Raw genomic sequence first — 57,671 nt, 5'->3', positions numbered from 1 at the left:
ACTAGCCCTTCCACCGTAGAGGCGTTTGTGGAAATGGCGGAAATGAGGCCTGAGAAGAAAGTTGTCTGTATTGGTACCACAACAGAACAACGTGCAAAAGAACTTGGATTTACTCCGATTAATACACCAGAAGAGTTTACAACAGAAGCAATGCTTTTATCTATATGTGAATACATAAACAGAAAGGATCGAAAACATGTCTGAGTCAATTAACTTTAAACGTCATCGTCGGTTACGTTCATCAAGTGCTATAAGGTCCATGGTACGTGAAACACATGTAAGAGCCGAAGATTTTATTTATCCGATGTTTGTCATTGAAGGAGAAAATGTAAAAAATGAAGTTCCCTCCATGCCCGGGGTATATCAATTGTCATTCGATCTTTTACTTGATGAGGTAAGAGAAGTATATGAACTTGGAATCAAATCAGTTATATTCTTTGGGGTCATTTCTGAGAAAGATGAAATTGGAACAGGTGCGTTTGCTCATGACGGAATTATCCAAGAAGCAACACGGATGGTTAAGAAGGAATTTCCTGAGTTACTTGTTGTTGCAGATACATGTCTATGTGAGTATACGTCACATGGACACTGTGGTGTTATTCATGATCATGATGTAGAGAATGATGAGTCATTAAAACTTCTTGCTCAGACGGCTGTATCGCAAGCTGAAGCGGGTGCAGATATTATTGCACCATCCAATATGATGGACGGATTTGTTGCGGTCATACGTGAGGCATTGGACGATGCTGGATATTCTCATATCCCAATTATGTCTTATGCAGTGAAATACGCTTCTGCATTCTATGGTCCTTTCCGCGATGCTGCAGATAGTACACCACAATTTGGAAATCGCAAAACGTATCAGATGGATCCAGCCAATCGACTGGAAGCACTAAGGGAGGCTGAATCCGATGTTTCAGAAGGTGCAGATTTTCTTATCATAAAACCAGCCATGTCTTATCTTGATATTGTAAGAGAAGTACGTGATAACTTTAATGTACCGATTGTTGCCTATAATGTAAGTGGCGAATATGCCATGGTAAAAGCTGCAGCCAGGAACGGTTGGATTGATGAAAAAGCCTTGGTAATGGAAAAACTAACTTCCATGAAACGTGCAGGGGCAGATTTGATTATTAGCTACTTTGCAAAAGATGTTGCTAATTGGCTAAGAGAAAACGAATAAGGGGTTGCTAAAACGTGAGAAACTATAATCATTCAATTGATGCATATAAAGAGGCGGTGGATTTGATGCCAGGTGGGGTCAACTCACCAGTAAGAGCATTTAAATCCGTTGGAATGTCACCCGTTTTTATGGAGTCTGGTAAGGGTTCAAAAATTTATGATATTGATGGTAATGAATATATTGATTATGTATTGAGCTGGGGCCCACTGATTTTAGGCCATTCTGATGAACGTGTCGTACAAAAACTAAAAACAGCGGTAGACAAAGGTACAAGCTTTGGAGCACCAACACAACTAGAAAATAAACTGGCCAGGCTTGTTATTAACCGTGTACCTTCAATTGAAATGGTTCGTATGGTTAACTCAGGTACAGAAGCGACGATGAGTGCAATCCGTCTTGCAAGAGGATACACTGATAGAGACCTTATCTTAAAATTCGAAGGTAGCTATCACGGACATGGTGATTCATTATTGATAAAAGCTGGTTCCGGTGTTGCAACCCTAGGCTTACCAGATAGTCCCGGTGTACCGAAATCGGTTGCAAGTAATACGATTACCGTTCCATATAATGATTTGGATAGTTTAAAAGTTGCTTTTGAAAACTATGGTGACAATATTGCTGCAGTTATAGCTGAACCGGTTTGTGGAAATATGGGTGTTGTACCACCACAAGAAAGCTTCCTGAAAGAATTAAGAAAAATTACCGAAGAAAATGGAACTTTATTAATCTTTGATGAAGTAATGACAGGGTTCCGTGTAGGGTATCATTGTGCACAAGGCCATTTTGATGTTACACCAGATTTAACTTGTCTTGGAAAGGTTATCGGTGGCGGATTACCTGTCGGTGCATATGGTGGAAAACGCGAAATTATGGAGCAAATTGCACCCGCTGGACCAATCTATCAGGCTGGAACACTTTCCGGGAATCCACTTGCAATGACAGCAGGCTATGAAACACTTTCAGCTTTAACTGAGCAATCGTATGATGCAATCAATGAAAAAGTGGATCACCTGATTGATGGATTCCGCACTGCAGCGACTGAATATCAAATACCATTGCATATCAACCGTGCTGGATCAATGGTTGGTGTATTTTTTACAGATAAAGAAGTGGTTGACTTTGAAAGCGCCCAAACATCGAATCTAGACTATTTTGCCCAATACTATAGAGGAATGATGGAAGAAGGAGTCTTTCTCCCGCCATCACAATTTGAAGGGTTATTCCTTTCAACAGCACATTCTGATGAAGATATAGAAAAAACGATTCAAGCAATCCGTACTGCATTTTCTAAAATAGAGAAGTAAATTCAGGAGCTATTCCATATTGATATCCATCTTGCTAAGATGATACTCACTATGGAATAGCTTTTTTCATGCATATCCGAAAGTGGTAGCACATATAGATTATAAAGACATATCGGCATATGGATATATGTTGAAAGGAGGAGTTTTTTTGGCAGGCGATTCCAAGACATTTACCTTTGAACTGCAGGAGTCCCTATTTTTTGAAAAGGGACAGGAAGTTGCGGAAATGAAAGGAATAGCTTTAGACCCTGAAATATCAATCCAGCCTTATGATGAATATATTTCTATCAGGGGTATGATTGAATTGCATGGGGAGTATGAAAGAGTTATTTCAAATGTACAGGAAGAAAAGTTGATTGATTTTGATGATTACCAAGCAAAACGTTATGTGGAAAATGTAATCGAGGAAAATGGGCTTACCACGTTTTCGCATCGCTTTCCGGTCGAGATTTCTGTACCACCCTATCGTGTAGCCAATTTGGATGATATTACGGTAAATATTGAATCATTTGATTATGAATTACCAGAATCCAGCCAGCTGAAACTGTATGCTACGGTTGAAATCAACGGTATTAATAGTGAAGCAGAAAAACAGCGTGAGGAAGTAGAAGAAGCTATCGAAGGGGTATTGGAAGAATTTGTAAATAATGAGGAAAGTACCTTTGAATTTGAGATCAAGAAACAAAAAGAAGAAGTTGAAAGACAAGAGGATATAGAAGTGGCGGAGCGAGAGGTTATAGAAGAACTAACAGAAACAAATCAATCTGAAGCTATTGATGAAACGATTGTTACAGAAGAAACTGTTGAATTAGGCGAGGTGGAAGAAGAACGACGGTCTCAATCGGAAAACCCTGTTGAATTAGGCGAAGTTGAAGAAGTACATCCTCAAGTGGAGAATCCCGTTGAATCAGGCGTGGTAGAAGAAGAGCGCCGTTCACAAGCGGAAGATCAGATTGAACCAAATGAGATGAAAGAAGATTCATACACCGAAGTGGAAGATCCTGATAGGTGGAAAATTAAATCACAAACCCTTACTGAATTTTTCAATCAATTACCAGGGGATAATAATGAGGTTTCCAACTCATATGCAGTAGGATCAGCACAGGTAACCGGGGAAACGGAAGAAACAACCGAATCAGAAGTGGCTGATTATGAGCAACAAACAGTAGAAGATGCCACATACTTATCTGACATATTCAGAGATAAAGAGGAAGAAAGCTTTACAAAAATGAGGATTTGTATTGTTCAAGATCAGGATACAATTGAGACCATCGCACAACGTTTTTCAATCAGTCCATTGCAGTTGATTAAACAGAATGAGTTGGAGGCTGATTTTGAAGTTCAGGAAGGTCAGTTACTCTATATACCTGCCAACAAATAGCAGGAACTACCCCCTTGTTTCTATTATTCAGGGGGTAAATTATTTTATCGGCGGTGAGTGAAATGCAGAAAATAATAAAGGATATCATGCAATCCTACCGGGTATACCCAACAGAGTCAGAAAAAATAACGGATCGATTATTTCGAATTAGAGATGGAAGGCGTACCTATGCCTTGAAACAGAGTGCATTGACTAAAGAAAATGTAGCTTTATGGCAACATGTATATGCGATAGCGAATGAGAAAAATCTTTCTGAAATTGCACCTGTCTATTTAACGAGAGAGGGAAAACTATACCTGGAAACGGATGAATCTTTCTATTATCTTACCCCATGGATTGAAACTCCTTCTACCGGAAATTTAAAAAATAATATGGAAAATACGATGCAAAATCTCGGCCGTTTACATGTTACGACAATGAAATCACATCGTATTTCGAAAGATTCGCTGAACGATAATTTTCTTACATATCAAGCGTTTTGTAAAGAAACCCCAATAGAATTGAAACGTATCGTCCACCAGTTTGAAAGCAATCGGTATATGTCCCCATTTGAACTGCTCGTTTGCACACAGTATAGAGATGTGGAATATGCATTGAAAATGAACAATGATATAATTGATGAGTTCCTTGAACCATCTGATGAAACTTTAACATGGAATCACTGTTTATGTCATGGGAATTTAACACCGGACCATACAGTAGGCAGGTACATCATAAATTGGGAAACTGTTCGATATGATCATCCGGCAGTAGACTTGGCAAATTACTTCAATCATCTGACAGGCAACTATGATCAACCACAAGAATTAATAACAGATGCATTTAAGATATATAAAAACAAAAATGATCTTAATAGGATGGAGCTGAAGTTGCTATCAATTTATTTACTTCATCCATCCACATATATTACTACAATCCAGAATTACGTGAATAATACATCAGGAAAATCAATGGAACTACAAGTAAGAGATATACAGCAGCAGTTTAGAAAGTTACTCTTTGCCATTAAATGGAATAAATTTATTATAGAAGAGTATGAAACAATCTCATTTGAAGATGCTGATTATTAAATCCATTCTAAATAAAACGCTACAACTAATCCAATTAACACCCCAAGTAATAGAATATCAAATGTTGTAGGAATAAATAATGTCCGTATTAGTTGAAAAATCATGATTGGCAATGTAATCCTTTCTAGAATAATAAGACAATGTCTAGCCCATGGTGGCAACTTGTATCGATAAAAACGGGCCACGTGATACACCCCCTTTATTATAAAGTATGTTCACACACTTAATTCGTTTCAATATAGTATGTATAAACAAACCCCAAATGTGCAATATGATTATAATAAGAGGATGTTCAAGAAATTCGGTAAAATGACGCTTTGAATTTCGCACGAATGTGGGTAGTGGAATTTCTACTAAACGGCCCAGGTGCAAGCCTGTACTCACGTTTTAAAAGCATACGTTAAATAGAATTCTTCACCTCTGCTTACAAGTATATGCGGAGAAGGGAATTACCAGGTCTTTTTTTCCTCCTTTTTTGAATCCCCCTATAAATAGTTGACGATTTCAGCACTTATGCTAAAATAATAATTATACTATTATTAACAAGTGAACTACCGCTATATTAAAAAGCGATGATAGGGAAGAGTACAAAATTAACGTCTTCAGAGAGGGAAATCACGAGCTGGAAATTTCCCAGGCAGGTTGTTTTGGAAGGTCGCCCTTGATGCAGTTTCTTTGAAATTGAAGTAGAAGAAGCCGGTATTTGACCGTTATCAAAGTTTGAGTGTACAGACTTTTTTGTTTTCAAAGTTTGTAAACAAAGGTGGTACCACGGATCTTACCCAATTCGTCCTTTATTTTAGGATGAATTGGGTTTTTTAGTGTAGTAAAAATAGGAGGCATTCAAATGAGCGATCAAGAAAAGGCATCACTTTCATCAAAATATAATCCTCAGGAAGTAGAAAAAGGACGTTATCAGTTTTGGCTGGAGGGAAAGTACTTTGAGGCAACCGGTGATCCGGATAAAGAGCCGTTTTCCATTGTAATTCCCCCACCAAATGTAACAGGAAAGTTGCATTTAGGTCATGCGTGGGATACGACGATGCAAGATACTATTTCCCGCATGAAGCGTATGCAGGGCTATGATGTACTATGGCTACCAGGAATGGACCATGCTGGTATTGCTACACAAGCAAAAGTAGAAGCAAAACTAAAAGAACAGGGTACAAGCCGTTATGAACTTGGTCGCGAAAAGTTCCTTGAAACTGCATGGGAATGGAAGGAAGAATATGCAGACTTTATTCGTTCCCAGTGGGAAAAAGTTGGTCTTGGTCTAGATTATTCTCGAGAGCGATTTACATTGGATGACGGTCTCTCAGATGCGGTTAAAGAGGTATTTGTTAAGTTATATGAAAAAGGGCTTATCTATCGTGGCGAATACATCATTAACTGGGATCCAAAGACAAAAACTGCATTATCTGATATTGAAGTTATTTATGAAGAAGTGCAGGGTAAATTCTATCACATGCGTTACCCAATCAAAAACAGCGACGAAACAATCGAAATTGCAACAACACGTCCGGAAACAATGCTAGGGGATACGGCTATTGCTGTTCATCCAAAAGATGATCGTTATAAACATCTAGTCGGTAAAACAGTTATCCTGCCAATTGTTGGCCGTGAAATAGAAATTGTAGCCGACGAATATGTAGATAGAGAGCTTGGATCAGGTGCTGTTAAAATAACTCCTGCACACGATCCAAATGATTTTGAAGTTGGTAACCGACATAATCTCGAACGTGTACTCGTTATGAATGAAGATGGATCCATGAATGAAAATGCTTTGAAATATAATGGTCTCGATCGATTTGAATGCCGTAAGCAAATTGTCAAAGATTTACAGGATATGGACGTATTATTTAAAATCGAGAATCGTGTCCATCAGGTTGGACATTCTGAACGTAGTGGAGCAGTCGTTGAACCGTATTTATCCACGCAATGGTTTGTGAAAATGGATCCGCTGGCAGAAGCTGCATTAGAGATGCAGCATGGGGAAGATAAAGTTAATTTCGTTCCAGCTCGCTTTGAACAGACGTATTTAAATTGGATGGATAATATTCGTGACTGGTGTATTTCTCGTCAATTATGGTGGGGACACCGTATTCCTGCCTGGTATCATAAGGAAACAAAAGAGGTATATGTAGGCAAGGAAGCACCAGCAGATATTGAAAATTGGGTACAGGATGAAGATGTATTGGATACGTGGTTCTCATCTGCCTTATGGCCTTTCTCTACGATGGGCTGGCCGGATATAGAATCAGAAGACTTTAAACGTTACTTCCCGACAGATGTACTTGTAACAGGATACGATATCATTTTCTTCTGGGTTGCTCGTATGATATTCCAATCGAAAGAATTCACGGGTGAAAAACCATTTAAAGATGTACTGATACACGGACTTATTCGCGATGCAGAAGGACGTAAAATGAGTAAATCTCTTGGAAATGGCGTTGATCCAATGGATGTTGTTGAAAAATATGGTGCAGATTCTCTTCGTTATTTCTTGTTAACCGGTTCAACACCAGGTCAGGACCTTCGCTTCAATTGGGAAAAGGTTGAGTCTACATGGAACTTTGCCAATAAAGTTTGGAATGCTTCCCGTTTCTCATTGATGAACATGGAAGGATTCACATATGAAGAGATTGACTTAACTGGGGAACTATCTCTTGCTGATAAGTGGATCCTAACTCGCTTGAATGAAACAATTGAACATGTAACGAAAAACACTAACAAATATGAATTTGGTGAAGCAGGGCGTCATCTATACAATTTCATCTGGGATGAACTTTGTGATTGGTATATTGAAATGGCAAAACTTCCATTGTATGGTGATGATGAAGCGAAAAAGAAGACAACGAAATCTGTTCTGGCATATGTTCTTGATCAAACGATGCGTATGCTTCATCCATATATGCCGTTTATAACAGAAGAAATCTGGCAACAGCTACCTCACGATGGAACATCAATTACGGTAGCAAAATGGCCTGAAGTTCGGGCTGACTTCCATGATGAAGCAGCATCTACAGAAATGAAACGGTTAGTTTCTATCATTAAATCGGTTCGTAATAGCCGTCAAGAAGTAGATACACCGATGTCCAAGCAAATTAACATGCTCATTCAAGCAGAGAACGAGTCGATTGTTAATGAGCTTGAAAGCAACCGCGAGTATTTAGAACGCTTCTGTAATCCTAGTGAGTTAATCATTGCTGAAAAATTGGATATACCAGAGAAAGCAATGGCAGCTGTAGTAACAGGCGCGGAAATTTTTCTTCCCCTTGAAGGGTTGATTGATTTTGATAAAGAGATTTCACGTCTTGAGAAGGAACTGACGAAATGGACAAAAGAAGTAGAACGTGTTCAGAAGAAACTTTCCAATCAAGGATTTGTAAGTAAAGCACCAGACGCAGTTGTGGAGGAAGAAAAACGAAAAGAACAAGATTACCTCGACAAACAGACAAAAGTGAAAGCACGCCTTAGTGAATTAAAAGAATAAATTAAAAACAGCGGAAATCTTCTTAGATTTCCGCTGTTTTTAATTTGCTTTTTTATGTTTGCACTGCGGTTGCTCATTCCACCGAAAAGAATTACTGCTTTGTAACGTTCGTAGCCGGAGATAAACTGAATTACTTATACCCTTGCCATAGGAAATTGTTAAAACGCCGTCCGGGATCGCTCTGGGCGGATGCGCACCTTAGGGCACGGCCTAAAGCCTCGAAGACAAAACCACTCTTCTGGTCTTCGGACACGTTCTTTTCCCGCAGGAGTCACCACCCACAGCAATGCCGGACTGGTGAAGTTGCATGATTTGCTTTTAGCTATTGCAAGTATAGTAATTGCAAGCCACTTCTAACCAGCTCGGAAATACACGGAGACTCCTACGGGAAGAGAGGCATAGGTGAGACACTGAAATGCGTTAGCATAAAGGGGCTCACCTATGCCTTAGGATGCGCGCAGTGTATTTCCCAGAGCGGTCGCCGAAGTATAACCTACTTCGCAGTTTATAGATTTAGTGATAATAGAACAAATCTTTTTATAATGCATCCTTAATTAATGTGACGTACTTCTCCAAGATATTAACATCATCGGCTATGCTTAATGTTCTTGATCCAACAACATCTTCAATCTCATTGAATAAAAGTTCTCCATTATGACCAATTAAAAAGTCGATTCCTACCATGCCAAAGTCGAAGTAGTTGATAATTCTCCCAATCATTTTTTTCTCTTGATCACTTAGCTGGTAAATATTGGCGGAGCCACCTAGTTTGTAGTTCGCCCTGAAGTCTGTTGAGCTTTCACGTAGAATAGCTGCAATAATTTCTTTCCCAACAACGAAAACACGAAGATCTTTGCCAAGTTGTACATCGGAAGATTGAATAATGATATCTGTTTGAATACTCATCTTACAATTCATCCAATCCATCGGGTTCTCTATAAAATAAACTTGTTTACCACCCCTACCACTAACTTCCTTTGCGATAAACGGAAAGGCTAGTGGTGGGTCATCCTGGATCGTTTCTCTTTTAGCGTAAATCGTATTGACCATTGGTATTCCGAGCTGATTGATATGATGATGTGTCAATGCTTTATTATTACAGATTCCGGAAATTGCGGATGAGTTGAATACCCGTACCCCCATATTCTCCATATGCAAATTCAGGAGGGGTTCTATGGTTCTCACTATAGCAAAATCAGGTGGTTCTGCAACTTGATTATTTATCTGAATGCATTGTTTGTTATCTACAATACCAATCGTCATCTCTTCCCTGAGAATTAAAGTTAAAGTGAGTGATTGTTTGTTCGCTTCATCAATAAACCAATTAATATAAGAAGAGTTTTGCATGGTGTCTTCTTTACTGTATATAATCCACCCATTTATCATGAGCTAACCTCCATAATATAGTCGATGATATTTACAGCCGCATTAATGCCGGTACAATCAAGCAGGTTGCGAATATGAGCATTTGAATTAACTTCACAGACCAGTCTTGTATCACCAGGTCCAATCAATAAATCCACTCCCGCAAAATCAGCATGTATCGCCTTAACTGCGGAAATAGCTAGATCTGACTCAGCTATAGAAGGACTATATGTATTCATTGATCCACCAGCAGTAACATTAGCACGGAAATCATCACTGTTTTTTCTTTCCATTGCTGCGACAACCTTATTGCCAACAACTTGAAGACGTAAGTCCCTGCCAAAGCTAGAAGGAATAAACTGTTGAAAAAGATAGGGCTTTCCTTGAATTTCTTTCATCTTATGTAATATCTCATCCATATTTTTCAGTAAATATACTTGTTCACCAAAGGATCCATACGCCTCTTTAATGATCAGTGGTAAACTTAGATTTTCGATAATCTGTTGCACGAGAGAGGAGTCAATATCTCCCTTATAAAAAATCTTCGGTGCTACAATTGTTTTTGGAATCGGTAATTGTTTAGCGGCCAAATGTTGATACGTTGCAATCTTGTCATCGCTTATATCAATCGCTTGGGCAGAATTGAAGACACGGATACCCAATAATTCGAGCTGTCTCGCTAAATAAATATCTTTATCGGCAAAGAAAACGAAATCCGGTAAATTATTTTTAGGTGCACCGATAATCTCAAGCTGCCCCTCTGAAAATAGACTGAGTAGTTCATTGTTTTTATAGATTGTAGTTTCCAAACCTTTAGCCGTGGCGGCCTGCTCTATCATTTTTGCATAGTCCAGAAATTTATTTCCTGGAAGGTTACCATTATATATAATCCATCCTTTTATATTCACCTGAGTCATATCCTTTCTGCTATACTTATTTGGTAGAAATTCGAATAGTTCGGCTTGAACTCATATTAAAATAGAAAGTGGTGAAACATTGTTTACAACATTTCAAGAAGTTGAACGTTTCTTTGATTCTAGAAAATCACTCGGTATTAAACCAGGCTTGGAGCGGGTCAATCGATTACTTGCCCTGCTAGATCATCCGCAGAAGAAAATGAAGGCAATTCATATTGCGGGTACGAATGGTAAAGGATCTACCGTTGAGTATATGAATAAAGCATTACAGGTAAACGGTTATCAGGTTGGGATTTTTACTTCGCCAAGTTTATCTGGATTAACCGGTCATATTTATTTGAATGATAGAGAAATAAGTAAGGAAGAGTTTTTGAATCTATGTAATACCATTTATCCAAAGATTAAACAGATGGATAAAGAAAATCTTGCCCCAACTGAATTTGAAATAATTACAGTCTTAGGTTTTCTCTATTTTTCAACATACGGTGATATTACCCTTATTGAAGCTGGTATGGGTGGTAGAGAAGATACAACAAACTGTTTCCAACCAATTATATCCATTATAACAAATATAGCAAAAGACCATACTAAATTTCTAGGGGATACGATAGCTGAAATTGCTTATCAGAAAGCCGGTATTATTAAAAAAAATGCACCAGTAATTACTGGAACACTTGAAACAGATGCATTAGCCGTGATTAAAAAGGAAGTTACAAAAAAAGAAACAGCCATGTATCGTTTAGGAGAGGATTTCTTTTATCAACGAGGTGCATGGCAGCAATTGACATGGAAGAGTAATCAAAGGCAATTAGAAACACGGCTTGCAATGTTCGGTGAGCATCAAGCAAAAAATGCCTCTGTTGCCTACATGGCATTGGAAAAACTTTCGGAAACAGGGTTATCGATCTCGTTTGCGAAAGCAGCAGATGCAATTGCAAGTACACAATTAGCAGGGAGATTTGAGATTGTTAGCAGGGACCCTGTCATCGTATTAGACGGATCACATAATCCTGCTGGCATAGCTGCTTTTTTATCGACTGTAGAAGAAAATTTTCCTAATTCCGACAAGCATATCTTATTTGCTGCATTTAAGGATAAAGATCTGAAAGCAATGCTAAAGCAACTTGACAATAAATTTGAATCCATCACTCTAACAAGCTTTTGCCATCCTCGTGCTGCAAGTGCAGAACAATTATTCAGTTTGACTCAAGCCAAAAATAAACAAATGAATAGTGACTGGGAACAAGCAGTTAAAGAGATGATCGACAAGCAGTCCGGTTATTACTTTATTACCGGCTCATTACATTTCATTTCTAATGTTCGTAAATATTTCTTACTCCTTTCGTAAACTATGGGACTGCGATAACTCGTCCCACCGAAAATAGTTGATGCTATTTAACTTTGTGTTTCTATAAACTGCATACTAACTACTGGCTGTTTTCTATCATTATTTAGGAACTTCGGCGACCACTCTGGGTAATACACTGCATCCTAAGGCATAGGTTTCTCCGTATATATCCCAGATCTGGTTTTAGCTTGCAAACAATTAACTGCTTAGTGATTGAATTAAAAATCGCACCAAAACTTCACCAGTCCGGGTGAGCGGTGGGCGGTGACTTCAGCGGGGGCACGTGTCCGAAGACCTGAAGAGTGGATTTCTCTTCGGGACTTTAGGCCGTGCCCTAAGGTGCGCATCCGCCCAGAGCGATCCCGGACGGCAGCAACAGCATCTGTCTTCGGATATCAGCCAGTAGTTAAGTCGCTTTTTATGATTTTGTGCATAGAATCTAACAAAGATAGAAGTTACTTCGCGGCAGTTTATCTCGACTAAGGGGCAGATAACAACAATCTAAGTTTGAAAAAAGTCTTATTTTTATAGGTTAAAGAGTCTGTGGAATAGGGAGAAAAATGTAGAACGATTATTTTAAAGTATGTCATGATTCGTCTTACTTTTTAAAACCACTGTGCTAGAGTCTATCTATAGTAGCGGGTACAGGAGGCGATTATGATGGACAAAAATAAAGCAGTATTGGTAGAAGACAACGGAAAACAACTGAAGTATAAACTGAATGATAGAACCAATCAATCATCCGCAAACAAGGAATTAGCGGCTACGCTGGACGACTCCGATGACGCTGAAGATTCTGTTCCTGTTATTACAGGTCTAAATAAGCCGAAAAAAACCCATAATAAGAAGCAACATAGATTCCATTACTTAAAACCGATTTTAATTGCTGTTACATCAGCAATCATAATCGGTTCTATTCTCGGATTAGGCATGTTGCGCTTATTTGTAGATGTGGAAGGAGATGTTACTGGACAAGCACCAAATAATAATAACCCGTCAACAGTAACTGAAAAAAACGAGGCGGCATCAGATGGTGTTATAGTTCAGCTTGACCCTTTAGAGGCACATATTTTGCAGGCTGGCATTTTTTCGGAAAAAGAAAATGCTGAGCAGTGGTCTGATAATTATGCAGCAGAAGGTATACCAACAATAACCTGGGAGCGGGATAATCAGTATTTTCTTATTGCGGGGGTGGCAAATACAAAAGAAGATGCTAAATTTCTTGCAGATGAATTAAAAAAGAACGGTTCCGTTGACTTGTATGTAAAGGAATGGGCTACAATAAACGGTGATTTGGAGCTTACTGCAGATGAAGAAAACTGGTTAGTTCAATTTCAGGCTGAATGGCGTGATTCATTAAAGAACTTAAGTGAACAGAACACTTTTTCAACTGAAATCTGGAGTGATCTGTTGGCAGCAAAACCCGATCAGACAGAAAAATTATCTTCACTTTTATCATCAATAAGTAATTCTGTGGATAATGCAAATCACCTACAGCTTTTGCAGTGGATGTATCATTATGAACAATTAGCCAAATAGATAGGGCTTTAAAACAGGTAATTATAAAATTACCTGTTTTTTAATTTTGTTATAAATGATTAGCTTTATAAATCAATTCTCTCTAGGAAACTATTGATTAGTTGATGCTAAAACACCCATCATAACGCCATTTCAGCAATTTGTTGACCTATCGTTAAGGGGGTATGATAGAAATACAAAAAGTGAAAGGAGAATAAAAATTGACAATACCAACCATTGCGATTAGGGATGTACCTAAGGAGGATCGTCCTCGTGAAAGACTATTGAAACTGGGACCGTCACACTTATCCAATCAAGAAATACTTGCAATTCTAATTGGAAGTGGTACTAAAGATGAATCGGTTATGTCGGTTGCAAATCTAATCTTAATGCATTTTGAGGGGTTAAAACTTTTAAGGGAAGCTACCATTGAGGAACTGACTGCTGTAAAGGGGATTGGAACAGCAAAAGGATTGTTGATTCTATCAGCAATCGAACTTGGAAAACGAATGAATGAATACAAACCAAATGAAAAATATGTTATTAGGTCTCCAGAAGATGGTGCGGATTATGTCATGGAAGAAATGAGGAATTTAAACCAGGAACACTTTGTCGTATTGTTTCTAAATACAAAAAACCAGATTATTCATAGGCAAACGATTTTTATCGGTAGCCTTAACGCCTCTATCGTCCACCCCAGAGAAGTCTACCGCGAGGCAGTGAAACGATCAGCAGCATCAATTATTGTCGCGCATAATCATCCCTCAGGTGACCCTGCACCTTCCCAGGAAGATATCCATGTGACAAGAAGATTAGTTGAATCGGGTAAGATGATTGGAATTGAAATGTTGGATCATTTAATAATTGGTGACAGAAAGTTTGTTTCTTTAAAGGAAAAAGGATATTTATAAATTACTATCTATTTTAGAAGATTTTTCGTATAATTATATAAGAACTGATAGCCTAGCGCCATTTTTCGATTCATAATAGAAAGTGGCGCTTATTCTGATTTTAATTTTGGCGGAATAGTTTACATATTTCAGTTTAGATGCAATAATTAATGATTGTTTGCGACTTATATAATTAACGAGTAGCGTAAAACTACATAAAGTGCGAATTGTTTAATGGAAAGGGAGATATTATTGGGGATTTTTAACTTTTCACAAGATTTAGGGATTGATTTAGGGACTGCCAACACACTTGTTTTTACGAAAGGGAAAGGTATAGTTGTACGTGAACCTTCTGTTGTGGCAAAAAATACGCAAACAGGTGAAATTGAGGCAGTAGGTAGCGAAGCGAGGAACATGATCGGACGCACCCCCGGAAATATTTCTGTTATACGACCTATGAAAGACGGTGTTATTGCTGACTATGAAACCACAGCTGTCATGATGAAATACTATATGAAACAAGCCATGAAAAAACGTTCCTTTTTCGCGAAAAAGCCCTATGTGATGATTTGTGTACCTTCAGGAATTACGATGGTTGAAGAACGCGCCGTGATTGATGCTACCAAACAAGCAGGAGCAAGCGATGCTTTTCCGATTGCAGAACCCTTTGCAGCTGCGATTGGAGCTGGCCTGCCTGTTTGGGAACCGACAGGTAGTATGATTGTAGACATTGGTGGGGGAACAACGGAAGTGGCTGTTATTTCATTAGGTGGTGTGGTAACAAGTGAATCCATCCGCCTAGCTGGTGATAAAATGGATGATTCAATCATTAATTTTATTCGAAAACATTATAGTCTGTTGATTGGAGAACGATCCGCAGAGTCGGTTAAAATGGATCTCGGTGCTGCAAGACAAGCAAATTCCGACGAAGAAATGGATATTCGTGGACGGGATCTTTTAACAGGGTTACCGAAAACTATTACAATTACAGCAAATGAAATTTCCACTTCCCTTGATGAGACAGTAGATGCGATTGTTAATGCAGTGAAAACTACACTGGAAAAAACACCGCCAGAATTAGCAGCGGATATTATGGATCGTGGTATTGTATTATCAGGTGGGGGTGCCTTGCTGAAAAATTTGGATCAAGTTGTAAGCGATGAAACAAAAATCCCTGTGTTTGTGGCAGAAAATCCATTGGAAAGTGTAGCAATCGGGACAGGTAAATCCCTGGAATATATACAACAATTCCGTTCAAGTCCCAATGTTTCATCACGTCCTTTAAATTAATAAGTAGGTGTTTTTATGCATTTTTTTCGTAATAAAAGATTATTTATTCTACTGATTGGCTTTATCGTATTGGTAGCTTTAATAGGTTTTTCATTAAAAGATAGAGAAAACTTAACAGCCGTTGAAAAATTTGTGAATGACACTGTTGGATGGACACAGAATGTCATTCACACACCCGTTACCTTTATCACAGATATTGTGACAAATGTAAAAGATTTCAAAAACACATATGAAGAGAACCAGCTGCTGAATGAACAACTATCCCAATACAAGAGTCTCATTTATGAAGTACAGGATATTAAAGAGGAAAATGAAGAACTTAATGATTTGCTTGGTATTACGGAAACAGTCAGAGATTACGATCCAATCCAGGCTACTGTTGTATCCAGGTCACCAGAACGATGGGTGGAACAAGTGACCATTAATAAAGGGGAGCAGGATGGTGTCCGTTCCAATATGATTGTCATTACTGCAGAAGGAATGGTTGGAAAAATTAAAAGTACATCTGAATTCACTTCTAATGTACAGCTTCTGACTGGTTTTGACCAATACAACCGGATCTCGGCAACCATATCACGAGAAGAACGTGATATATTCGGTATGATTGAAGGCTTTGACCAAGAATCTAACTCGCTACTCTTCAGGATTATTGAAGAGTCAGATAAAGATCTGGAAGAAGGAGAATTGGTTGTCTCTTCTGAACTTGGTGGAGAATTCCCAAAAGGATTGGCTATCGGAACAGTCAAGGAAGTAGTATCGGATCAATATGGCCTGACACGTATTGCGATGGTTGAGCCTGCCGCAGATATATATGATTTGCGGAATGTAATCGTTGTTGATCGTGCTCTTACTGAAACTGAAGAAAGCAATACTGAGGAGGAAGAGGAGTAATGAAACGTTTATTTTTCCCTCTCATCCTTTTTCTGTTAACCATTCTGGAAGGTGCGGCATTAGAATTGTTGCCATCTAATCTTGTGATGGGTAACCTAATGATCGTACCACATTGGGTGTTTGCCTTTTTAGTATACATGGCTATTTTTTATGATAAAGATTATACATACTACTCTATTGGTTATGCATTGCTTTTTGGTCTGCTTATTGATGTTGTATATACAGGGGTACTTGGTGTGTATATGTTTTCCTATGGATTAGCCATTTATATTGTTCATGGTTTAAAGAAAATCTTACAAGGGAACTTTTATGTAGTAGTGTTATTGGGAACTGTTGGTGTACTCTTGGCAGATCTTTTTATATACTTGATTTATACTTCGGTAGGAATTGTGGACATGGTTTTTCAAGATTATACACTCGGCCGCATGTTGCCGACTATTTTGTCAAATATCGTATTTATATTACTTTTATATCCTTTTTGTGCCAAACGGCTTGCTAGGTGGCAATGGGAACAACTGTCTGGGAAAAGTACGCTGTGAAGATACGTTCATGGTGTACCTACATAAAAGCGTTAGGTCAATTTAATGAGGTGAACTTGCTGTGCAAGACAAAAAACAGATAATTACAATAAAAGGAACAAGAGAGGGACTTAGTTTATTTATTGAAGAATCGGCAACATATCGTGATGCAATGAAAGAACTTCATGAAAAAATGATGGCAAGCAAACCAAGAAGAGATGAACCAATCGTTTCTGTAAAAGTTAAATTAGGGAATAGGTATTTAACGGAAGAACAAGAAAACGAATTAAGAAGGGTTGTCAGTGTGGACAATCGTTTTAAAATAGATTCGATTGAATCAGAGCTTATTAGAATAGAAGATGCATTGAAATGGCAAGAAGATAGTGAGATAAAAGCAGTTAATCAAATTGTAAGATCTGGTCAGGTACTGGAAATCAAGGGTGATCTTCTATTAATTGGAGATGTGAATCCCGGTGGAAAAGTTATCTCCACCGGAAATATTTATATTCTCGGAAATTTATTTGGAATTGCACATGCAGGTTTTGAAGGAGATCATGATTCTTTCATAGTAGCCTCATATATGAAACCAACACAGCTTCGTATTGCAGATTACATAAGTCGTGCACCTGATTATGAATCGGATGGCGTTTATATGGAATGTGGGTTTATAGATGGGCAACAGGATAAAATTATTATCGATTCGTTAAAGGTTCTTTCACGCAAACGTAGGGAAATAAGCGGATTTGAAAGGAGAATGAATAATGGGTGAAGCAATTGTTATTACTTCTGGAAAAGGTGGCGTCGGTAAAACAACGACATCTGCAAATATTGGAACCGCTTTGGCACTGATGGATAAAAAAGTATGTTTGATTGATACGGATATTGGTTTGAGAAATCTTGATGTCGTGATGGGTCTGGAAAATAGAATCATATACGATATTGTAGATGTTATTCAAGGACGCTGTAAATTAAAACAAGCACTCATTAAAGATAAGCGGTTCGATTATTTAGCTTTGCTACCTGCAGCACAAACGAGTGATAAAACGGCGGTAACAACCGATGGAATGAGGGAAATTGTTGCTGAATTGAAACAAGAGTATGATTATATTATTATTGATTGTCCAGCTGGAATTGAGCAAGGGTTTCAGAATGCAATATCTGGAGCAGATAGAGCAATCGTTGTAACAACCCCGGAGAAATCAAGTGTGCGTGATGCAGATCGGATTGTAGGTTTACTGGAAAAGGAAGAGATGAAAGAGTCTCCTAGATTAGTAATCAATCGTATCCGAAACCATATGATGAAAAATGGTGATATGATTGATGTTGATGATATTGTACAGTTACTATCCATTGATTTAATCGGTATTGTTGTTGATGATGATGAAGTGATTAAAGCATCCAATAAAGGAGAGCCAATTGCACTCACCCCAAATTCAAAGGCTTCCATTGCATACCGAAATATTGCTAGAAGAATATTAGGTGAAACTGTTCCATTACAATCACTTGAAGATGATAAAGGTGTACTGAAAAGATTGAAAAGATTTATTGGTATGCGTGCATAACATTAAAAAACTGTAATTATCACCTTAAGATGTAACGAAATTCTCATTTTGTTACGTCTTTTTGTTCATACATTATTCCTAGTGTACATATATATGTACAAACAAACTAAAGGAATGTGAGGAAAATGGACAAAGATATTAGGAAAATTCGAAAGTCTATTGAACAGCGTAAAAAAGATCGTGGAGTAAATCCAGTAAAGGGAAGTATTAAACAACCACTTCCACCCTTTCCTGAAATTGAAGAGAAACATGGTTATTATCCAGTATTTGAAGGTAGTGGTAAACCAAGAGAACGTAATAAGAAAAAGGCAGTTACAGGAATCGTTGTAAAGGGTGTGTTGTCTGTGATGCTTTTCTTAGGGACAGCATTGATTTGGCAAACAGATTCTGACTTTCTCCATAAGCCTAAGGAATGGACAAGCCAGGTTTTAACGAATGAATTTCCTTTTGCAAAAGTAAATGTTTGGTATAAAGAAACATTTGGCCAGCCATTATCCCTTTCGCCAAATTCGATTGCACAATTGGATCATAATCAGGAAATTGCGCTTCCTGTCACAGGAAACATCACGGAAACGTTTCAGGCAAATGGAACAGGGATAATGATTAGTCCTGGTGATACTGCAAACGTATCGTCTATCCGTGAAGGAGTAGTCATTTTTGCAGGAAATGATAAAATAACAAATAAAACTGTAACTGTTCAACATTCAGATGGTTCCGTTTCCAACTATGGAAACCTCAGCACTATCGATGTCCATCTATATCAATTTATCTCGGGGAATCAACTATTAGGAAGCTTTGTTCCGAGTGTAGAAAATGAAACTGTGTATTTTTCTATAACAAAAGATAATGATTATATTGATCCTGTCCAGGTGATTCCAGTTGATGAACCCAATTAATTATTTGCCAAGCATACACATCCATCCTGTACTATATATATTCATTATTATTTCCTTTCTTACAGGTACATTTTTAGAACTATTTATTATTTTTTCACTCGTTTTGTTTCATGAGATGGGACATTTTGCAGCTGCCAAATTTCTGAAATGGAGAATAAAGAATATTGTGCTTTGGGTTTTTGGTGGGGTAATGGACACGGATGAACATGGGAATAAACCAATAAAAGAAGAAGTACTTGTTACCATTGCTGGACCATTTCAGCATTTTATCATTTACTTCTTTTGCTTTTTAGCAGAAACGTTTCAAATACTGCCTGTATCCGTATTGGAACTGGTTCTTTACTATAATACGGTATTACTTATTTTTAATTTAATTCCTATATGGCCATTAGATGGTGGGAAGCTACTTCTATTATTCGTTTCATCCTACTTCCCATATAAGAAATCCTATCATTTTACAATTCTATTTTCGATGATTACCATTCTTTGTATCCTTTGCATCCAACTCTTGTATTTTCCTTTTACATTAAGTACCTTTTTTATCTGGATATTTCTTTTTATGGAAAACAGGGCAGACTGGAAACAACGCTTCTATGTATTTATGCGCTTTCTATTAAAAAGGTATGACGGTGAGTCTACGATTAATGGTGTGGTTCCGCTCCGCGTCTCATCAGACAGTACATTTTTAGAAGTTTTTTCACTGTTCAGAAGAGAGAAGAAGCATCCAATCTACATCATTTATCCTGAAAATGAGCGTAAAGCAGTAGATGAGAATGACTGTCTGCAAAACTTTTTTTATCAAAAGGACTATAATCAAACAATTGGGGAAACATTTTTTTATAAATAGTTATTAGAAAACTTGGTTGTCACCAAACTTTTATGTGACAACCTTAGTTGCACATATGCAGTAAGAAAGTATTTATACTTTCTAAACTGCTAAAAAAAAATCATGCTTGACAGTTTATGAGAAAACATGATATTATTAATCCGTTATTCATCGTAGCACCCGTGCTACAACCGCGCAGAACAGGTTTTAAACTTTTCGGGGTACCTGTATGGCGAGTCTGAGTCTATTAAGGAGGTGCAAGTATGTACGCAATTATTGAAACAGGCGGTAAACAAGTTAAAGTTGTTGAAGGTCAAGAAATTTATGTAGAAAAAGTGACTGCAGAAGCTAGTGAATCTGTAACATTTGACAAAGTGCTTTTCGTTGGTGGAGATGATGTTAAAGTTGGTGCTCCATACGTTGATGGTGCTACTGTTACTGCTAAAGTTGAAAAACAAGGCCGTCAGAAAAAAATTACAGTTTTCAAATACAAACGCAGAAAAAACTATCATCGTACACAAGGCCATCGTCAGCCATATACGAAATTAGTGATTGATAAAATCAATGCATAAAGGTTTTGGATTATGATTCAGGTAACTGTATATCGATTAGAAACTCAAATTACATCATTTGAATTATCTGGACATGCAGATAGTGGCCCATATGGCTATGATCTTGTATGTGCAGGCGTATCCGCTGTATCAATTGGTGCGATTAATGCAGTGATGGAATTATGTGAAACAAACCTGGAGATTGAACAAGGCGGAGATGGTGGCTATTTATCTGTAAAGTTGCCAGATCATATTCAATCTGAAACAATGGCTGAAGTACAGCTTTTGTTTGAGGGAATGCTTATATCATTAAAATCCATTGAACTTGAATATAGCGAATTTATTAAAATAAAAAATAAATAAGGAGGTGTAGTCCATGATACGTCTTGATTTGCAATTTTTTGCAACTAAAAAAGGTGCAGGTAGTACAAAAAACGGTCGTGATTCTGAATCCAAACGTCTTGGTTCAAAACGTGCCGATGGTCAGTTTGTAACTGGAGGTTCTATTTTATATCGCCAACGCGGTACTAAAATCTATCCGGGTGAAAATGTTGGTCGCGGTGGAGATGACACACTTTTCTCTAAAATTGATGGTGTTGTGAAATTCGAACGCTATGGTAGAGATCGTAAAAAAGTAAGTGTATACCCAGTTGCACAAGAAGCATAATAAATTTTATAAAAACTCCAGCCAACTCGTTGGCTGGAGTTTTTATATGGAATTAATATTTGACGAACAAAATCTACTCATGCACTTCGGATCTTAGCTTATGTAGCGTTACTGAACAGTCGCTTCCGCTTTTGATTAATTTCTGCTATAATTTGGAGCATGATGGGGTGGATCGTAATGGATGAGTATATTATTCGTGTTCTGCAGCATTATCGCCATGATTTAATGAATCGACTGCAGATAGTACAAGGTTATTTAAGTATGGGAAAGGCCAATCAAGCAGAAGAAAAACTTAGTGAAGTTGTAGACTTTTACAAAGAAGAACGTAAATTAATGGATTTGAATGTGCCTTCTTTTATGCTCTGGATTCTTGAATTCAATACTACATTTAAAAATTTCCGGTTAACATATAATATTCATGCAGAGTATAAAAGTATGCATATTTCGGATTCTATATTAGTAGGACAGTGCCAGGAAATTATGGAGCTCTGTATGGAAGAACTGGATCCGCAAGTTCTTTATGAAGTAAAGCTCGAATTAAATGAAATACCAAGCTTGTCTTTGGTCACAGTTAATCTTTCCATTGAGGGCGATACTCAAATAGAACAAATTATTTCGGGTAATATGAAATATAGAAATGTAAATAAGGAAATTGACATCGAGAGTACAAACAATGGTTTAATCTTTAGTTTTTCGGTACCATGTCAATAATGAGGTGAAATGAATGTTTGTAGATCAGGTCAGTGTATATGTGAAAGCTGGTGACGGGGGTAATGGTCTCGTTGCCTATAGAAGAGAGAAATATATTCCCTTTGGTGGTCCTGCTGGTGGGGATGGCGGAAATGGCGCAGATGTAATATTTAAAGTGGATGAAGGGCTAAATACCTTGATGGATCTTCGTTATAACCGTCATTATAAAGGGCAACGTGGAGAAAATGGGATGAGTAAAACCCAACACGGAAAAAATGCTTCGCCTTTAATAGTTTCCGTTCCCCCTGGGACGACCGTTTTCGATGAAGATTCCGGTGAAGTAATTGCAGATTTATTAGTACATGAACAGCAAGCTGTTATTTCTAAAGGAGGCAGAGGCGGTCGCGGAAATACTCGTTTCGCTACACCTAATAATCCTGCACCAGATATAGCAGAGAATGGTGAACCAGGTCAGGAGAAAAATATAAAAGTGGAACTGAAGCTGATTGCAGATGTGGGTCTCGTTGGATTCCCAAGTGTCGGTAAGTCAACCTTCATTTCTGTAGTGAGCGCAGCGAAACCTAAAATCGCCGATTATCACTTTACAACATTATCTCCTAACCTTGGTGTTGTTGATACAAGTGATCAACGAAGTTTTGTGATGGCGGATCTTCCAGGTTTAATTGAGGGTGCATCAGAAGGTGTTGGTCTTGGACATCAATTTCTGCGTCATGTTGAACGTACAAGGGTAATTGTTCATGTTATTGACATGGCAAGTATAGAAGGCCGGGATCCATATGATGATTATGTGAAGATCAACAAAGAACTTATGGACTATGATGAAACTTTAATGAAACGTCCTCAAATTATTGCAGCTAATAAGATGGACATGCCTAGTGCAAAAGAAAATCTGGAACTATTCAAGGAGCAACTTGATGAAGAGCACCCAGTGTATGAAATATCTGCACTTACAAAAGAAGGGTTGCGAGAAATTCTTTTTGCCATAGCAGATGCATTGGATTCTATTCCGAAAATAACGACTGAATTAGATGATACAGATGAAACGGTCGTATACCGTTATCAAAAAGAAGAAGCACCATTTCAGATTTCAAGGGATCCAGACGGTGCATATGTACTGTATGGTCAAAAGATTGAGAAACTTTTCAAAATGACTGATTTTCAACACGATCAGGCATCCCAGCGTTTTGCTAGGCAAATGCGTGGGATGGGTGTAGATAAAGCACTAAGAGAACGAGGAGCAAAAGATGGGGATACGATTCGTCTGCTGCAATATGAATTTGAATTTATTGAATAGATAAATGATGAGGGAGAGGGAAAGTTTTGATTACTATTGGTTATTTAGGTCCAAAGGGGACTTTCACAAAACTTGCAGTTGACACTGCTTTCAATCAAGAAATGACAAAAGGATTTAAAACAATTCCAGAATGTATTGATGCTGTTGACAAAGGGGATATTGATATTGGGGTTGTTCCTTTAGAAAACGCAATAGAAGGTACGGTCCAATTGACTGTGGATTATCTCGTTCACCGAGTAAGAATTCCAGTTGCAGCTGAAATCGTAGTTCCCATACAGCAGCATTTGCTTGTAAGAGCTGACTTTTCTGGTGAGCTATCAGATATTGCAGAAGTACACTCACATAGTCATGCAATCGCACAGTGCCACCAGTACTTACATCAGCATTTAGAAGATAGTAAAATGGTTTTCTCCTCATCTACTGGGAAAGCGGCAGAATATATAAGTGAGAGTAAAGAACCAATCGCAGCAATCGGAAACACAGTCGCTGCCGAGGAATATGGTTTACGGATATTGAAGGAAAATATTCATGACTATCCGAACAACCATACACGTTTTCTCGTATTAACGAAGAACAAAGATTCTGTTGTGATAAATCATCCGGTTCTGCTGGAAAAAACAACTGTACTGATTTCATTACCAAGTGATCAGGCTGGTGCATTGCATCAAATATTATCTGCATTCGCATGGAGAAAAATGAATTTATCTAAAATAGAATCTCGTCCAACGAAAACTGGTTTAGGAAATTACTTCTTCATTATCGACGTGGACCAGTCATATGATGATGTGTTATTCCCAGGAGTTAAGGCGGAGCTGGAATCACTAGGATGTAAAGTGACCATTCTTGGAACATATCCTGTATATCATTTGAATATCTAGGTACTTGATTATGGTTAGAATGGCGGTTACTCGTCTGCCGAAAAGAATTGAGGCTGCACACTGCTCCCGTCTGGGAACGCTCTGGGCGGATGCCTAAGTAAATTGTTTCCATTATTAGTATTACAGATCAAGATTAAATAGAAGTTATGTCGCAGTTTATAGACTTTGTGGCAAAAACAACAATTATTTAGAAGAGACAAGTAGTGTGCAGTGCAATCTTCTAGAAAACAACCAATATTTAACAATAAACCGTCCATGGCGTAAAAGCTTAATGGGCGGTTTTCTCTCTTCCTTTTCTAGTCCACCAGAAGAGATTTTAAAAATGGTGGGCAACTTTTTTTCTTTCTATGCATATGCTGATATAGAGTAATTAGCCCAGAATTTTATGCAATGAAAGGAGCATGAATCACTTTGAAAATACACATTGTTCAAAAAGGGGATACGTTGTGGGAAATCTCTAAAATGTATGGAGTAGATTTTGAAGAACTAAAAGCAATGAATACACAGCTATCAAGTCCTGATATGATTATGCCAGGAATGAAAATTAAAGTGCCAGGTTCGTCTAAAGCTGTTAAAAAAGAAACCATTGCAAAAAAGGAAACAAAGAAGGAAACCGTCAAGCCATATAAGGATACTTCACCAAAGCCTATCGCAGCAATTCAAGAAGATGATCATAAAGTCCAGAAACCTGTAACACCGGAAATGCCGGTTCCTGCTATGCCGCAAATGCCGATTTTGGATCAGGATATTAACCAATATACAACAATAAACTTCCCGCAGATGCCACAAATGAAACCGCACCCTGTCAAAGAGGAGAAAAAGGAAGTAAAGAAAGAATACAAACCACAGCCAGTTAAACAAAAACCGATTCATCAACCAATTCAACCATTACAGCCAATACAGCATGCTCCAGTACATGAGCCGCCAATTCATCATCAGCCAATGATGCAGCCTTCATATGCTCCAATGGTACCTGTATGCTGTCATCATTTTCAGCCACCATGTTGCCAACCGATGCCGATGCCATGCCATCATTCTTCAAATCATTTTGGCGGACAGATGGCACCAGCATTTGCGCCACCTGTAGAGAAACCAAAACCTGATTGTGGATGTGGGGGAGGTCAAATGATTCCATATCCAAATCAGCAAATGGACCCATATCCAAGTCAGCAGATGAACCAATATCCAAGTCAGCAGATGAACCAATATCCAAGTCAGCAAATGGACCCATATCCAAGTCAGCAGATGAACCAATATCCAAATCAGCAAATGGACCCATATCCAAGTCAGCAGATGAACCAATATCCAAATCAGCAAATGGACCCATATCCAAGTCAGCAGATGAACCAATATCCAAATCAGCAGATGAACCAATATCCAAATCAGCAAATGGAATCAAATACACATATGAGGCCAGAAGGAATGCCAGAGCTGTCTAGTGGGGGTGGGATGTATCCATCGCAGTTTGGAAATATGCAAGAGGATGGAGATTTTTATCCAAATCCACCATCATTACCAAATTTTAGGGAATTAAGCACAGATAATGGTGATGACAAACAAGATGAATAATTGAACAAAAGAGGCGAATTAACCCGTCTCTTTTTTTTTGTGGTTTTATTTAAGTTGTTTTAACCCTCAAGACACATTTTTTTTTGAATAAGGGGTAAACAATGTTAGAATTAAAAATAAATCGCAATAACTGGAGGAAAGATTTAAATGGAAAAGGAAGTAAACGCAATCGTTGATTGGCTGCAGAATCAAGTACAACAGGCAAACGTGGATGGCTTGCTTGTCGGTGTAAGTGGAGGACTTGATTCTGCAGTAGTTGCCAATTTAATTAAACAGGCATGTCCCGATAACTCTCTTGGTGTGATGATGCCAATTAATACATCTGAGGCAAATATGGTTGATGCAAAAAATGTAATTGAAAAGTCTGGAATTGAATCGATGATCGTTGACCTCACGGATACACATCAAATTATGTATAATCAAATTCAAACTGGCTTAAAAGAAAAAAATGAATTAAATGAAACGAATGACCGTCTTGCGGGTGCAAACTTAAGGGCAAGACTTCGTATGAGCACATTATATACATTGGCCACTAATTATAATTATATGGTTGTAGGAACAGATAATGCTTCTGAATGGTATACGGGTTACTTTACTAAATATGGTGATGGTGGTGTGGATATACTGCCTCTCGTTGAATATACAAAAACAGAAGTCAGAGAAATGGCCAAGTATCTCGAAGTTCCCGAACAAATTGTTTCTAAGAAACCAAGTGCTGATCTATGGGATAATCAAACAGATGAAGCGGAAATGGGTGTTTCTTACAATACAATAGATGCATATCTAAAAGGAAATGAAATTGCTGAGAAAGACAAAGAGATTATTGAGAATCTCCATCGCCGCTCTGCGCATAAGCGGAATGCACTGCCACAGTATAACAGAAATTGATTTATTACCTTAATTTAACTGTGTATTTAGACCTCCTCTATACAAACTATGTATAAAGGAGGTTTAATTTATGCTGAAAAACTTAATGCTTTTCATTTTTATGATTTTTGTTATGGCTGCTTGTAACGGGGGAGAACAGGAAACATCGGAACAGCCTAACGGTGGCGCTGTACAGCCAATGCACTTTGATGAGAAAACAAGGGATATCTATGATAGGCAAGGTCCTTCAATTGGAGAACAAGGCGGTTATCCACAAAGTAAACAAAGAGGGGTCAATTCATCTGATTTCAGCGAGTATTCGGATGCTTTTACCAATGAGGAATCGATTCGTATTATGGAGGAACTGGTAAAGCAAAAGGATATTATTCAAGCACAGGTTGCATCAACAGATGATCGCATTATTGTGGCAGTCATGCTTCGTGAGAATTTAGACCGAGAAATCGCGGATGATATTGAAGCGGAAGTGAAGGAAATAGTTCCTGCGAGCGACAAAGAGGTCATTGTCTATACAGATGATGTGCAATGGGATCGCATGAAAAATTTTGATTCCAGGATACAATCTGAAGACATGGATGAAGATACAACTAACTTTATGGAGGAATTTTTTCATATGAATTAAAAGAGCCGAGGAGCTAAAAGGTTATCCCTTTTCCCAAATTGTATTTTTTGATATAGTTAATGAAGAATTGCTTGAGAGGAGGACCACTAATGGCTGGTCATTCTAAGTGGAAAAATATACAGAAAAGAAAAAATGCACAGGATGCCAAAAAAGGTAAAATCTTTATGCGGCATGCTAAAGATATATATATTGCAGCAAAACAAGGTGGGGATGACCTTGGCACGAATGCAGCACTCCGGGCTGCAGTGGAAAAGGCAAAAGCTGATAATATGCCAAATGATAATATTGACAGAAATATTAAGAAGGCAACAGGTACGCTAGATGGTGCGACATATGAGGAAATCACGTATGAAGGTTATGGTCCAGGTGGTGTAGCTGTTATCGTTCATGTCTTAACAGATAATAAAAATAGAACTGCTGCCGACATTAGACATGCTTTTAAAAAAAATGGTGGAAACCTTGGGGAAAATGGCAGTGTATCCTTTATGTTTAATCGTAAGGGTTATATCGTCATTGAAAATGCTGATGGCTCCACTGATGAAGATACGATTACATTAGATGCACTCGAAGCTGGTGTTGAGGATATAGTAAACCAGGAAGATGCATATGAACTTTATACAGAGCCTGATAACTTTCAGGAGGCAGTTGATCATCTAACAGCTAATGGATATGAAATCGCTGATGGAGAGGTAACACTCATACCACAAAACTATAATCAGCTCAGTGAAGAAGATGAAGAAAAAATGATGAATTTAATTGATACATTGGAAGAAAGTGAAGATGTACAGGACATCCATCATAATTTAGAAGAATCTAACTAAAATGTCACATAAACTTCTATTCTTTAGCAAGGAATAGAAGTTTATTATTTGCTGTAAAGAAATATATCCATATTTCTTTCTGTAACAGGCATCCACTTACCAATAGCGAATGCCAAGTTTTGTAAAATTTATATCTATGTTAAAATAAGTGAAGGAATGATTGCATGATAGCATATATTAAAGGTCATCTAGTAACGATACAGGATGATTCCGTTATTGTTGATGTGCATGGTGTTGGATATGAACTTTTATGCCCAAATCCCTTTGCCTTTCAATCATCATTAAATAAAGAGATACTAATTAATACATATCACTACGTTCGTGAAGATCATCAAGTTCTATACGGGTTTAAAAATGAAGATGAAAAGTATTTATTTAAAAAGTTGATTTCAGTTTCGGGAATTGGTCCAAAAGGTGCCTTGGCAATTCTCTCTGGGGTTGAGATAGCAGGCTTTGTTTCTGCAATTGAACAGGAAGATGATAAATTTCTTACTAGTTTTCCTGGTGTCGGTAAGAAGACAGCGAGACAGATTATTCTTGACCTTAAAGGGAAATTGACGAATGTATTCTCAATAAGTACAGACACAGAGCAAGAATCCTCAGGTAGTGAATTAAATTCTTCCGAAGCTTTCAAAGAGGCCGAAGAGGCACTTAAAGCATTAGGATATACAGATCGAGAAGTTAAAAATATTATGCCAATGCTGAAAAAGGAAAATATTTCCAATACAGATGAAATTATTCGGAAAGCATTAGGGTTGCTTGTTAGAAATTAGGATAGGGGTGACAGCTAATGGAAGAGCGCATGGTAACTGGTGAATTACAGGAGGATGATACAACGATTGAACTAAGTCTTCGTCCGACAAGACTTCATCAATATATTGGCCAGCACAAGGTGAAAGATAATCTCAGCATTTTTATTCAAGCAGCAAAAATGCGCGAAGAACCGCTGGACCATGTATTGCTATATGGACCACCTGGGTTGGGTAAAACAACCCTGGCAGCAATCATAGCAAATGAGATGGGCGTTAATTTCAGATCTACATCTGGTCCGGTCATCGAACGTGCTGGAGATCTTGCTGCTATCTTGTCATCCCTTGAGCCTGGTGACGTTTTGTTTATCGATGAGGTACACCGTTTGCCGAGGTCAGTAGAAGAAGTGCTCTATCCTGCAATGGAGGACTTCTTCATCGATATTGTTATCGGAACCGGACCAAGTGCTAGATCGGTAAGAATTGATTTACCACCTTTTACACTTGTCGGTGCAACGACAAGGGCAGGCCTTTTGACTGCACCACTACGGGATAGATTTGGTGTACTTAGCAGACTGGAGTTTTATGAGGTGAATGATCTATGCTCGATTGTGGAAAGAACTGCAGAAATCTTTGATACAAGTATAACAGAAGAGGCTGCAATAGAAGTTGCGCGCAGGTCAAGGGGAACCCCGAGAATTGCAAATAGATTGCTGAAGCGAATCCGTGATATTTCCCAAGTTAAAGGGGAAACCGAAATTAGTTTGGAAACAACGGATATAGCTCTAGAAATGCTCCAAGTAGATGATGCTGGTTTAGATCACATTGATCATAAAATTTTAAGAGGAATGATTGATGGGTTCCAGGGTGGCCCGGTTGGTCTTGATACGATTGCTGCGACAATTGGTGAGGAATCTCAAACGATTGAAGATGTATATGAGCCATATCTTCTGCAAATCGGTTTTATTCAGCGAACGCCAAGAGGAAGGATTGTAACACCAAAAGCATATCAGCATTTTGGAGTAAAAAGGCATGGGGAGTAATGAATATGGGTAAGCTTTTTATTATACTGGGTATTGTATTTCTCATTATTGGTTTCATATGGACGTTTATTGGGAAAATACCTGGTGATCTTACTTTTAAAAAGGGAAACGTTACCTTTTATTTTCCGATTATGACTTCGATCATTGTCAGTATAATACTCTCGCTGCTATATTTTATTTTTGGAAGATTTTTTCGTTAAGTTATAGATAGGAGATTCATCATCATGAATATTGAGGATTTTAATTTTAATTTACCAGATGAGCTTATTGCTCAAACCCCATTAAAAGATCGGACAGCATCCAGATTACTTGTCTTGGATAGACAGACAAAAGAAGTGGATCATCATCATTTCTCGGATTTAAAGAGTTATTTGAAAAAGGGCGATTGTCTTGTGTTGAATGACACGCGTGTACTACCTGCAAGGTTATATGGGATAAAAGCTGATACGGCTGCAAAAATAGAAGTATTATTACTCCATCAAGAAGAGGAGGATACATGGGAAGTTCTTACAAAACCAGCGAAAAAGGTGAAAATTGGAACCGAACTCCTCTTTGGTGATGGCAAATTAAAAGCGATTTGTAAAGGACATAAAGAACATGGTGGTCGCATATTAAAGTTTTCCTATGAAGGAATTTTTTATGAAGTATTGGATGAACTCGGGGAAATGCCATTACCGCCATATATTAAAGAACAACTTCCTGAAAAAGAACGTTATCAAACCGTTTTCGCTAAAGAAGAGGGTTCTGCGGCAGCACCAACGGCAGGTTTACACTTCACGACGCAACTTCTGGAAGAAATAAAAGAAATGGGAGTAACGATTTCTTTTATTACATTGCACGTGGGATTGGGAACATTCCGACCTGTCAGTGTAGATGATATCGATGAACATAAGATGCATTCCGAATTTTACCATATGACAGAGGAAACCGCAGAGTCATTAAATAATGTGAAAAAAGCTGGAGGCAGAATTATTTCTGTTGGGACAACATCGACAAGGACATTGGAGACAATAGCCAGGGACAACGATGGCAAGTTTATAGAAAGTAGAGGGTGGACCGATATCTTTATATTTCCACCATATCAATTTAAAGCAATTGACGGTTTAATTACAAATTTCCATTTACCAAAATCAACATTAATCATGCTTGTTAGTGCTTTGGTGGATAGAGATGCTATAATAGATGCGTATAATGAGGCAGTAAGAGAAAAATATCGTTTCTTCAGTTTTGGCGATGCGATGTTAATTTTATAAAAGAGGTAAGAATACTATGACACCAATAACATATGAATTAATAAAGACAGATAAACAGACAGGTGCAAGACTCGGACGAGTCCATACACCACATGGTTCATTTGACACACCTACATTTATGCCTGTGGGAACACTTGCTACCGTGAAAACGATGAGTCCAGAAGAACTACATCAAATGGATGCCAAAATAATTTTATCTAACACCTATCATTTATGGTTGCGTCCGGGAGAAGATATTATCCGCGAAGCAGGCGGTCTCCATAAGTTTATGAACTGGGATGGCGCCATCCTTACTGACTCTGGTGGTTTTCAGGTTTTCAGTTTAAGTGATATGCGAGAAATAAAAGAAGAGGGAGTTCATTTTCGTAACCATTTGAATGGGGATAAGTTATTCTTGTCACCGGAAAAGGCGATGCAAATACAAAATGCACTCGGGTCAGATATTATGATGGCATTTGATGAATGTCCTCCATACCCTGCCACATATGATTATATGAAGTCATCGGTCGAGAGGACTTCCCGTTGGGCGGAGCGTTGCCTAGAGGCTCATGAACGAAAAGATGTACAGGGGTTATTTGGAATTATTCAGGGTGGTGAGTATGAAGACCTTAGAAAACAAAGTGCACAGGATCTTATATCCTTAGACTTTCCTGGTTATGCCATTGGTGGACTTTCAGTAGGTGAACCAAAAGATATTATGAATCGCGTCTTAGAATCAACCACCCCATTAATGCCGGCAAATAAACCTCGTTATCTGATGGGAGTAGGTTCTCCAGATTCATTAATTGATGGTGCCATTCGCGGTATTGATATGTTTGATTGCGTTCTGCCAACAAGGATTGCACGTAATGGTACATGCATGACATCTAGTGGTAGACTTGTTGTAAGAAATGCAAAGTATGCAAGAGATTTCGGTCCAATTGATGAGAATTGTGACTGCCATGTATGTAAAAATTATACAAGAGCATATATCCGCCACTTAGTAAAATGCAATGAAACATTTGGATTCAGACTTACGACTTATCATAACCTTCATTTTCTGTTAAAATTAATGGAGCAAGTCCGAACTGCTATAAAAGAAGATCGGCTTGGTGACTTCAAAGAATTATTCTTTGAGCAATATGGTTTGAATAAACCGAACCCAAAGAACTTTTAAAAATAAAGGTGTGTGTTCAAAAGCGAGGATAAAATGCCAATAAATTCAATTTGTCATTTTATCCAACCTTTTGAACTAGCTATAGGAAAAGGGGTGAAACAATATGGATATGTTAGTATCATTACTACCTATCATTTTGATGTTTGTTATTTTTTATTTCTTGCTTATTCGTCCGCAACAAAAGCGTCAGAAGAATGTAAGAGAAATGCAGACAAATTTGCAAAAGGGCGATGACGTCGTAACAATTGGTGGCCTGCACGCTAAAGTCCATGCACTTGATGAAGCTTCAATCGTTCTTATTACAGGTGATGGCGCAAAACTTACGTACGACCGTTCTGCAGTACGTGAAGTTAAACAAATATAAAAATGTATCCGGGAAATAAGCTGAGGGATCAGAACTTTGGCTTATCCAGGTACTTGTTTTATGTATATACATACATAGAAAAATTTGCAATTAAATCACGGTAAGAAAACATGAAGAAGAAGCTAATACATAGGTATTAGCTTTTTTTCATGTTTCTATCAAACTCTACTCAGCTGGCGTACCTACTAAATTGACGCCGATTATTCCGCCAAGCAGTGCTGCTGCTAAGTAGGCTAGATGGTATAGGGATTGTTCAAGTGAAAAGCCTTGTTGGTAACCGAGGTATTGAATTAGAAAAATGATGAGAGAGAATCCAATCCCAATAGTACCTCCAACCATCCAACCATTTGCTTTTCCTTTCATGCCAGCTGTAACTCCTCCAATGAACAATGCTAATAATCCAATAATTAATGTTGCCCATTGCAGCCCCGATTCGCCAAATGAGGTGAAATTCAGGATTAATGCTAATACAAAACTGGATATTAGGATGATACCGAAGACTACAATCCAACCGAACAATAATGCAGTAAACTGAATTCTATGCATTTTTTCCCCCCTAATGTTTGTCCGTCTATCCTTATATTATTCAAGGGAAATTAATTTAGAATTAAATATTTGTATTTCCAGTGCATATAATCTATGGAAGTGATTTCTTTTGGGAGTTATTAAAATGTCTAAACTATCTTTTTACTGCACAAATGCAACCAAGATTTCTTATGAAAGAGGGGTAATATGGATGTAATTCTTGCGGGTATAATATTTGTTGTCAGTTATTTCTTTATTATGACTGAAAAAATAAATCGCGCAATTGCTGCACTTTCCGGTGGTATTTTATTATTACTCACGGGAATTTATTCAACACAGGAAGTATTTTTTCAGTATATCGACTGGAATACTATTGCATTATTGTTTGCGATGATGGTACTAATTTCAATTACGGAAAAAACAGGGCTGTTCACGTTTATCGCAATCCGATTTGCACAAAAGGTGCGTGGTAATCCAATGTACCTATTGATTGGGTCAGCTATTCTTACAGCAATCGGTTCCGCTTTTCTGGATAATGTTACAACCGTATTAATTTTTGTCCCGGTTATCCTTAAAATAACAAGACTATTAAATCTTCCAGCATTTCCTTATTTATTAACAATCATTTTCAGTTCGAATATAGGTGGTGCTGCAACATTAATTGGCGACCCCCCAAACATTATGATTGGACAGGCTGTGGAACATTTCACGTTTCTTTCTTTTATCCAGCACACAGCTCCAGTAGCTGTTATCATGTTTACTATATTAATAACATTCACTGTTATTATTTTTAACGGCAGTTTATCAAAAATCAAACCAAATATAGAAGAATTATCAGCGATTGACGCCAGTAAAACGATAACCAAATCACCATTATTATATAAATCTGTTACAGTACTGCTGATGACTTTAACCGGCTTCTTATTACACTCGATGCTGAATATTGAAATGACGACCATCGCACTTACAGGAGCGATTTTACTTTTGTTATTAACGGAAAGTGATTTGAATACGGAAGAAATCCTTTCCAAAGTGGAATGGGTAACATTGTTCTTTTTTATCGGTTTATTTGCAATTGTAGGTGGATTACAGCAAGTAGGAGTCATTGATGAAATGGCTAGGATGATTGTTGTGTCAACAGAAGGAGATTATGTCAAAACGACACTGCTAATTCTCTGGGTTTCAGGATTATTTTCCGGGTTTATTGATAATATACCATTTGTTGCTGCCATGATACCTGTGATACATGAATTTGAATCCTATGGAATGGTTTATTTGGATCCAATCTGGTGGGCATTGGCAATTGGGGCTTGTATGGGAGGGAATCTTACTCTAGTGGGAGCATCTGCAAATGTCGTTGTTGCTGGCATGGCAGAAGCTGACAATCAGAAGATATCTTTCATTCGCTTTATGAAGTATGGAATACCAATCGTTTTGATATCCTTAGTGGTGTCAACCATTTACATTTATATTCGTTATCTAATTCCTTATATGGGACAAGGGTAAAAAAATGACACATGGAAAAATTCCAAGTGTCATTTTTTTCGATTGAAAAACGGAAGTTGGTTTAATTCTTCTTTAGTTATAAATTTAAGTGCAAACAGAAGGAACAGGTAAAACATTAAAAGAACGATTAACACGAACAAAAACAGCAATAAGTTCGCTTCCATACTTTCCAAAATATTTTTAAGGAAACTTCCTGCAACCCAGGAAAGTGCTAGCAAGAGTATCATTTTAAGTGTATCTGCGAATGGGATAGTATAGCCAATCGTTTTACGTAGAACAGCTAAATGAAGCAATGTAACGACAACTACACTTGAACTAATGGCAATTGCTACACCCATAATTCCAAAGTTTGGGTTCGATGCAAGCGCAAGTAAAACAATTGATTTAAGTGTGACGCCAATTAAACTATTCCACATTGCTGGCCTGGCAAGATCAAGGGCCTGAAGCGTTGCCTGTAATGGCGCCTGAATATAAAGCAAAAGAAAGAACGGTGCCATTAAAACAAGATAGTGACTTGCATTGCCTGTTCCATACATATATGTGAGCAACTGAACGGAAAAAAGGGAGAGAACAACAGTCGAAATTGCTCCAGAAGCAAAGGATATGCGAATTGATTGATGTATACGGTAATGTATTATTTTTCTGTTTTTATTTGCTTCCGCTTCGGAAATAGAAGGAACGAGGGCTACCGCAAGCGAATGTGTAATAAAAGTAGGAAGATATAATAATGGTATAACATATCCTGTCAGCTCTCCATATTGTTTCGTTGCAAGTGAACTTGCAACACCTGCAAGGGCGAGACTTTGAAAAATTAAAATTGGGTCGAGGAAATTGGAAATGGAACCAATCATCCTGCTCCCAAGGCTTGGTAGTGCAATGGAGAATAGTTCCTTTGCAACAGCTTGACCAGATCTAAAGTATGCAAAAAAACGGTTTCTTAGTTTTAATGTTTTTTTCCTTTTGAATACATAAATCATATACATCAAGGAAATAAATTCACCAAGTATCACGCTAAACATTGCGCCTGCAGCAGCATATTCAACCCCATATGGAAGTAAAAGATTGACAAAGAAAGCGACACAGGCAATTCTTACAATCTGTTCGATAACTTGGGCATAACTTTGCGGCTTCATATTCTGCTTGCCTTGAAAGTACCCCCTAATGACTGCTGAAACCGCTGCAATCGGAATAATTGGACTAATCGCGAGGAGCGGTAACATAGATCTACTATCAGTTAATAAAGTAGTCGAAAGATATGGTGCCCCTATTGCCAATAAAACGGTGAATAAAATACTGGAACTCAATGTAATGGCTAACGAAACGATAATAATTTTTTTAATCTTAGCCTGGTCATTCACAGCATCCGCTTCAGCAACTCGCTTTGATATGGCAACAGGCAATCCAAGCTGTGTTAACGTCATAACCAGAAAAAGGGTTGGCAGTGCCATCATATAAAGACCGACACCTTCTTCTCCCATCATTCTTGCTACGACAATTCGATTGATAAAACCCATAAAGCGGGTAATCATTCCTGCAATAATTAAAACTATAGCACCCTGCAAAAATGTTTGTTTGGTCATTTTTTGTCGACCTGCCTTCTCAAATAATTAAATTTCATATACAATGATATATATGCTAAAAGGTGTACAAAGCATGACAAGCTAAAAGTATATGATAGAAATTGGTGGGATAACATGGAAATCAAGCAGACCGTTAGCGAATGGAAACAAATGATCATACCGGCTCTTACAAGTAAAGCTGAAGAGTTGAGAATGATGGGGTATTCCCAGGCAACCCCTGAGGATGTATGGACCTGCCTTGTCAAAAAGGTTTGGAAAGGAGAACCGGAGAAGCGGATTCACGAGATTGTGCAGGACGTATTTCATCTTGCTTCCAATACCTATTTAAGCTATTTGACGATGAGTTCCTATCAGAACGATAATTTGATGGCTTCGATTGCAGCATTAACTGGAGAGAAAGAAAAATAGAATTTAACGTTTGATTTAGGGAAGGCGACAAATTAGAAGCAAGGTGTTTCATTTGATGGTTTTCCTGAATAACCCCTTATAATTAGAAACTTTTTAAATTTAAGAAGGAAGTGTAATTAATGAAAAAGAGAGGCAGAATCGTTGCCTTTTTTCTTGTCGTTTTGGCTTTGGCGGGGATAATTGGAACAACGGTTACAGGAATTACGAAAGATATTAATCTCGGATTGGACCTGCAGGGGGGATTCGAGGTACTTTATGAGGTTGAACCTGTAGATGAAAATCAAGAAGTAACAAGAGGATTGCTGGAGGGTACTGTTCAGACACTGAATGATCGTGTCAATCGACTTGGAATTAGTGAGGCAGTTATTAACATCGAAGGAGAAGACAGGATTCGGGTACAGTTGGCAGGTGTTGAAAATCAGTCACAAGCGAGAGAATTGCTCTCCACCTCTGCACAATTGTCTTTTCGAGATGTATTTGACAATGAACTTCTTGATGGATCTGACGTCACTGAGGGTAGTGCTACACAGGATTTTGATCCACAAACAAATGCCCCAATCGTAACATTACAATTAAAAGATGCAGCGAAATTTGGTGAAGTTACAACTCAAATTAGCCAAATGCCAAGTCCGGAAAATAAGCTTGTTATCTGGATGGATTTTCAAGAAGGAGATTCCTATGCTGCTGAAGCAATGCAAGTAGAACCGAAATTTGTTTCTGCACCAAATGTAGGTGAACCTTTACATACGACAAATGTAATGATTTCAGGTAATTTTACAGTAGAGTCTGCACAGCAGCTTGCAGATATTATTAATTCCGGTTCATTACCTGTTCACATGACAGAAATATTCTCGACCTCTGTTGGAGCTCAATTTGGGGAACAGGCATTAAATGAAACAATTCTAGCAGGGATCGTTGGTATTGGCCTAATCTTATTATTTATGATTTTCTTTTACCGCTTCTCGGGGTTAATTGCAGCTATCAACTTAACTTTCTATGTTTATCTTGTTTTATTGGTATTTGAACTATTAAATGGTGTATTGACTTTATCTGGTATTGCAGCATTAATACTTGGGGTTGGTATGGCTGTTGATGCAAACGTTATAACGTTTGAACGGATTAAAGAAGAATTACGGACAGGGAAATCTGTTAAAGCAGCATTTAAAGCAGGTAATAAAAATTCTTTTACAACGATTCTCGATGCGAATATTACTACATTAATCGCAGCAGTTGTCCTATTTATATTTGGGACAAGTTCGGTTAAAGGATTTGCGACTATGCTCATTATTAGTATCTTGATTAGTTTTTTAACAGCAGTTCTGGGTACAAGAATTCTGCTCGGATTGTGGGTGCAGAGTGGCTACCTTACAAAAAGAAAGACATGGCTCGGTGTTAAGGAGTCACAAATTAAAGATATTGCTGAAGTGGAAGAGGAACCGAAGTTATTTAATAAAAAAATCAATTTTGTCAAGCATCGAAAAAAATATTTCATAGGAACAATGATTCTTGTCATAATAGGCGGCATATCTCTCACAGTCTTTCAGATCAATCCTGGGGTGGACTTCACTAGTGGCTCCCGTGTCGAAGTTGTTTCCGATACAAGTCTGACGAAAGAAGAAGTAGAATCAGGTTTTGATGAGCTTGGTTTGGAAGCTAAATCAATTGTACTTTCTGGGGAAAACAATGAGCTTGGTGTTATCCGATTTGACAATGTGCTTTCCGAGGACAAGGTGGAAGAAGTGCAAGTGTATTTTAATGAGAAATACGGACAGGACCCAAGTGTAAGTGTTGTGTCTCCAATAGTCGGGCAGGAACTCGTCAAGAATGCGATCTATGCGGTAGCAATAGCCTCAATTTTTATGATCATTTATGTTACTGTTCGATTTGAATTTTTCTTTGCAATAACTGCGTTGATTGCGCTTCTTCACGATGTATTTATCGTGCTTACAGTCTTCAGCATTGCACAGATTGAATTTGATATTACAATTGTAGCGGCAATTTTAACGATTGTTGGTTATTCCATTAATAATACGATTGTTATATTCGACCGTATCAGAGAAAATATTCGAAGGAATAAACAGGTGAAATCATTTAAGGAACTTACCAAAATAGTAAACAAAAGTATCATTGATTCCTTTATACGGACGATGAATACGTCTATAACTACGCTAATTGCAATCCTAGCGTTTCTAATATTAGGAGCTTCTTCGATTGGGAGTTTTGCTATTGCATTAGCAGTGGGTATACTTGCAGGAACATATTCTTCCTTATTGTTGGCTTCGCAATTATGGCTCGTATGGCGAGGTAAAACAGTCAAGAATAAGCCTTTAGACTTCACGAAGAAAAAACGTGTCGATGGTCCACAAGTATAAGATTTAGAGTACAGGGATTGTCTAACAATCCCTGTCTTTTTGTATTGGAACAGAAAATATAGCTTTTAAGAGTTTTTTAGTCAGTAAATCAACACTCATCGCTAATCTAGCTTTAAGCTTTTGTTTTATGCTTGAATGTATATAATTAAGGGTAATCTAATATACATAACGGATTTGAATTAAGGGAGGATTGCACGATGAAAGGACAGACATATGTTATTTTAGCAATCATACTGGTAATTTTTGTTGCTGTTTTCGCTGTAACAAATGTAGAGCCTGTTGAGGTGAATTATTTATTTTGGACACAGGAATCACCGTTAATACTCGTTATCTTATTTTCTGTGTTGATGGGTGGAATTATAACTGCTTCTGTAGGTGTAGTTCGAATTTATCGTTTACAAAGGGATATTAAACTTCTAAAAGCAGAAAATGATACATTAACTAAGAAACTTGAAGAGAGCGGTCTTCCTATTGAAAGTATAAAGAAGGATTCCAAAGCGGACTTAGAGGATAACGATTCTACAACTAAATAATTCTGATTGCTACCCCTGCCTGTCTCTTGTATAATAGATTAGTCAGGGGTGAAATTATGTTAGAGAGTAAGGCAATTTGGAAATATGCGACAACCGTTAATGAAGTAGATGCTATAACAGAAGATATGTTAGATTTGTCACCAACTGTAAAAAAGCTCTTACAGCAGAGAGGGATTACGGGCACTGAAGATGCCAGACGATTTCTGTCACCTGATATTAAAAATTTACACAGCCCATTAAAAATCGATTCAGTTGAAAAAGCGTCAGAACGTGTACATAGAGCGATAGAATCCAATGAGAAAATTCTTGTGTTTGGGGACTATGATGCAGATGGAGTAAGTTCCACTACCGTTCTAATTAAGACACTGAACGAACTTGGGGCAGTATGTGATTATTATATACCAAACCGTTTTACAGAAGGGTATGGGCCAAATGAAGACGCCTTTAAAACGGCAGCCGAAAATGGTTATACTTTAATTATAACCGTTGATACTGGAATTGCCTCTGTACATGAGGCAAGTATAGCGAAGCAATTAGGTATTGATCTAATTATTACAGATCACCATGAGCCACAGGAAGAAATACCAGATGCATATGTAATACTCCATCCAAAATGCTCACCCGATTATCCTTTCCAGGAACTTGCTGGAGTGGGTGTAGCTTTTAAATTTGCACAAGTATTGCTTGGTTATTTTCCAAAACATTTACTTGAATTTGCAGCAATAGGGACGATAGCAGATCTTGTCCCACTTGTAGATGAGAATCGAATACTTGCCTTTTACGGTCTGCATGCATTAACGATTTCAAACAATCCAGGCATTAAAGCACTTAAACGGGTTTGTAAAATTGAAGGTAATGTTACCGAGGAAGATGTTGGCTTCTTAATCGGACCTAGAATCAATGCGGTTGGCAGGTTACAGGATGCAGATCTTGCAGTGGAGCTGTTATTGACAGAAGATGCTGATTCCGCACAGGAAATGGCAGAAGAAATTAATACTATTAACGAGCAAAGGAAAGAAATAGTTAATGAGATTGTGAAAGAAGCAGAATTAACAGTTAAACCTAATGAAACAGATGGTGTTATCATTGTTGCAAAAGAAGGATGGAACGAAGGAGTGCTAGGAATTGTTGCCTCCAAATTAGTTCGGAAATATGACCGTCCTGCAATTGTAATGGCTATTAAACCAGAAACTGGGGTAGTAAAAGGGTCAGCAAGAAGTATTCCAGCTTTTGATCTTTTCCAGAGCTGTATGAAAATAAAAGAACTCTTCACCAATTTCGGCGGACATTCACAGGCTGCGGGGATGACATTACCAATTGAAAATCTGGAACTTGTACAGGGAAAATTGAATGAAATGATTCACGAGGAACTGTCGGAAGACGATTTCAAACAGGAGATAACAATAAGTGCAGAATTGCCTCTGGAAGATATTAATCAGAACCTTGTATCTGAAATTGAAAAATTAGCACCATTTGGAATGAAAAATCCGAAACCAATTATTTTAGTAAAAGAAATTCCTTCTGATGCCAGAAAAATTGGCACCGCAAAAGACCATCTGAAACTACAATTCAAAAAAGATGGTGTATCACTGGATGGGATTGGTTTTGGCATGGGTGAACTCTATGACAACATTTCTCCGAATACGCCATTGATGATTGCAGGAGAACTGGGAATTAACGAATGGAATGGAAATCGAAAAGCACAAATTCTTATCAAGGATATGAAAATAGACGAATGGCAACTGTTTGATTTCCGCGGCAAGCAAAAGATGGATCTGAAGTCCGCAAGTAATGGAAAAGATTTAATTATTAGTAATTCATTAGAGCCAGTAAACCCACAGATCGATCAAATATCGTATCATACTTCTATTGATACGTTAGAAGAGAAGGATACTCTCTATTTATACGACCTTCCTACAGATCTGGAATTATTAAATAAGATTATTCGACAAGTAAAACCACTTAATATTTACGTATGTTTTCATATTGAAAATAGTGCATATTTGTCAGCATTTCCTACAAGGGAAGAGTTTGTATGGTTTTATGCACTTATCCGTAAGTTTAAAGTCATCGATTTGAAACAGGAACTAACAAAGATTATGAAGCATAAAGAGTGGAGCAAGGATAAGATCATCTTTATCTCAAGAGTGTTTTTTGAACTGGGGTTTGTTAAAATAGAAAATGGTATAGTTGAAGCACAACCGAATCCAGCTAAAAAAGATCTCCAAGAATCAAAATTATATCAAGAGCGCCTTACTATGGGAGCAATTGAAAAGCAACTATATTATTCAAATTACCAGGAATTAAAAAAATGGTTTACCAGTTGTATGGACTATTTGGGAAATCCCAAGGAGGAAGCAGTAAATGGATTATAAGCAATATATTAAAATTGTTGAAGATTGGCCTAAACAAGGAATTCAGTTTAAAGATATCACACCACTGATGGATAATGGGAAAGCATTTAAATCAGCAGTTGATGAAATTGTCGAGTTTGCAAAGGAAAAAGAAATTGATATTATTGTGGGACCAGAAGCAAGAGGGTTTATTGTCGGATGCCCAGTTTCTTATGCGCTCGAGGTAGGTTTTGCTCCAGTTCGTAAAGAAGGCAAATTGCCACGAGAAGTGATAAAAATGGATTATGGTCTTGAATATGGCAAGAACGTACTGACAATTCATAAAGATGCCATTAAACCTGGTCAGCGTGTTTTAATTACAGATGATTTACTTGCCACAGGTGGAACTATAGAAGCAACCATCAAGCTAGTAGAAGAACTAGGTGGAGTTGTGGTTGGTTGTGCATTTTTGATTGAATTAAGCTATCTAGATGGAAAAGATAAATTGGATGGCTATGATGTGTTGGCATTAATGACATATTAAAATATAATAATAGGTCTGGCGTTATGTGAAATAATGTCAGACCTATTATTATATAATAATTTTAAATGGACACATGAAGCGAAAAAGCATATAATTGAAAATATTTAATACTCTTGTAAAAATATGTCTACCACGTAAACTGTTCATGTATAAAGTATTTTTATCGTGAGTAAGTGGTAAATAATGTAGACAGCTAGTAAAGGTGATTACATGGCAAAAGATGAAAACGTAACGATAACCGACATTTTAAATACAGCAAAAAATTATTTGTCGAATGATGACATCGACTTGGTTCAGCGTGCCTATGATTATGCAAATGAAGCACATCATGACCAATTCAGGAAGTCAGGGGAGCCATATATCATTCACCCTATTCAGGTTGCGGGTATCCTTGCAGATCTTAAAATGGATGCAGAAACCATTGCAGGGGGATTTCTTCATGACGTCGTTGAGGACACAGATATTACATTGGGAAACCTGGAAGAAGCATTCAATCATGAAGTAGCAATGCTTGTCGATGGTGTAACAAAGTTAGGTAAAATAAGGTATGAAACAAAAGAAGCCCAGCAAGCTGAAAACCATCGTAAAATGTTTGTGGCAATGGCTAGGGATATTCGTGTTATTTTGATTAAACTAGCAGATAGACTTCATAATATGCGGACATTAAAGCATCTAGCACCTGAAAAACAACGTCGCATTTCTAACGAGACGTTAGAAATTTTTGCTCCGTTGGCACATCGTCTAGGTATCTCAACGATAAAGTGGGAATTGGAAGATACGGCACTACGATACCTAAATCCTCAACAATATTACCGCATTGTCCAATTAATGAAGCAAAAGAGGGAACAACGAGAATCCTATATCAAGGAAGTAATTGAAGAACTGACAGGTGAACTCCATGATGTAAATATCGAGGCCGAAATGTCTGGGCGCCCCAAACATTTATATAGCATATATCAAAAAATGGTTAAACAAGGAAAACAATTTAATGAAATATACGATTTATTGGCCGTTCGGATTATTGTCGATAGTATTAAGGACTGTTATGCAGTGCTTGGGATTATCCATACAAACTGGAAACCGATGCCTGGAAGATTTAAAGATTATATCGCAATGCCAAAGCAAAACCTTTACCAGTCTCTCCATACAACTGTAATCGGGCCAAAAGGTGATCCATTGGAGGTCCAAATACGGACAAAGGAAATGCATGAGATTGCTGAATATGGAATTGCTGCACATTGGGCCTATAAAGAAGGAAAACCAGTTAAGACAGGAAAGAAATCGTTCGAAGAAAAATTAACATTGTTTCGAGAGATTCTTGATTGGCAAAATGATACACATGATGCAGAAGAGTTTATTGAATCACTGAAGATTGATCTTTTTTCCGATATGGTTTATGTCTTTACACCTAAAGGAGAAGTAGTTGAACTTCCGTCCGGGTCAATTCCGCTTGATTTTGCTTATAAAATCCATACGGAAATTGGTAATAAGACGATTGGAGCAAAGATTAACGGGAAAATGGAACCACTTGATTATAAATTACAAAATGGTGATATTATCGAGGTAATGACTTCCAAACACTCTTATGGTCCATCACAGGACTGGTTGAAGATGTCACAGACTTCACAAGCTAAAAGTAAAATTAAACAATTTTTCAAAAAGCAGCGAAGAGAAGAAAATGTTGTAAAAGGCAAGGAAGCTGTTGAAAAGGAAATTCGTGACTTAAATATTGATCCGAAAGAAGTTCTTGTATCAGATAATATGCAACGGGTTTTTGATAAATTTAATTTTACTGGCGAAGAAGATATGTATGCTGTGGTAGGTTATCAAGGAATTACAGCTGCACTAATTGCAACTAGACTTACTGAAAAGCTTCGTCAAACGATACAAAAGGAGCAGGACCTTCAAACAACAATTGAAGAAGTTAAAACAGATCGAAACCAGACGAGAAAACCACATAAAAAGGATTCCGGTGTCAGGGTGGAAGGTGTAGATAATTTACTTGTACGGCTCGCGAAATGCTGTAACCCTGTACCTGGTGATATAATTTTAGGTTATATTACAAAAGGTCGAGGTGTATCTGTTCACCGTTCTGATTGTCCGAATGTGCAAACAGAAGAAGCAAAACAACGCTATCTGCATGTGGAATGGAAAAATGAAATTACAGACAATAAACAATATCATGTGGATATTCAAATCACTGGATATGATCGTCGTGGTCTATTGAATGAAGTTTTGCAGGCAGTCAATGAAATGAAGACAAACATTACACATGTTAATGGGAAATCGGACAGAAATAAAATGGCGATTATCCAGATTACAATATTAATTCATAATACCAATCATTTACGAAAAGTTGTGGAACGCATCAAGCAAATCAAAGATGTATATACGGTTACACGTACCGTACAATAGTATAGGTATTTGTCATGGATTAACTTGCTGCGGGCGGATGCGCACCTTAGGGCACGGCCTCAAGCCACGTCCGAGAAAACCATTCTTCAGGTCTTCGGACACGTGCTGTTACAGCGGGAGTCACCGCCCTCTGCTCACCCAGACTAGTGAAGTTGTGATACGATTTTTATTTTAATCCCTAGCAGTTAATTGTCCGCAACCTTCTAACTAGCTCTGGGAAATATACGAAGACTCCGGCGGGAGGAAAGGCATAGGCGAGACTCTGAAATGCGCTAGCATGAAGAAGCTCACCAGCCGCCCTAAGGTGCACGAAGTATATTTCCCAGAGCGGCCGCCGAAGTGTCCTATCTTATGACGCAATTTATTTCAACGGCGAGGCTTATAAAGCAACAAACATTACGAGAGCGGCTACTTTATAATGTGTTAAAGGAGTAATAGATAAATGAAAGCAGTGATACAGAGGGCGAAAGATGCCAGTGTTCGTGTAGAAGGAGAACTAGTGGGGGAGATAACGGAGGGCTTTGTTGTACTACTTGGTGTTACTCATGAAGATACAGAGGAAGATGTTAATTATCTCGTAGGTAAGATAATCCATTTACGTGTATTTGAAGATGAAAACGAAAAGATGAACCTTTCCCTTCAAGATGTAAATGGAAGTATTTTATCAATTTCCCAGTTTACTCTTTATGGCGACACAAAAAAAGGAAGACGTCCAAATTTTATGCAAGCCGCTAAACCGTATGCAGCTAATAAAATGTATGAAAGCTTTAATGCCTCAATTAGGGAGCATGGGATACATGTTGAAACAGGTACGTTTGGTGCAATGATGGATGTTACATTTACGAATGCAGGGCCAGTAACGTTAATTATTGATAGCAAGGAAAAATAGGTAGCCAAATAAAAACAGGGATGGTCATGAAAGACATCCCTGTTTTTGTCTCCAAAATTTGTTTATTCATTGAAATATTTCCTAAGTCCTTCTACAATACCAGCAACGAGTTTCTTCTGATAGGCATTTGTTTGGAGCAATGCTTCCTTCTCCGGATTTGATATAAAACCAAGTTCGAGGAGGACAGATGGTTTTAAATTTGTTCTTAGAACTTGGAAGTCTCCCATTGCTATTCCGCGATCAGACTCATCTGTTTCTTTAATGATTCCTTGCTGAATATATTTAGCCAAATTCTTATTTTGATCTGCATAATAAAATGATTCGATACCAGAGACATTAGGTAGTTCAGGTACGCTATTATAATGGATACTAATAAATGCGTCTGTATCGTTAAAATTGGAGTATGTAGACCGACTAGATAATGAAATAAACTCGTCTTGTTCCCTCGTAAGTAGAACATTAGCACCAAGATATTGGAGTTCCTGCTCGAGTTCGTGTGCGGTTAGATATGCAAAGCTCTTTTCATAGGTATCTGTAGAACCAATTGCACCTACATCTCTACCACCATGCCCCGCATCGATAATAATTGTTTTATTTTTGAACACATTTTTATTGTTGGCTTCTTTCGGAGCCGTAACGAGATCCTTTAGTATGTAGCCTGTACGATCGTTAACAGTTACTTCATACCAGTCACCACTTTGAGACATGACATCATATTCGGTTCCTTTTTCAGCAAATTGAATAATATCATAGTCTGTAGAAGGTCCTTCTCTTACCTGTGTATTCTCATATGGTATTGTAATTGAACTTACATTGGATTCTGTCTTTGTTTCTTCATTCCCAGTAGATGATTCTGTTATATTAACAAATTCCTCTGCAACCCAACCAGACCCACTTTGCAATTCAATTTCCACCCAACCATTCTTTTGCTGAACAATAGAGTAAGACTCCCCAGTATCAGCCATGCCAACACTTTCATAATCGGTTCCAGGACCACTTCTAATATTGAGATTAGATCCCTCAATGATAGCTTCATCAGCATAAACAATTTCTACTCCTGTAGTACAAAGGAAGATAATTGCTGTAAATAATACCGTCATTAGTTTTCTCGAATGCAAAAATATACCTCCCTAAATTTATATATGTACCTTTTAGTATAATAAAATTTCCCCTTTAAGGCAAAACTGTAAGAGGACGATCAAAAATTTGAAGAGCTTTTTTTAGAAATGGAACTGCAGTCACTTATCTCAACAAAATAAATTGAGACTACACTGTTCATCTCACCAAAAAAACGTTGTTTGCTACAATTTCTATAAACTGCGAAGTAACTGCTGGTTGATTACTATAAATTTGTCCTTTTCCCGCCGTCCGGGATCGCTCAAGGCGGATGCGCACCTTAGGGCGAAGCCTCAAGCCCTCTGGAGAAAACCAATCTGCGGGGTCTTCGGACAAGTGCTTCCCACAAGCCAAGGAAGGCTACGGCAGCTTTTATATATCTTCGTTAGAAAATTTCCCTGTATTTTCGAGGAGTCACCGCCCACAGCGATGCCGGACTAGTGAAGTTCTGATACGATTTTTATTCTAATCCCTAAGCAGTTAATTGTCTACAACCTACTAACCAGCTCTGGGAAATATACATAGACTCCTACGGGAAGAAAGGCATAGGTGAGACCCTGAAATGCGCCAGCATGAAGGGGCTCACCAGCCGCCTTAGGATGCGCGTAGTATATTTCCCAGAGCAGTCGCCGAAGTTACTTATTTTAGTTCGGAGTTTATCTCAACTTCGCGATGCTATTAAAGCAATAATTCTTTTGGGTGAGACGGATAAATACAGAATACAGTCTGTAAACATTAATCAAAGTGCATTTCAATCGATATCTTTATTAGAAGAGGAGGGGTTTTAGTGAGAATGAATGATAAGCAAATGAATGCAAATGATCAGAAGGATATTTTATCTGCCGATCTTCATCATTTTGTACAGCTTGAAGGGCAGGGGACACATATGGAAATTGCTAGTGAACTAGGTATTTCTATAGGCGAAGTTAAAATGTTAAAGAAAAAACTGAATCGTTCTTGACAATATAAGTTGTTAACATTAATATTATAGTCATTCAACAAATTAAAATAAACTTACCGATGAAGGAAAAAGTAATTAGGTACCACCTGCATAGAGAGAAGATGTCACTGGCTGAAAACATTTTCCCTGCTGGCCTGATGAAAGACGTTCCCGAGGATTTATATCGAAATAGAGTAGGTATGAACGTTTTGCAGGCGTTAACTGTGAAGAGCGGATGCTGCTATTTGGCATCAACTAGGGTGGCAACGCGGGTGAGTCCCGTCCCTTATATAAACATATAAGGGACGGGATTTTTTTATTTTAATTTAGAAATTGGGGGTTCTTAAGATGAGTATGAAAGCACCAAGAGGTACAGTGGATATTTTACCTAAAGATGCAGCAAAATGGCAGTATGCCGAAAACAAAATTAAAAATGTTTGCAACAGATTTCATTTTAAAGAAATTCGTACGCCATTATTTGAACATACCGAAGTTTTTCAACGTGGTGTTGGAGATTCTACCGATATCGTACAAAAGGAGATGTATACCTTTGAGGACAGGGGCGGAAGGAGCCTAACATTGAGACCTGAGGGAACCGCATCTGTTGCGAGGGCTTTTGTAGAAAATAAATTATTTGGAGACCCAGATCAACCGGTTAAACTTTATTATTTTGCGCAAATGTTTCGTTATGAACGTCCCCAAAAAGGGAGAATGCGCCAATTAAATCAATTTGGCGTAGAAGTTCTAGGCAGTGCAGACCCAGCTGTAGACGCAGAAGTTATTGATCTTGCGATGACCACGTATAAAGAATTAGGTTTGAAATCATTAAAATTAGTGATAAATTCCCTTGGTGACAAAGAAAGTCGAAACAATCATAGGGAAGCACTTGTAAAACATTTTGAACCACATAAAGAGGAACTTTGTAATGATTGTCAAACAAGATTATCGCACAATCCACTTCGTGTGCTGGATTGCAAAACAGATCGTGATCACCCAGCAATGAAAACAGCACCATCGATTCTAGAATATTTAAATGAGGAATCAAGATTATATTTTGAAAAGGTTCAGGAATACCTGACTTTAATGGATATCGATTATGTTGTTGACGCTAACCTTGTGAGAGGATTGGATTATTACAATCATACTGCATTTGAGATTATGAGTGAGGCACCTGGTTTTGGAGCAATTACAACACTTGCTGGTGGTGGTCGTTACAATGGATTGATTGAAGAGCTTGGCGGGCCAAATACACCTGGAATTGGCTTTGGAATGGGATTTGAACGCCTGCTTATGGCCTTAGATGCTGAGAATATTGAAATACCACTAGATGACAGTTTGGATTGCTTTGTTGTTGCAACAGGGTCGGATCAAGTGAATAAAGTAGCAACAAAGCTTGTACATCAATTACGGATAAACGGTATTCAAGTTGATAAAGACTATCTGGAACGCAAAATGAAAGGTCAGTTTAAAGCCGCCAATCGTAATAATTCTAAATATGTGCTCGTTATTGGAGAAGAAGAATTGGAAAGTGAAATCGTTAATGTGAAAGAAATGGAATCCGGCGAACAAGTGGAAGTACCGTTAAAAAATATTGTTGAAATAGTAAAGCAAAAACTTCTTGGAGGTAAGGGACATGAGTGAACGCGTAATGGCTGGTAAATTATCGGAAGAAGTGATAGGGAAAGCAATTCTTCTAAAAGGATGGGTCCAAAGAAGACGTGATCTAGGTGGTTTAATTTTTATTGATTTGCGAGACAAATCAGGTATTGTACAAGTTGTATTTAATCCTGACCATTCCCAAGAGGCACTGGAAACTGCTGAAAAAATTCGCTCCGAATATGTTGTGGAAATCAGTGGAGAGGTAGTTGCGCGAGATGAAACAACCGTAAACCCAATTATGAAGACGGGTACGATTGAAGTGATTGCGACTTCCATTAAGATATTAAACAAGGCAAAGACACCTCCCTTTACGATTCAAGATGAAACAGATGTGTCTGAAGACGTGAGACTGAAGTATCGTTACCTTGATTTAAGAAGAAGTCCTTTGCAGGAAACGTTTAAATTACGTCATCGGACCACACAAGCTATTCGTAATTATCTTAACGATAATGATTTTTTAGAAATGGAAACCCCGATATTGACAAAGAGCACACCTGAAGGAGCCCGGGATTATCTGGTTCCAAGCCGAGTTCATCCTGGTGAATTTTACGCTTTACCACAGTCACCACAACTTTTTAAACAGTTGATTATGATGAGTGGTTTTGAAAAATATTATCAAATTGCAAGATGTTTCCGTGATGAAGATCTTCGTGCTGATCGGCAGCCGGAATTCACTCAGGTTGATATTGAAACGTCATTCTTAACGAGTGATGAAATTATGGAAATGACAGAACAGATGATGCAGCAGGTTGTCAAGGAAGTTAAAGATATAGATATTGAGCTGCCATTACTGCGAATGCCATATGATGAAGCAATGGAGCGTTTTGGCTCAGATAAACCGGATACGAGATTTGGACTAGAATTAATTCATGTGTCAGGTATCTTAGAAAATTCGACTTTCAAAGTATTTAAAGGTGCAATTGAATCTGGTGGAAAAGTTGCTTTATTGAATGTAAAAGGGGAAGCAACTAATTTCTCCCGTAAAGATATTGATAAATTAACTGATTATGTAAAAGTTTATGGTGCAAAAGGACTGGCATGGTTGAAAGTTGAAGGGGACGAATTGAAAGGCCCAATTGCCAAATTTCTTACAGACGAAGAAAAGGCCAATTTATCGAATAAAGCAAATGCTACAGATGGGGATTTGCTGCTATTTGTAGCAGATAAAACATCCGTTGTTTACGACAGTTTAGGTGCTTTGCGTTTAAATCTTGGTAAACAATTGGAACTTATCGATGAATCCAAATTTAACTTCTTATGGGTAACAGACTGGCCATTGCTAGAGTACGATGAAGAGCTTGGCAGATATTTTGCCGCACATCATCCGTTCACATCTCCTGTTGAGGAAGATATGGGAAGATTAGAAAGTGACCCGGCAAGTGTCCGAGCAAATGCTTATGATCTAGTTCTAAATGGTTATGAACTTGGTGGAGGTTCTATCCGAATTTATCAAAAAGAACAACAGGATCATATGTTTAAAGTATTAGGATTTAGTGAAGAAGAAGCTAAGGAGCAATTTGGATTTCTTTTGGATGCATTAGAATACGGTACACCTCCACACGGTGGGATTGCTCTGGGGCTGGACCGAATTATTATGCTGCTTGCAGGAAGAACAAACCTAAGGGATACTATTTTATTTCCAAAAACAGCTTCGGCATCCGATTTATTGACGGAAGCCCCGAGCGAAGTGAGCAAAGCACAATTGGGTGAACTTTCAATAGCCCTTGCTAAAGAAAAATCAGAAAAATAAAATATAAAATTTTAAGTATTGAAAATATTAACTATCTATGTTAATATAAATTTACAAATCAATAGTTAATTGCTTAATCCTGATGTGTTCGTCTAGGAAAAGTATTTTGACCGAACAACCATAAATTTGGGAGCCTGATTATTTTTTATGGTGCGTGCATGCCTGTATTCTTAGGAATTAATGGAAGCACAATATATGTAAAATAGGGCACCCACCTGCTTCAAGCGGGATCAAAGCTTTGATATAGGACGGCACAATCGGGATTAAGTTAATACATACGAAAAGAAGAGGTGTATCAAATGATACACCTCTTCTTTTTGTTCCATATTATTAATTAGAACCTTGGGCAAGTTGTTCCAAATTCCCATTTTTATCCATTCGAAATGCTGGAGATGGCTGGCTGCCTTTATCTTGGAGAACCGTCATCTTTCTTGCACGATCCATGATCTGAATAAATGCCTGGTAATCTTCCTGAATGGAAACCATCTGTTTTTCTGTATTAGAAAGTTGCTTTTCAAGTTCTGTCACTTTTGCTTGCAACAGGCTTTTCTCTTTTTCAACAATTTCCAAGGTTGATTTTGATTGATTGGAAGCATGATAGTCTTTTTTTAATTCTCTTAAATATTGAATGACCATATCAAGATTTATAGTCGGAGGTTCAGGTTCCGCCATGACGAAATTATTAACTTCTTCATCTTCAGCTTTATTTTCTTCAAATGCTGGTGGAAGCGAGAGTGCTGGGACCCTTGTTTTCTTCATTGTCGAATTCATAGCTCTTTTCTTCTCTTTTCTCTGTCTTTTAGCGAGATCAATAGCACTGTCATATTTTGTCCTTACTTCTGCATTCCAGCGAAATCCGCAGGCAGCAGAGGTTCGGTTCAATTTATCACCGACTTCATCAAAAGCATTCAATTGGGTACTACCTATTCGAATATGACGCAACACAGTTTCTGCAAGCAGTAAATCATCTTCATGGGACCAGGCATCCTGTCTAACTTTTACCAATATATTCAACTCCTTTTTCATAGTAGTGCATGATCCAAATACGAATTGAAATATTTTTTTGGAACATACACTAGTAACAAACAACAATAGATTGTAACTTTTACGTTTATTGTTGCCCCATGAAGAAGGTTTTATACGTTAATTCTTCTTATCTCGCTTTATTTTATCGTAAACTTGTTTTAAAGCTTGTTCAAACTTAGCGCTGTTCTTTGGTTTGTAGTAGTTTTTGTTTTTGATAGAATCAGGCAAGTATTGTTGACTTACCCATGCACCGTCATAATTATGTGGATATTTGTATTCGACTCCTCGCCCTAATTTTGTTGCACCTTGATAATGGGAATCTTTTAAGTGTGCTGGAATCTCACCACTTTTGCCGCTTCTAATGTCAGCTAATGCAGAGTCAAGCGCTTTGTAGGCAGTGTTTGATTTAGGTGATAGTGCAAGTTCAACGATTGCGACAGATAACGGGATACGTGCTTCGGGAAATCCAAGTCTTTCGGCGGCCTGTACTGCAGCTACTGCACGAGGTCCTGCCTGTGGATTAGCAAGGCCAATATCTTCATAGGCAATGACAATCATACGCCTTGCAATACTATCTAAATCTCCAGCCTCAATTAATCTACCTAAATAATGAAGTGCTGCATCGACATCACTGCCACGAATTGACTTTTGAAAAGCGGAAAGGACATCATAATGTGCATCACCGTTTTTATCATGAGAAAAACTTTTCTTTTGCATGCACTCTTCAGCAATAGTTAAATTAATAATAATCTGATTACTTACATTTTTCGGTGTGGAAGAAACCGCCAGCTCTAACCCATTTAAAGCAGAGCGGAGGTCACCGTTTGCTGAATTGGCTAGATGCTCAAGTGCATCATCAGATAATACGACATCGATAGTGCCATAGCCGTGATCCATATCATTTATAGCGCGTATAATTGCCGTTTTTACATTTTCAGGTGTTAAAGTATGTAATTCAAATAAGTGACATCTGCTCCGAATTGCTGGGTTAATGGAATGATATGGATTGCTTGTCGTACAGCCGATTAATGTTACGAGGTTGCTTTCCAGATGGGGGAGAAGAAAATCCTGTTTCGCCTTATCAAGACGATGGACTTCATCCAATATTAAAAGCACTTGTCCCATCATTTTTGCTTCTTCTACAACGATTTCCATATCTTTCTTTTTGTCTGCTACTGCATTCAACTTTTTAACTGGGAGGCCGACACTTTTTCCAAGTGCGTAAGCCATCGAAGTTTTTCCTGTGCCGGGTGGTCCAAAAAGAATCATGGAAGAAAGTCTCTTGGCGTTTACCATCCGATTAATTATTTTCCCATCACCGACCAGATGTTCCTGACCGATAATGTCTTCTATTTGTTCTGGTCGCATTCGAAATGCAAGAGGTTTTTGTTTCATTTATAACTTCCTTTATATATAATATTACATTTAAGAGGATGTTCAAAAAGTCCGGTAAAAATGATACATCGATGTTTCTAGTTGGCGATAGCGGAACTTTTACTAAGAACGCCCACGTCCTGTGGGCAACGTAGAAGTCAACACAGCCTGTGCAAGCCCATTTCTCACGTATTAATTGCATACGTTCCGATACCGGGAGCTTTCGCCGCCTCGAACTTCTCGGTCTTTTATATCCTCCTTTTTAAACGCGTACTTTAAAAGCTTAATCCTGATTCGGCTTAAATGCAAGGGGCATACTATTCATGCTATAATAGCATTTATTATAGAATTTTGGATGATGAAATAATATAGAGGAGTTTATATATGAAAATTTCTACAAAAGGAAGATATGGATTAACAATTATGATTGAATTGGCAAGGAAGTATGGAGAAGGACCAGTTTCTTTAAAGTCAATTGCCAAGGAAAATGATTTATCAGAGCATTATTTAGAGCAACTAGCTTCACCACTTCGAAATGCAGGTTTAATTAAAAGTATCCGTGGTGCTTACGGTGGATATAAATTATCCAGGGAACCAAAGGAAATAACTGCAGGAGACATTATCCGTGTGCTGGAAGGACCACTTACCATTGTGGAAGGTATTGAAGAAGAAAAGCCTGCCCAACAGGCATTATGGCTGCGGATTCGGGATGCTGTAAAGGGAGTTCTAGATAAAACGACATTGGATGATTTGGCGAATCATGACAATAATGAAGTGCAAGATGCCTATATGTTTTATATTTAGAATCCAATTGTAAGTAGAAAGGAAATGTATTATGGAACCAATCTATATGGATCATGCAGCAACAACTCCAATGGCTGAGGAAGTTGTTCAAGCAATGCTTCCTGTTCTTAATGAGGTTTTTGGAAATCCATCAAGTGTACATTCATTCGGCAGAAAAGCACGTCAGGTTCTCGATGTGGCACGACATGTGATGGCTGAGAGTATTCATGCAAATGAAAAAGAAATTATCTTCACAAGTGGAGGAACAGAGGCGGATAATTTAGCTCTTCTTGGAACAGCTTTAGCCAATCGGGATAAAGGAAATCATATTATCACCACTGCTCAGGAACATCACGCCGCACTTTATACTGCTGAAGCATTAGAGAAACAAGGATTCCGTGTGACATATCTTCCAGTATACGAGAATGGAACAATAGCTATTGAAGATTTGAAAGAGGCATTAACGGATGATACGATTCTCGTGTCCGTAATGTATGTTAATAATGAAACTGGCATTATTCAGCCTATCAAAGAAATCGGTAAACTAGTAAAGGGTTACCAAGCATATTTCCATACAGATGCAGTACAAGCATTTGGACTCATGGATATCGATGTTAACGAATTGGGTATTGATATGTTGACAGTGTCTTCCCATAAGATTAATGGGCCAAAGGGTATTGGGTTTTTATACGTAAACGAAAATGTCAAAATTAATCCTTTACAATATGGTGGAGAACAGGAAAGAAAGCGACGTCCAGGAACAGAAAATATTGCTGGGGCGGCAGGATTTCAAAAAGCTGTACAATTGGCAATGGCTAATAAGGAAACAAGAATAAATCAGTATCAAACATACAAAGAATTATTTGTGAATGAATTGAGACAAAATGATATAACTTTTGAAGTAAATGGTGATATGGATGCTACCATTTCCTCCATTATTAATATTAGCTTTCCAGGTGCAAACGTGGAAGCATTGTTAACAAACTTTGATCTGGATGGAATTGCTGCATCAAGTGGCAGTGCCTGTACAGCAGGAAGTGTAGAACCATCCCATGTATTGACAGCCATTTACGGAGAAGGTCATCCATGTACAACAAATTCAATTCGGTTTAGTTTTGGGATTTCCAATACGGAGGAAAATGTTAAAGAAGCAGCCGGCCGAATTGCAAGGGTTGTAAAACGATTAAATCGGATAAAGGAAAGTGAAAATAATGAAAAACAATAAAGATACTCGCGTAGTAGTAGGAATGAGCGGTGGTGTCGATTCTTCAGTAACTGCCTTGCTTCTTAAAGAACAGGGCTATGATGTGGTCGGTATCTTTATGAAAAATTGGGATGATACGGACGAATTTGGTGTCTGTACGGCAACAGAAGATTTTGATGATGTTGTACGTGTCTGTAATCAATTGGATATTCCATATTACTCCGTTAATTTTGAAAAACAATATTGGGATAAAGTATTTACCTATTTCCTTGATGAATACAAAGCTGGGCGTACACCAAATCCGGATGTGATGTGCAATAAAGAAATTAAGTTCAAAGCATTTCTTGACCATGCCATGTCTCTAGGTGCAGATTATCTTGCTACAGGGCATTATGCACAAGTAAGGGAAGTGGATGGCCGTGTGGAAATGCTTCGGGGTGCAGACGATAACAAAGACCAAACATACTTCCTCAATCAACTTTCTTCAGACGTTTTGAAACAGGTTATGTTTCCATTAGGGCATTTGCCTAAATCAGAAGTAAGAAAAATTGCTAAGGATCATGGTTTGGTGACAGCAGATAAAAAAGATTCAACAGGAATCTGTTTTATTGGTGAACGTAATTTCAAGGAATTCCTTAGTGAATACTTACCAGCACAGCCTGGTACCATGCAAACTATGGATGGTTTAGTTAAAGGAAAACATGATGGTTTGATGTACTATACATTAGGTCAGCGTCAAGGCCTTGGAATAGGCGGGGCAGGCGATCCATGGTTTGTCATCGGTAAAAATCTCAAAGAAAATATCTTATATGTAGAACAAGGCTACAGCAATGATAAATTGTATTCCGACGCATTGATTGCAACAGATATTAATTGGATTAACGAAGATATTATTACAGAAACATTCACATGTACAGCGAAGTTCCGCTACCGTCAAAAGGATAGTAATGTTACCGTCCAACTTCAAGATGATGGGAAAGTCTTTGTTGAATTTGCTGAAAGTGAGCGGGCAGTTACACCAGGACAAGCTGTTGTCTTTTACGATGGGGATGTTTGTCTTGGTGGTGGCACCATCGATGAAATTATAAAAAACAATCAAATACTTGATTATGTTGGTTAAGTAGCATGAGTTCAAAATGGATGGTAAAAAGGACCGAGGTCGTGGTAAACGGAAAAGCAATCATTCGTGCGAAATCCGATGTGACTTTTTACCCGACTTTTTGAACAACCTCTAAGTAAGGAGTTACATGATGGATAAAAATACACAGGCAATTAACTACATGAAGGAACAGAACTATGAAGAAGCAGCCAGGTTATTTAATGAGGTCATTGAGGAACAGCCTGAAGAACCACTGGGCTATATCAACTTTGGTAATCTGTTAGTACAACTGAATGAAAATGACCGTGCTGCTCGTTTTTTTGAAAAAGCGATTCGATTGGATGCACAAGCAGCAACAGCCTATTATGGCTTAGGAAACCTTTACTTCGAGCAATCACTATACCCGAAAGCACAAGTGAATTTCAAAAAGGCAATTGAACTTGGACTCGAAGAAAGTGATGTATACTTTATGCTCGGATTAACATTACAAAATCAGGAACAGTTTAAATTCGCATTGCCATATTTATTAAGAGCGACGGAACTTGCCCCGGAGGATGAAGAGATCCTATTTCAATATGGGCTAACCTTAGCACAAAACAA

At 37.9% G+C, this 57,671-nt stretch carries 55 protein-coding genes, 1 other RNA gene and 3 other annotated features (2 of these 59 only partly in view); of the genes, 48 read left to right on the top strand and 8 right to left on the bottom strand.

Going from position 1 to position 57,671, the window contains the following annotated elements; all coding sequences use genetic code 11:
* The 5 genes from BV906_RS02125 to ysxE form a co-directional block, all read left to right on the top strand.
* Nucleotides 1-204: the 3' portion of a uroporphyrinogen-III synthase gene (locus BV906_RS02125; protein WP_087971819.1), read on the top strand. The gene continues 567 nt to the left of window position 1, outside the view; only the last 204 of its 771 coding nucleotides appear in the window; its start codon lies off the left edge, out of view; the stop codon is at nt 202-204.
* Nucleotides 197-1,183: a porphobilinogen synthase gene (gene hemB / locus BV906_RS02120; protein WP_087971818.1), complete on the top strand. Its 987-nt coding sequence runs from the start codon at nt 197-199 to the stop codon at nt 1,181-1,183. The genes BV906_RS02125 and hemB overlap by 8 nt, the downstream gene beginning before the upstream one ends.
* A gap of 14 nt (nt 1,184-1,197) precedes the next feature.
* Nucleotides 1,198-2,487 (top strand): glutamate-1-semialdehyde 2,1-aminomutase, encoded by a 1,290-nt coding sequence (gene hemL, locus BV906_RS02115; RefSeq protein WP_087971817.1) that lies wholly within the window; start codon nt 1,198-1,200, stop codon nt 2,485-2,487.
* Nucleotides 2,488-2,635: 148 nt separating this feature from the next.
* The gene (gene spoVID / locus BV906_RS02110) at nt 2,636-3,868 is read left to right on the top strand and encodes a stage VI sporulation protein D (protein WP_087971816.1); all 1,233 of its coding nucleotides are present in this window, start codon (nt 2,636-2,638) and stop codon (nt 3,866-3,868) included.
* 62 nt (nt 3,869-3,930) lie between these two features.
* Nucleotides 3,931-4,938, top strand: coding sequence for a spore coat protein YsxE (gene ysxE / locus BV906_RS02105; protein ID WP_087971815.1), 1,008 nt, complete (start codon nt 3,931-3,933; stop codon nt 4,936-4,938).
* On the opposite strand, the gene BV906_RS02100 is transcribed toward ysxE, so the two are convergent.
* Entirely contained in the window at nt 4,935-5,123 is a 189-nt protein-coding gene (locus BV906_RS02100) for a hypothetical protein (protein WP_087971814.1), read from the bottom strand. The genes ysxE and BV906_RS02100 overlap by 4 nt on opposite strands.
* Nucleotides 5,124-5,501: 378 nt before the next feature.
* Nucleotides 5,502-5,736: a binding site (T-box leader), on the top strand.
* 49 nt (nt 5,737-5,785) lie between these two features.
* Between BV906_RS02100 and BV906_RS02095 the strand changes: the two genes are divergently transcribed.
* Nucleotides 5,786-8,431, top strand: coding sequence for a valine--tRNA ligase (locus BV906_RS02095; protein ID WP_087971813.1), 2,646 nt, complete (start codon nt 5,786-5,788; stop codon nt 8,429-8,431).
* A gap of 537 nt (nt 8,432-8,968) precedes the next feature.
* Here the strand turns inward: BV906_RS02095 and BV906_RS02090 are convergent.
* Together BV906_RS02090 and BV906_RS02085 are read right to left on the bottom strand one after the other, a co-directional pair.
* A complete protein-coding gene (locus tag BV906_RS02090) occupies nt 8,969-9,817 on the bottom strand; it encodes an ATP-grasp domain-containing protein (protein ID WP_087971812.1) in 849 nt (282 codons plus the stop codon).
* Nucleotides 9,814-10,713: an ATP-grasp domain-containing protein gene (locus BV906_RS02085; RefSeq protein ID WP_342744328.1), complete on the bottom strand. Its 900-nt coding sequence runs from the start codon at nt 10,711-10,713 to the stop codon at nt 9,814-9,816. The genes BV906_RS02090 and BV906_RS02085 overlap by 4 nt, the downstream gene beginning before the upstream one ends.
* 79 nt (nt 10,714-10,792) lie before the next feature.
* Here BV906_RS02085 and BV906_RS02080 point away from each other — a divergent pair, with 79 nt between their 5' ends.
* The 26 genes from BV906_RS02080 to yajC all read left to right on the top strand — a co-directional run bounded on the left by BV906_RS02080 (nt 10,793) and on the right by yajC (nt 33,015).
* Entirely contained in the window at nt 10,793-12,061 is a 1,269-nt protein-coding gene (locus BV906_RS02080) for a bifunctional folylpolyglutamate synthase/dihydrofolate synthase (protein WP_087971810.1), read from the top strand.
* Between the two features lie 660 nt (nt 12,062-12,721).
* The gene (locus BV906_RS02075) at nt 12,722-13,600 is read left to right on the top strand and encodes an SPOR domain-containing protein (protein WP_176330243.1); all 879 of its coding nucleotides are present in this window, start codon (nt 12,722-12,724) and stop codon (nt 13,598-13,600) included.
* 200 nt (nt 13,601-13,800) lie between these two features.
* Nucleotides 13,801-14,490: a RadC family protein gene (gene radC, locus BV906_RS02070; protein ID WP_087971808.1), complete on the top strand. Its 690-nt coding sequence runs from the start codon at nt 13,801-13,803 to the stop codon at nt 14,488-14,490.
* 231 nt (nt 14,491-14,721) lie between these two features.
* Complete coding sequence (locus BV906_RS02065; RefSeq protein WP_087971807.1) at nt 14,722-15,759, top strand: rod shape-determining protein; 1,038 nt, start codon at nt 14,722-14,724, stop codon at nt 15,757-15,759.
* A 15-nt stretch (nt 15,760-15,774) separates the two neighbouring features.
* A complete protein-coding gene (mreC, locus tag BV906_RS02060; RefSeq protein WP_087971806.1) occupies nt 15,775-16,650 on the top strand; it encodes a rod shape-determining protein MreC in 876 nt (291 codons plus the stop codon).
* The gene (gene mreD / locus BV906_RS02055; RefSeq protein ID WP_087971805.1) at nt 16,650-17,189 is read left to right on the top strand and encodes a rod shape-determining protein MreD; all 540 of its coding nucleotides are present in this window, start codon (nt 16,650-16,652) and stop codon (nt 17,187-17,189) included. Before mreC ends, mreD begins: the two co-directional genes overlap by 1 nt.
* A 61-nt stretch (nt 17,190-17,250) precedes the next feature.
* Nucleotides 17,251-17,937 carry a septum site-determining protein MinC gene (gene minC, locus BV906_RS02050; protein ID WP_087971804.1) on the top strand — a complete coding sequence of 229 codons (687 nt, stop codon included), beginning with the start codon at nt 17,251-17,253 and terminating at the stop codon, nt 17,935-17,937.
* Nucleotides 17,930-18,730: a septum site-determining protein MinD gene (minD, locus tag BV906_RS02045; RefSeq protein ID WP_087971803.1), complete on the top strand. Its 801-nt coding sequence runs from the start codon at nt 17,930-17,932 to the stop codon at nt 18,728-18,730. The genes minC and minD overlap by 8 nt, the downstream gene beginning before the upstream one ends.
* 125 nt (nt 18,731-18,855) lie before the next feature.
* Nucleotides 18,856-19,626, top strand: coding sequence for a M23 family metallopeptidase (locus BV906_RS02040; protein WP_087971802.1), 771 nt, complete (start codon nt 18,856-18,858; stop codon nt 19,624-19,626).
* Nucleotides 19,613-20,473: a M50 family metallopeptidase gene (locus BV906_RS02035; RefSeq protein WP_087971801.1), complete on the top strand. Its 861-nt coding sequence runs from the start codon at nt 19,613-19,615 to the stop codon at nt 20,471-20,473. The genes BV906_RS02040 and BV906_RS02035 overlap by 14 nt, the downstream gene beginning before the upstream one ends.
* A 158-nt stretch (nt 20,474-20,631) precedes the next feature.
* Nucleotides 20,632-20,702, top strand: a sequence feature (ribosomal protein L21 leader region).
* Nucleotides 20,703-20,715: 13 nt separating this feature from the next.
* Nucleotides 20,716-21,024, top strand: coding sequence for a 50S ribosomal protein L21 (gene rplU, locus BV906_RS02030; RefSeq protein ID WP_087971800.1), 309 nt, complete (start codon nt 20,716-20,718; stop codon nt 21,022-21,024).
* Between the two features lie 12 nt (nt 21,025-21,036).
* Nucleotides 21,037-21,366 (top strand): ribosomal-processing cysteine protease Prp, encoded by a 330-nt coding sequence (locus tag BV906_RS02025; protein ID WP_087971799.1) that lies wholly within the window; start codon nt 21,037-21,039, stop codon nt 21,364-21,366.
* A 13-nt stretch (nt 21,367-21,379) separates the two neighbouring features.
* The gene (rpmA, locus tag BV906_RS02020; RefSeq protein ID WP_087971798.1) at nt 21,380-21,670 is read left to right on the top strand and encodes a 50S ribosomal protein L27; all 291 of its coding nucleotides are present in this window, start codon (nt 21,380-21,382) and stop codon (nt 21,668-21,670) included.
* 177 nt (nt 21,671-21,847) lie between these two features.
* The gene (locus BV906_RS02015) at nt 21,848-22,381 is read left to right on the top strand and encodes a Spo0B domain-containing protein (RefSeq protein ID WP_176330242.1); all 534 of its coding nucleotides are present in this window, start codon (nt 21,848-21,850) and stop codon (nt 22,379-22,381) included.
* Between the two features lie 13 nt (nt 22,382-22,394).
* On the top strand, nt 22,395-23,675 hold the full coding sequence (gene obgE, locus BV906_RS02010) for a GTPase ObgE (RefSeq protein ID WP_087971796.1): 1,281 nt from the start codon (nt 22,395-22,397) through the stop codon (nt 23,673-23,675).
* Between the two features lie 26 nt (nt 23,676-23,701).
* Entirely contained in the window at nt 23,702-24,553 is an 852-nt protein-coding gene (gene pheA / locus BV906_RS02005) for a prephenate dehydratase (RefSeq protein ID WP_176330241.1), read from the top strand.
* A 411-nt stretch (nt 24,554-24,964) separates the two neighbouring features.
* Nucleotides 24,965-26,122: a SafA/ExsA family spore coat assembly protein gene (safA, locus tag BV906_RS02000; protein WP_087971795.1), complete on the top strand. Its 1,158-nt coding sequence runs from the start codon at nt 24,965-24,967 to the stop codon at nt 26,120-26,122.
* 147 nt (nt 26,123-26,269) lie between these two features.
* Entirely contained in the window at nt 26,270-27,010 is a 741-nt protein-coding gene (gene nadE, locus BV906_RS01995) for an NAD(+) synthase (RefSeq protein ID WP_087971794.1), read from the top strand.
* 70 nt (nt 27,011-27,080) lie between these two features.
* Nucleotides 27,081-27,629 carry a YhcN/YlaJ family sporulation lipoprotein gene (locus BV906_RS01990; protein ID WP_087971793.1) on the top strand — a complete coding sequence of 183 codons (549 nt, stop codon included), beginning with the start codon at nt 27,081-27,083 and terminating at the stop codon, nt 27,627-27,629.
* Nucleotides 27,630-27,718: 89 nt separating this feature from the next.
* A complete protein-coding gene (locus tag BV906_RS01985) occupies nt 27,719-28,450 on the top strand; it encodes a YebC/PmpR family DNA-binding transcriptional regulator (protein WP_087971792.1) in 732 nt (243 codons plus the stop codon).
* Between the two features lie 164 nt (nt 28,451-28,614).
* Nucleotides 28,615-29,223, top strand: a complete 609-nt coding sequence (gene ruvA / locus BV906_RS01980; protein WP_087971791.1) for a Holliday junction branch migration protein RuvA — start codon at nt 28,615-28,617, stop codon at nt 29,221-29,223.
* Nucleotides 29,224-29,240: 17 nt separating this feature from the next.
* Complete coding sequence (ruvB, locus tag BV906_RS01975) at nt 29,241-30,242, top strand: Holliday junction branch migration DNA helicase RuvB (RefSeq protein WP_087971790.1); 1,002 nt, start codon at nt 29,241-29,243, stop codon at nt 30,240-30,242.
* Nucleotides 30,243-30,247: 5 nt separating this feature from the next.
* Entirely contained in the window at nt 30,248-30,442 is a 195-nt protein-coding gene (locus BV906_RS01970; RefSeq protein ID WP_087971789.1) for a DUF2905 domain-containing protein, read from the top strand.
* Between the two features lie 24 nt (nt 30,443-30,466).
* Nucleotides 30,467-31,495 carry a tRNA preQ1(34) S-adenosylmethionine ribosyltransferase-isomerase QueA gene (queA, locus tag BV906_RS01965; protein ID WP_087971788.1) on the top strand — a complete coding sequence of 343 codons (1,029 nt, stop codon included), beginning with the start codon at nt 30,467-30,469 and terminating at the stop codon, nt 31,493-31,495.
* Nucleotides 31,496-31,511: 16 nt separating this feature from the next.
* The gene (gene tgt, locus BV906_RS01960) at nt 31,512-32,651 is read left to right on the top strand and encodes a tRNA guanosine(34) transglycosylase Tgt (RefSeq protein WP_087971787.1); all 1,140 of its coding nucleotides are present in this window, start codon (nt 31,512-31,514) and stop codon (nt 32,649-32,651) included.
* 103 nt (nt 32,652-32,754) lie between these two features.
* Nucleotides 32,755-33,015 carry a preprotein translocase subunit YajC gene (yajC, locus tag BV906_RS01955; protein WP_087971786.1) on the top strand — a complete coding sequence of 87 codons (261 nt, stop codon included), beginning with the start codon at nt 32,755-32,757 and terminating at the stop codon, nt 33,013-33,015.
* Between the two features lie 165 nt (nt 33,016-33,180).
* On the opposite strand, the gene BV906_RS01950 is transcribed toward yajC, so the two are convergent.
* Nucleotides 33,181-33,561, bottom strand: a complete 381-nt coding sequence (locus BV906_RS01950; RefSeq protein WP_087971785.1) for a TIGR04086 family membrane protein — start codon at nt 33,559-33,561, stop codon at nt 33,181-33,183.
* A 186-nt stretch (nt 33,562-33,747) separates the two neighbouring features.
* Here BV906_RS01950 and BV906_RS01945 point away from each other — a divergent pair, with 186 nt between their 5' ends.
* Nucleotides 33,748-35,046, top strand: coding sequence for an ArsB/NhaD family transporter (locus BV906_RS01945; RefSeq protein ID WP_087971784.1), 1,299 nt, complete (start codon nt 33,748-33,750; stop codon nt 35,044-35,046).
* Between the two features lie 29 nt (nt 35,047-35,075).
* On the opposite strand, the gene spoVB is transcribed toward BV906_RS01945, so the two are convergent.
* Nucleotides 35,076-36,626, bottom strand: coding sequence for a stage V sporulation protein B (gene spoVB, locus BV906_RS01940; RefSeq protein WP_087971783.1), 1,551 nt, complete (start codon nt 36,624-36,626; stop codon nt 35,076-35,078).
* 114 nt (nt 36,627-36,740) lie between these two features.
* On the opposite strand from spoVB, the gene BV906_RS01935 reads away from it, so the two are divergent.
* The 7 genes from BV906_RS01935 (at nt 36,741) to dtd (ending at nt 46,120) form a co-directional block, all read left to right on the top strand.
* On the top strand, nt 36,741-37,034 hold the full coding sequence (locus BV906_RS01935) for a post-transcriptional regulator (RefSeq protein ID WP_087971782.1): 294 nt from the start codon (nt 36,741-36,743) through the stop codon (nt 37,032-37,034).
* Between the two features lie 119 nt (nt 37,035-37,153).
* Nucleotides 37,154-39,406 (top strand): protein translocase subunit SecDF, encoded by a 2,253-nt coding sequence (gene secDF, locus BV906_RS01930; RefSeq protein WP_087971781.1) that lies wholly within the window; start codon nt 37,154-37,156, stop codon nt 39,404-39,406.
* A gap of 197 nt (nt 39,407-39,603) precedes the next feature.
* Nucleotides 39,604-39,939: a LapA family protein gene (locus BV906_RS01925; protein WP_087971780.1), complete on the top strand. Its 336-nt coding sequence runs from the start codon at nt 39,604-39,606 to the stop codon at nt 39,937-39,939.
* A gap of 56 nt (nt 39,940-39,995) precedes the next feature.
* Entirely contained in the window at nt 39,996-42,314 is a 2,319-nt protein-coding gene (gene recJ, locus BV906_RS01920) for a single-stranded-DNA-specific exonuclease RecJ (RefSeq protein WP_087971779.1), read from the top strand.
* Nucleotides 42,304-42,816, top strand: a complete 513-nt coding sequence (locus BV906_RS01915) for an adenine phosphoribosyltransferase (RefSeq protein ID WP_087971778.1) — start codon at nt 42,304-42,306, stop codon at nt 42,814-42,816. The genes recJ and BV906_RS01915 overlap by 11 nt, the downstream gene beginning before the upstream one ends.
* A 210-nt stretch (nt 42,817-43,026) precedes the next feature.
* A complete protein-coding gene (locus BV906_RS01910; RefSeq protein WP_087971777.1) occupies nt 43,027-45,231 on the top strand; it encodes a RelA/SpoT family protein in 2,205 nt (734 codons plus the stop codon).
* A gap of 442 nt (nt 45,232-45,673) precedes the next feature.
* Nucleotides 45,674-46,120, top strand: a complete 447-nt coding sequence (dtd, locus tag BV906_RS01905; protein ID WP_087971776.1) for a D-aminoacyl-tRNA deacylase — start codon at nt 45,674-45,676, stop codon at nt 46,118-46,120.
* 62 nt (nt 46,121-46,182) lie between these two features.
* Here the strand turns inward: dtd and BV906_RS01900 are convergent, their stop codons facing one another.
* Nucleotides 46,183-47,238 carry an N-acetylmuramoyl-L-alanine amidase family protein gene (locus BV906_RS01900; protein ID WP_087971775.1) on the bottom strand — a complete coding sequence of 352 codons (1,056 nt, stop codon included), beginning with the start codon at nt 47,236-47,238 and terminating at the stop codon, nt 46,183-46,185.
* Between the two features lie 785 nt (nt 47,239-48,023).
* On the opposite strand from BV906_RS01900, the gene BV906_RS19305 reads away from it, so the two are divergent.
* From BV906_RS19305 to ssrS, 4 genes are all read left to right on the top strand, one after another.
* Nucleotides 48,024-48,197 (top strand): hypothetical protein, encoded by a 174-nt coding sequence (locus BV906_RS19305; protein WP_176330223.1) that lies wholly within the window; start codon nt 48,024-48,026, stop codon nt 48,195-48,197.
* A 50-nt stretch (nt 48,198-48,247) separates the two neighbouring features.
* Nucleotides 48,248-48,466: a binding site (T-box leader), on the top strand.
* A gap of 58 nt (nt 48,467-48,524) precedes the next feature.
* A complete protein-coding gene (gene hisS, locus BV906_RS01890) occupies nt 48,525-49,817 on the top strand; it encodes a histidine--tRNA ligase (RefSeq protein WP_087971773.1) in 1,293 nt (430 codons plus the stop codon).
* On the top strand, nt 49,810-51,585 hold the full coding sequence (gene aspS, locus BV906_RS01885; RefSeq protein ID WP_087971772.1) for an aspartate--tRNA ligase: 1,776 nt from the start codon (nt 49,810-49,812) through the stop codon (nt 51,583-51,585). Before hisS ends, aspS begins: the two co-directional genes overlap by 8 nt.
* A gap of 73 nt (nt 51,586-51,658) precedes the next feature.
* A non-coding RNA gene (gene ssrS, locus BV906_RS01880) (6S RNA) lies at nt 51,659-51,853 on the top strand.
* 62 nt (nt 51,854-51,915) lie between these two features.
* On the opposite strand, the gene BV906_RS01875 is transcribed toward ssrS, so the two are convergent.
* Entirely contained in the window at nt 51,916-52,590 is a 675-nt protein-coding gene (locus BV906_RS01875) for an RsfA family transcriptional regulator (RefSeq protein WP_087971771.1), read from the bottom strand.
* A 138-nt stretch (nt 52,591-52,728) separates the two neighbouring features.
* The gene (locus BV906_RS01870; protein ID WP_087971770.1) at nt 52,729-54,006 is read right to left on the bottom strand and encodes a replication-associated recombination protein A; all 1,278 of its coding nucleotides are present in this window, start codon (nt 54,004-54,006) and stop codon (nt 52,729-52,731) included.
* A gap of 363 nt (nt 54,007-54,369) precedes the next feature.
* On the opposite strand from BV906_RS01870, the gene cymR reads away from it, so the two are divergent.
* From cymR to BV906_RS01850, 4 genes are all read left to right on the top strand, one after another.
* The gene (gene cymR / locus BV906_RS01865) at nt 54,370-54,789 is read left to right on the top strand and encodes a cysteine metabolism transcriptional regulator CymR (RefSeq protein WP_087971769.1); all 420 of its coding nucleotides are present in this window, start codon (nt 54,370-54,372) and stop codon (nt 54,787-54,789) included.
* Nucleotides 54,790-54,820: 31 nt separating this feature from the next.
* The gene (locus BV906_RS01860) at nt 54,821-55,993 is read left to right on the top strand and encodes a cysteine desulfurase family protein (protein ID WP_087971768.1); all 1,173 of its coding nucleotides are present in this window, start codon (nt 54,821-54,823) and stop codon (nt 55,991-55,993) included.
* Nucleotides 55,980-57,092 carry a tRNA 2-thiouridine(34) synthase MnmA gene (mnmA, locus tag BV906_RS01855; protein ID WP_087971767.1) on the top strand — a complete coding sequence of 371 codons (1,113 nt, stop codon included), beginning with the start codon at nt 55,980-55,982 and terminating at the stop codon, nt 57,090-57,092. Before BV906_RS01860 ends, mnmA begins: the two co-directional genes overlap by 14 nt.
* Nucleotides 57,093-57,222: 130 nt before the next feature.
* A protein-coding gene (locus BV906_RS01850) for a tetratricopeptide repeat protein (RefSeq protein WP_087971766.1) crosses the window boundary here: on the top strand, nt 57,223-57,671 show its 5' portion. 211 nt of this gene lie beyond the right edge of the window; the window shows 449 of its 660 coding nt (coding positions 1-449); it begins with the start codon at nt 57,223-57,225; the stop codon falls past the right edge of the window.

Origin of the sequence: Oceanobacillus rekensis (assembly GCF_002153375.1) — a bacterium.
Taxonomy (GTDB): Bacteria; Bacillota; Bacilli; order Bacillales; family Amphibacillaceae; genus Oceanobacillus; species Oceanobacillus rekensis.
Note: the sequence above shows the minus strand (reverse complement) of the source record. Positions and strands in the feature narration are given on the sequence as shown.

Bases quoted from the DNA above. Each gene is read 5' to 3' on its own strand.
- hemB (WP_087971818.1), top strand. From the start codon at position 197: ATGTCTGAGTCAATTAACTTTAAACGTCATCGTCGGTTACGTTCATCA.
- ysxE (WP_087971815.1), top strand. From the start codon at position 3,931: ATGCAGAAAATAATAAAGGATATCATGCAATCCTACCGGGTATACCCA.
- BV906_RS02095 (WP_087971813.1), top strand. From the start codon at position 5,786: ATGAGCGATCAAGAAAAGGCATCACTTTCATCAAAATATAATCCTCAG.
- BV906_RS02090 (WP_087971812.1), bottom strand. From the start codon at position 9,817: ATGATAAATGGGTGGATTATATACAGTAAAGAAGACACCATGCAAAAC.
- BV906_RS02085 (WP_342744328.1), bottom strand. From the start codon at position 10,713: ATGACTCAGGTGAATATAAAAGGATGGATTATATATAATGGTAACCTT.
- BV906_RS02075 (WP_176330243.1), top strand. From the start codon at position 12,722: ATGGACAAAAATAAAGCAGTATTGGTAGAAGACAACGGAAAACAACTG.
- mreC (WP_087971806.1), top strand. From the start codon at position 15,775: ATGCATTTTTTTCGTAATAAAAGATTATTTATTCTACTGATTGGCTTT.
- mreD (WP_087971805.1), top strand. From the start codon at position 16,650: ATGAAACGTTTATTTTTCCCTCTCATCCTTTTTCTGTTAACCATTCTG.
- minD (WP_087971803.1), top strand. From the start codon at position 17,930: ATGGGTGAAGCAATTGTTATTACTTCTGGAAAAGGTGGCGTCGGTAAA.
- BV906_RS02040 (WP_087971802.1), top strand. From the start codon at position 18,856: ATGGACAAAGATATTAGGAAAATTCGAAAGTCTATTGAACAGCGTAAA.
- BV906_RS02035 (WP_087971801.1), top strand. From the start codon at position 19,613: ATGAACCCAATTAATTATTTGCCAAGCATACACATCCATCCTGTACTA.
- rplU (WP_087971800.1), top strand. From the start codon at position 20,716: ATGTACGCAATTATTGAAACAGGCGGTAAACAAGTTAAAGTTGTTGAA.
- BV906_RS02025 (WP_087971799.1), top strand. From the start codon at position 21,037: ATGATTCAGGTAACTGTATATCGATTAGAAACTCAAATTACATCATTT.
- rpmA (WP_087971798.1), top strand. From the start codon at position 21,380: ATGATACGTCTTGATTTGCAATTTTTTGCAACTAAAAAAGGTGCAGGT.
- BV906_RS02015 (WP_176330242.1), top strand. From the start codon at position 21,848: ATGGATGAGTATATTATTCGTGTTCTGCAGCATTATCGCCATGATTTA.
- obgE (WP_087971796.1), top strand. From the start codon at position 22,395: ATGTTTGTAGATCAGGTCAGTGTATATGTGAAAGCTGGTGACGGGGGT.
- nadE (WP_087971794.1), top strand. From the start codon at position 26,270: ATGGAAAAGGAAGTAAACGCAATCGTTGATTGGCTGCAGAATCAAGTA.
- BV906_RS01990 (WP_087971793.1), top strand. From the start codon at position 27,081: ATGCTGAAAAACTTAATGCTTTTCATTTTTATGATTTTTGTTATGGCT.
- BV906_RS01985 (WP_087971792.1), top strand. From the start codon at position 27,719: ATGGCTGGTCATTCTAAGTGGAAAAATATACAGAAAAGAAAAAATGCA.
- ruvA (WP_087971791.1), top strand. From the start codon at position 28,615: ATGATAGCATATATTAAAGGTCATCTAGTAACGATACAGGATGATTCC.
- ruvB (WP_087971790.1), top strand. From the start codon at position 29,241: ATGGAAGAGCGCATGGTAACTGGTGAATTACAGGAGGATGATACAACG.
- BV906_RS01970 (WP_087971789.1), top strand. From the start codon at position 30,248: ATGGGTAAGCTTTTTATTATACTGGGTATTGTATTTCTCATTATTGGT.
- queA (WP_087971788.1), top strand. From the start codon at position 30,467: ATGAATATTGAGGATTTTAATTTTAATTTACCAGATGAGCTTATTGCT.
- tgt (WP_087971787.1), top strand. From the start codon at position 31,512: ATGACACCAATAACATATGAATTAATAAAGACAGATAAACAGACAGGT.
- yajC (WP_087971786.1), top strand. From the start codon at position 32,755: ATGGATATGTTAGTATCATTACTACCTATCATTTTGATGTTTGTTATT.
- BV906_RS01950 (WP_087971785.1), bottom strand. From the start codon at position 33,561: ATGCATAGAATTCAGTTTACTGCATTATTGTTCGGTTGGATTGTAGTC.
- BV906_RS01945 (WP_087971784.1), top strand. From the start codon at position 33,748: ATGGATGTAATTCTTGCGGGTATAATATTTGTTGTCAGTTATTTCTTT.
- spoVB (WP_087971783.1), bottom strand. From the start codon at position 36,626: ATGACCAAACAAACATTTTTGCAGGGTGCTATAGTTTTAATTATTGCA.
- BV906_RS01935 (WP_087971782.1), top strand. From the start codon at position 36,741: ATGGAAATCAAGCAGACCGTTAGCGAATGGAAACAAATGATCATACCG.
- secDF (WP_087971781.1), top strand. From the start codon at position 37,154: ATGAAAAAGAGAGGCAGAATCGTTGCCTTTTTTCTTGTCGTTTTGGCT.
- BV906_RS01925 (WP_087971780.1), top strand. From the start codon at position 39,604: ATGAAAGGACAGACATATGTTATTTTAGCAATCATACTGGTAATTTTT.
- recJ (WP_087971779.1), top strand. From the start codon at position 39,996: ATGTTAGAGAGTAAGGCAATTTGGAAATATGCGACAACCGTTAATGAA.
- BV906_RS01915 (WP_087971778.1), top strand. From the start codon at position 42,304: ATGGATTATAAGCAATATATTAAAATTGTTGAAGATTGGCCTAAACAA.
- BV906_RS01910 (WP_087971777.1), top strand. From the start codon at position 43,027: ATGGCAAAAGATGAAAACGTAACGATAACCGACATTTTAAATACAGCA.
- dtd (WP_087971776.1), top strand. From the start codon at position 45,674: ATGAAAGCAGTGATACAGAGGGCGAAAGATGCCAGTGTTCGTGTAGAA.
- hisS (WP_087971773.1), top strand. From the start codon at position 48,525: ATGAGTATGAAAGCACCAAGAGGTACAGTGGATATTTTACCTAAAGAT.
- aspS (WP_087971772.1), top strand. From the start codon at position 49,810: ATGAGTGAACGCGTAATGGCTGGTAAATTATCGGAAGAAGTGATAGGG.
- BV906_RS01870 (WP_087971770.1), bottom strand. From the start codon at position 54,006: ATGAAACAAAAACCTCTTGCATTTCGAATGCGACCAGAACAAATAGAA.
- cymR (WP_087971769.1), top strand. From the start codon at position 54,370: ATGAAAATTTCTACAAAAGGAAGATATGGATTAACAATTATGATTGAA.
- BV906_RS01860 (WP_087971768.1), top strand. From the start codon at position 54,821: ATGGAACCAATCTATATGGATCATGCAGCAACAACTCCAATGGCTGAG.
- mnmA (WP_087971767.1), top strand. From the start codon at position 55,980: ATGAAAAACAATAAAGATACTCGCGTAGTAGTAGGAATGAGCGGTGGT.